Annotated in this window: 53 protein-coding genes (1 of these 53 running past the window's edge); 30 read left to right on the forward strand and 23 right to left on the reverse strand. The window is 31.1% G+C overall.

Annotated elements, in window-relative coordinates; genetic code table 11:
• Positions 1-204: 204 nt before the first annotated feature.
• The 4 genes from dnaN to purF are packed head-to-tail and all read left to right on the forward strand — an operon-like array spanning position 205 to position 5,919.
• Positions 205-1,362 carry a DNA polymerase III subunit beta gene (dnaN, locus tag PMT9312_RS00005; RefSeq protein ID WP_011375566.1) on the forward strand — a complete coding sequence of 386 codons (1,158 nt, stop codon included), beginning with the start codon at positions 205-207 and terminating at the stop codon, positions 1,360-1,362.
• Position 1,363: 1 nt separating this feature from the next.
• On the forward strand, positions 1,364-2,068 hold the full coding sequence (locus PMT9312_RS00010) for a hypothetical protein (RefSeq protein ID WP_011375567.1): 705 nt from the start codon (positions 1,364-1,366) through the stop codon (positions 2,066-2,068).
• 3 nt (positions 2,069-2,071) lie between these two features.
• Positions 2,072-4,411 (forward strand): phosphoribosylformylglycinamidine synthase subunit PurL, encoded by a 2,340-nt coding sequence (purL, locus tag PMT9312_RS00015; RefSeq protein WP_011375568.1) that lies wholly within the window; start codon positions 2,072-2,074, stop codon positions 4,409-4,411.
• Between the two features lie 47 nt (positions 4,412-4,458).
• A complete protein-coding gene (purF, locus tag PMT9312_RS00020) occupies positions 4,459-5,919 on the forward strand; it encodes an amidophosphoribosyltransferase (RefSeq protein ID WP_011375569.1) in 1,461 nt (486 codons plus the stop codon).
• Here purF and PMT9312_RS00025 read toward each other — a convergent pair.
• From PMT9312_RS00025 to queG, 3 genes are all read right to left on the reverse strand, one after another.
• Positions 5,916-8,357, reverse strand: coding sequence for a DNA gyrase/topoisomerase IV subunit A (locus PMT9312_RS00025; protein ID WP_011375570.1), 2,442 nt, complete (start codon positions 8,355-8,357; stop codon positions 5,916-5,918). The two genes, purF and PMT9312_RS00025, sit on opposite strands and share 4 nt — an antisense overlap.
• A 77-nt stretch (positions 8,358-8,434) precedes the next feature.
• Positions 8,435-9,298: a tetratricopeptide repeat protein gene (locus PMT9312_RS00030; protein ID WP_011375571.1), complete on the reverse strand. Its 864-nt coding sequence runs from the start codon at positions 9,296-9,298 to the stop codon at positions 8,435-8,437.
• A 4-nt stretch (positions 9,299-9,302) separates the two neighbouring features.
• Complete coding sequence (queG, locus tag PMT9312_RS00035; RefSeq protein WP_011375572.1) at positions 9,303-10,247, reverse strand: tRNA epoxyqueuosine(34) reductase QueG; 945 nt, start codon at positions 10,245-10,247, stop codon at positions 9,303-9,305.
• A 147-nt stretch (positions 10,248-10,394) separates the two neighbouring features.
• On the opposite strand from queG, the gene PMT9312_RS00040 reads away from it, so the two are divergent.
• The 6 genes from PMT9312_RS00040 (at position 10,395) to PMT9312_RS00065 (ending at position 16,743) form a co-directional block, all read left to right on the forward strand.
• Positions 10,395-11,129 carry a DUF502 domain-containing protein gene (locus PMT9312_RS00040; protein ID WP_011375573.1) on the forward strand — a complete coding sequence of 245 codons (735 nt, stop codon included), beginning with the start codon at positions 10,395-10,397 and terminating at the stop codon, positions 11,127-11,129.
• A 3-nt stretch (positions 11,130-11,132) separates the two neighbouring features.
• The gene (gene nusB / locus PMT9312_RS00045; protein ID WP_011375574.1) at positions 11,133-11,759 is read left to right on the forward strand and encodes a transcription antitermination factor NusB; all 627 of its coding nucleotides are present in this window, start codon (positions 11,133-11,135) and stop codon (positions 11,757-11,759) included.
• 58 nt (positions 11,760-11,817) lie between these two features.
• The gene (gene ftsY / locus PMT9312_RS00050; protein ID WP_011375575.1) at positions 11,818-13,110 is read left to right on the forward strand and encodes a signal recognition particle-docking protein FtsY; all 1,293 of its coding nucleotides are present in this window, start codon (positions 11,818-11,820) and stop codon (positions 13,108-13,110) included.
• A gap of 66 nt (positions 13,111-13,176) precedes the next feature.
• Positions 13,177-14,520 (forward strand): PP2C family protein-serine/threonine phosphatase, encoded by a 1,344-nt coding sequence (locus PMT9312_RS00055; RefSeq protein ID WP_011375576.1) that lies wholly within the window; start codon positions 13,177-13,179, stop codon positions 14,518-14,520.
• Positions 14,521-14,582: 62 nt separating this feature from the next.
• Positions 14,583-15,962, forward strand: a complete 1,380-nt coding sequence (argH, locus tag PMT9312_RS00060; protein WP_011375577.1) for an argininosuccinate lyase — start codon at positions 14,583-14,585, stop codon at positions 15,960-15,962.
• A 112-nt stretch (positions 15,963-16,074) separates the two neighbouring features.
• Positions 16,075-16,743, forward strand: a complete 669-nt coding sequence (locus PMT9312_RS00065) for an RNA recognition motif domain-containing protein (RefSeq protein ID WP_011375578.1) — start codon at positions 16,075-16,077, stop codon at positions 16,741-16,743.
• Here the strand turns inward: PMT9312_RS00065 and dusA are convergent.
• Positions 16,740-17,744: a tRNA dihydrouridine(20/20a) synthase DusA gene (dusA, locus tag PMT9312_RS00070; RefSeq protein ID WP_011375579.1), complete on the reverse strand. Its 1,005-nt coding sequence runs from the start codon at positions 17,742-17,744 to the stop codon at positions 16,740-16,742. The two genes, PMT9312_RS00065 and dusA, sit on opposite strands and share 4 nt — an antisense overlap.
• Before the next feature lie 23 nt (positions 17,745-17,767).
• Here dusA and msrB point away from each other — a divergent pair, with 23 nt between their 5' ends.
• From msrB to rsgA, 5 genes are all read left to right on the forward strand, one after another.
• Complete coding sequence (gene msrB / locus PMT9312_RS00075) at positions 17,768-18,262, forward strand: peptide-methionine (R)-S-oxide reductase MsrB (RefSeq protein ID WP_011375580.1); 495 nt, start codon at positions 17,768-17,770, stop codon at positions 18,260-18,262.
• 75 nt (positions 18,263-18,337) lie between these two features.
• Positions 18,338-19,057, forward strand: coding sequence for a nucleotide exchange factor GrpE (gene grpE / locus PMT9312_RS00080; RefSeq protein WP_011375581.1), 720 nt, complete (start codon positions 18,338-18,340; stop codon positions 19,055-19,057).
• Positions 19,058-19,086: 29 nt separating this feature from the next.
• On the forward strand, positions 19,087-20,211 hold the full coding sequence (gene dnaJ / locus PMT9312_RS00085; protein WP_011375582.1) for a molecular chaperone DnaJ: 1,125 nt from the start codon (positions 19,087-19,089) through the stop codon (positions 20,209-20,211).
• On the forward strand, positions 20,211-20,441 hold the full coding sequence (locus PMT9312_RS00090) for a sulfurtransferase TusA family protein (RefSeq protein WP_011375583.1): 231 nt from the start codon (positions 20,211-20,213) through the stop codon (positions 20,439-20,441). The genes dnaJ and PMT9312_RS00090 overlap by 1 nt, the downstream gene beginning before the upstream one ends.
• A complete protein-coding gene (rsgA, locus tag PMT9312_RS00095; RefSeq protein ID WP_011375584.1) occupies positions 20,431-21,348 on the forward strand; it encodes a ribosome small subunit-dependent GTPase A in 918 nt (305 codons plus the stop codon). The genes PMT9312_RS00090 and rsgA overlap by 11 nt, the downstream gene beginning before the upstream one ends.
• Here rsgA and PMT9312_RS00100 read toward each other — a convergent pair.
• From PMT9312_RS00100 to murC, 3 genes are read right to left on the reverse strand one after another with little or no spacing between them, the layout of a single operon-like run.
• Positions 21,314-21,664 (reverse strand): YbaB/EbfC family nucleoid-associated protein, encoded by a 351-nt coding sequence (locus PMT9312_RS00100; RefSeq protein WP_011375585.1) that lies wholly within the window; start codon positions 21,662-21,664, stop codon positions 21,314-21,316. The genes rsgA and PMT9312_RS00100 overlap by 35 nt on opposite strands.
• 17 nt (positions 21,665-21,681) lie before the next feature.
• Complete coding sequence (murB, locus tag PMT9312_RS00105; RefSeq protein WP_011375586.1) at positions 21,682-22,575, reverse strand: UDP-N-acetylmuramate dehydrogenase; 894 nt, start codon at positions 22,573-22,575, stop codon at positions 21,682-21,684.
• Positions 22,576-22,583: 8 nt separating this feature from the next.
• The gene (murC, locus tag PMT9312_RS00110) at positions 22,584-23,993 is read right to left on the reverse strand and encodes a UDP-N-acetylmuramate--L-alanine ligase (RefSeq protein WP_011375587.1); all 1,410 of its coding nucleotides are present in this window, start codon (positions 23,991-23,993) and stop codon (positions 22,584-22,586) included.
• A gap of 193 nt (positions 23,994-24,186) precedes the next feature.
• Here murC and gap point away from each other — a divergent pair, with 193 nt between their 5' ends.
• Positions 24,187-25,209 carry a type I glyceraldehyde-3-phosphate dehydrogenase gene (gene gap, locus PMT9312_RS00115; protein WP_011375588.1) on the forward strand — a complete coding sequence of 341 codons (1,023 nt, stop codon included), beginning with the start codon at positions 24,187-24,189 and terminating at the stop codon, positions 25,207-25,209.
• On the opposite strand, the gene thiL is transcribed toward gap, so the two are convergent.
• Positions 25,210-26,196: a thiamine-phosphate kinase gene (thiL, locus tag PMT9312_RS00120; protein WP_011375589.1), complete on the reverse strand. Its 987-nt coding sequence runs from the start codon at positions 26,194-26,196 to the stop codon at positions 25,210-25,212.
• Positions 26,189-27,280 carry a peptidylprolyl isomerase gene (locus PMT9312_RS00125; protein ID WP_011375590.1) on the reverse strand — a complete coding sequence of 364 codons (1,092 nt, stop codon included), beginning with the start codon at positions 27,278-27,280 and terminating at the stop codon, positions 26,189-26,191. Before PMT9312_RS00125 ends, thiL begins: the two co-directional genes overlap by 8 nt.
• A 43-nt stretch (positions 27,281-27,323) precedes the next feature.
• Here PMT9312_RS00125 and efp point away from each other — a divergent pair, with 43 nt between their 5' ends.
• Together efp and accB are read left to right on the forward strand one after the other, a co-directional pair.
• On the forward strand, positions 27,324-27,884 hold the full coding sequence (efp, locus tag PMT9312_RS00130; RefSeq protein ID WP_011375591.1) for an elongation factor P: 561 nt from the start codon (positions 27,324-27,326) through the stop codon (positions 27,882-27,884).
• On the forward strand, positions 27,884-28,387 hold the full coding sequence (gene accB, locus PMT9312_RS00135) for an acetyl-CoA carboxylase biotin carboxyl carrier protein (protein WP_011375592.1): 504 nt from the start codon (positions 27,884-27,886) through the stop codon (positions 28,385-28,387). The genes efp and accB overlap by 1 nt, the downstream gene beginning before the upstream one ends.
• Here accB and pdxA read toward each other — a convergent pair.
• The 5 genes from pdxA to PMT9312_RS00165 all read right to left on the reverse strand — a co-directional run bounded on the left by pdxA (position 28,364) and on the right by PMT9312_RS00165 (position 32,085).
• A complete protein-coding gene (gene pdxA, locus PMT9312_RS00140) occupies positions 28,364-29,395 on the reverse strand; it encodes a 4-hydroxythreonine-4-phosphate dehydrogenase PdxA (RefSeq protein ID WP_011375593.1) in 1,032 nt (343 codons plus the stop codon). The two genes, accB and pdxA, sit on opposite strands and share 24 nt — an antisense overlap.
• Before the next feature lie 23 nt (positions 29,396-29,418).
• The gene (locus PMT9312_RS00145; RefSeq protein ID WP_011375594.1) at positions 29,419-30,297 is read right to left on the reverse strand and encodes an oxidoreductase; all 879 of its coding nucleotides are present in this window, start codon (positions 30,295-30,297) and stop codon (positions 29,419-29,421) included.
• 263 nt (positions 30,298-30,560) lie between these two features.
• On the reverse strand, positions 30,561-30,962 hold the full coding sequence (locus PMT9312_RS00155; protein ID WP_011375596.1) for an HNH endonuclease: 402 nt from the start codon (positions 30,960-30,962) through the stop codon (positions 30,561-30,563).
• A 143-nt stretch (positions 30,963-31,105) separates the two neighbouring features.
• The gene (locus PMT9312_RS00160) at positions 31,106-31,516 is read right to left on the reverse strand and encodes a DUF6554 family protein (protein WP_011375597.1); all 411 of its coding nucleotides are present in this window, start codon (positions 31,514-31,516) and stop codon (positions 31,106-31,108) included.
• Between the two features lie 56 nt (positions 31,517-31,572).
• A complete protein-coding gene (locus tag PMT9312_RS00165; RefSeq protein ID WP_011375598.1) occupies positions 31,573-32,085 on the reverse strand; it encodes an AbrB family transcriptional regulator in 513 nt (170 codons plus the stop codon).
• A gap of 134 nt (positions 32,086-32,219) precedes the next feature.
• Between PMT9312_RS00165 and PMT9312_RS00170 the strand changes: the two genes are divergently transcribed.
• Positions 32,220-32,417: a hypothetical protein gene (locus PMT9312_RS00170; protein WP_011375599.1), complete on the forward strand. Its 198-nt coding sequence runs from the start codon at positions 32,220-32,222 to the stop codon at positions 32,415-32,417.
• Position 32,418: 1 nt separating this feature from the next.
• Here the strand turns inward: PMT9312_RS00170 and PMT9312_RS00175 are convergent, their stop codons facing one another.
• A complete protein-coding gene (locus PMT9312_RS00175) occupies positions 32,419-33,555 on the reverse strand; it encodes a pyridoxal-phosphate-dependent aminotransferase family protein (RefSeq protein WP_036924451.1) in 1,137 nt (378 codons plus the stop codon).
• An 87-nt stretch (positions 33,556-33,642) separates the two neighbouring features.
• Here PMT9312_RS00175 and cbiD point away from each other — a divergent pair, with 87 nt between their 5' ends.
• Complete coding sequence (cbiD, locus tag PMT9312_RS00180; protein WP_036924448.1) at positions 33,643-34,755, forward strand: cobalt-precorrin-5B (C(1))-methyltransferase CbiD; 1,113 nt, start codon at positions 33,643-33,645, stop codon at positions 34,753-34,755.
• Between the two features lie 54 nt (positions 34,756-34,809).
• On the forward strand, positions 34,810-36,396 hold the full coding sequence (guaA, locus tag PMT9312_RS00185; RefSeq protein WP_011375602.1) for a glutamine-hydrolyzing GMP synthase: 1,587 nt from the start codon (positions 34,810-34,812) through the stop codon (positions 36,394-36,396).
• A gap of 184 nt (positions 36,397-36,580) precedes the next feature.
• Here the strand turns inward: guaA and PMT9312_RS00190 are convergent, their stop codons facing one another.
• Positions 36,581-38,065, reverse strand: coding sequence for a tetratricopeptide repeat-containing sulfotransferase family protein (locus PMT9312_RS00190; RefSeq protein ID WP_011375603.1), 1,485 nt, complete (start codon positions 38,063-38,065; stop codon positions 36,581-36,583).
• Positions 38,066-38,343: 278 nt separating this feature from the next.
• Between PMT9312_RS00190 and PMT9312_RS00195 the strand changes: the two genes are divergently transcribed.
• The 4 genes from PMT9312_RS00195 to mrdA all read left to right on the forward strand — a co-directional run bounded on the left by PMT9312_RS00195 (position 38,344) and on the right by mrdA (position 41,801).
• On the forward strand, positions 38,344-39,057 hold the full coding sequence (locus tag PMT9312_RS00195) for a PD-(D/E)XK nuclease family protein (protein ID WP_011375604.1): 714 nt from the start codon (positions 38,344-38,346) through the stop codon (positions 39,055-39,057).
• Between the two features lie 81 nt (positions 39,058-39,138).
• Positions 39,139-39,747: a hypothetical protein gene (locus tag PMT9312_RS00200; protein ID WP_011375605.1), complete on the forward strand. Its 609-nt coding sequence runs from the start codon at positions 39,139-39,141 to the stop codon at positions 39,745-39,747.
• 108 nt (positions 39,748-39,855) lie between these two features.
• Positions 39,856-39,999, forward strand: coding sequence for a hypothetical protein (locus PMT9312_RS09645; protein ID WP_193741843.1), 144 nt, complete (start codon positions 39,856-39,858; stop codon positions 39,997-39,999).
• A gap of 11 nt (positions 40,000-40,010) precedes the next feature.
• Positions 40,011-41,801 (forward strand): penicillin-binding protein 2, encoded by a 1,791-nt coding sequence (gene mrdA, locus PMT9312_RS00205; RefSeq protein WP_011375606.1) that lies wholly within the window; start codon positions 40,011-40,013, stop codon positions 41,799-41,801.
• Positions 41,802-41,823: 22 nt separating this feature from the next.
• Here mrdA and PMT9312_RS00210 read toward each other — a convergent pair whose 3' ends face one another.
• The 3 genes from PMT9312_RS00210 to PMT9312_RS00220 are packed head-to-tail and all read right to left on the reverse strand — an operon-like array spanning position 41,824 to position 45,939.
• Positions 41,824-42,348 (reverse strand): NAD(P)H-dependent oxidoreductase, encoded by a 525-nt coding sequence (locus PMT9312_RS00210; protein WP_011375607.1) that lies wholly within the window; start codon positions 42,346-42,348, stop codon positions 41,824-41,826.
• A 17-nt stretch (positions 42,349-42,365) separates the two neighbouring features.
• Positions 42,366-44,147: a diflavin flavoprotein gene (locus tag PMT9312_RS00215; protein WP_011375608.1), complete on the reverse strand. Its 1,782-nt coding sequence runs from the start codon at positions 44,145-44,147 to the stop codon at positions 42,366-42,368.
• 16 nt (positions 44,148-44,163) lie between these two features.
• Positions 44,164-45,939: a diflavin flavoprotein gene (locus PMT9312_RS00220; protein ID WP_011375609.1), complete on the reverse strand. Its 1,776-nt coding sequence runs from the start codon at positions 45,937-45,939 to the stop codon at positions 44,164-44,166.
• A 118-nt stretch (positions 45,940-46,057) separates the two neighbouring features.
• Here PMT9312_RS00220 and alaS point away from each other — a divergent pair, with 118 nt between their 5' ends.
• Positions 46,058-48,718, forward strand: a complete 2,661-nt coding sequence (gene alaS / locus PMT9312_RS00225) for an alanine--tRNA ligase (RefSeq protein WP_011375610.1) — start codon at positions 46,058-46,060, stop codon at positions 48,716-48,718.
• Here alaS and speA read toward each other — a convergent pair.
• Positions 48,703-50,649, reverse strand: coding sequence for a biosynthetic arginine decarboxylase (gene speA, locus PMT9312_RS00230; protein WP_011375611.1), 1,947 nt, complete (start codon positions 50,647-50,649; stop codon positions 48,703-48,705). The two genes, alaS and speA, sit on opposite strands and share 16 nt — an antisense overlap.
• A 122-nt stretch (positions 50,650-50,771) precedes the next feature.
• On the opposite strand from speA, the gene ndk reads away from it, so the two are divergent.
• Positions 50,772-51,230: a nucleoside-diphosphate kinase gene (gene ndk, locus PMT9312_RS00235; RefSeq protein ID WP_011375612.1), complete on the forward strand. Its 459-nt coding sequence runs from the start codon at positions 50,772-50,774 to the stop codon at positions 51,228-51,230.
• Positions 51,231-51,233: 3 nt separating this feature from the next.
• Here ndk and thiO read toward each other — a convergent pair whose 3' ends face one another.
• A complete protein-coding gene (gene thiO / locus PMT9312_RS00240; protein ID WP_011375613.1) occupies positions 51,234-52,343 on the reverse strand; it encodes a glycine oxidase ThiO in 1,110 nt (369 codons plus the stop codon).
• A gap of 79 nt (positions 52,344-52,422) precedes the next feature.
• Here thiO and gatB point away from each other — a divergent pair, with 79 nt between their 5' ends.
• Entirely contained in the window at positions 52,423-53,895 is a 1,473-nt protein-coding gene (gatB, locus tag PMT9312_RS00245; RefSeq protein WP_011375614.1) for an Asp-tRNA(Asn)/Glu-tRNA(Gln) amidotransferase subunit GatB, read from the forward strand.
• Positions 53,896-53,899: 4 nt separating this feature from the next.
• Here gatB and coaE read toward each other — a convergent pair whose 3' ends face one another.
• Entirely contained in the window at positions 53,900-54,517 is a 618-nt protein-coding gene (coaE, locus tag PMT9312_RS00250) for a dephospho-CoA kinase (protein WP_011375615.1), read from the reverse strand.
• 77 nt (positions 54,518-54,594) lie between these two features.
• Between coaE and argJ the strand changes: the two genes are divergently transcribed.
• Positions 54,595-55,833 (forward strand): bifunctional glutamate N-acetyltransferase/amino-acid acetyltransferase ArgJ, encoded by a 1,239-nt coding sequence (gene argJ / locus PMT9312_RS00255; protein WP_011375616.1) that lies wholly within the window; start codon positions 54,595-54,597, stop codon positions 55,831-55,833.
• A gap of 168 nt (positions 55,834-56,001) precedes the next feature.
• Here argJ and PMT9312_RS00260 read toward each other — a convergent pair whose 3' ends face one another.
• Complete coding sequence (locus PMT9312_RS00260) at positions 56,002-56,667, reverse strand: ParA family protein (RefSeq protein WP_011375617.1); 666 nt, start codon at positions 56,665-56,667, stop codon at positions 56,002-56,004.
• Between the two features lie 152 nt (positions 56,668-56,819).
• On the opposite strand from PMT9312_RS00260, the gene PMT9312_RS00265 reads away from it, so the two are divergent.
• On the forward strand, positions 56,820-57,671 hold the 5' portion of the coding sequence (locus PMT9312_RS00265; RefSeq protein ID WP_036924439.1) for an aldo/keto reductase. 111 nt of this gene lie beyond the right edge of the window; the window shows 852 of its 963 coding nt (coding positions 1-852); it begins with the start codon at positions 56,820-56,822; its stop codon lies off the right edge, out of view.

A 57,671-nucleotide genomic window follows, 5' to 3' on the forward strand; every position in this document is an offset into this window, starting at 1 on the left:
AATTTTTTCCACTTATTTAAATGTTTGTAAATTAAGTAAATAACGTTTTTAATCTAAAAATTCCACAATTTCCACAATAACTACTACTACTAAATTTTTTTAATTATTTTATTTATTTATATTAGAAAAGAGAACAATATAAGTTATTGAATTTAATTTACGAAAAAAGTATATTGTGTATGTGTTAAAAACTTCCAAATTCCGATGGAAATTATTTGTAATCAAAATGAGTTAAACAATGCTATACAACTAGTAAGTAAAGCAGTTGCTTCACGACCAACTCATCCAATTCTTGCAAATATACTTTTAACAGCTGACCAAGGAACTAATAAAATTAGTTTGACAGGATTTGATCTTAATTTAGGAATTCAAACTTCTTTTGATGGAACTGTTAAAAATAGCGGTGCTATTACGATACCTTCAAAACTTTTATCTGAAATAGTAAACAAATTACCTAATGAAAGTCCTGTTTCATTAGAAGTTGATGAAAATTTAGATAATATTTTAATAAAAAGTGATAGAGGTTCTTTTAATCTTAAAGGCATACCCTCTGATGATTATCCTAATTTACCATTTGTTGAAAGTGGTACTTCTTTAAATATTGACCCTAGTTCTTTCTTGAAAGCTTTAAAAGCTACTATATTTGCTACTAGTAATGATGATTCCAAGCAATTACTTACGGGTGTCAATTTTACCTTTAAACAAAATTATTTAGAGTCTGCCTCTACAGATGGTCATAGATTAGCGGTTGCGTTAATTGGTAATGAAGAACATATTGAAAATAAAGATAAATCACCTTCAATTGAAGATGATTTATCAGTAACTATTCCAACAAGATCATTAAGAGAAATTGAAAAATTAGTATCTTTGAGAAGCTCAGAAAATTCAATAAAGCTATTCTACGATAAAGGTCAGGTAGTTTTTATTTCTTCTAATCAAATAATTACAACAAGAACTCTTGAAGGTGCCTATCCTAATTATTCGCAATTAATTCCTGATACTTTTTCTAAGATTTTTAATTTTAATACTAAAAAATTAATTGATGCATTAGAAAGAATTGCTGTTTTAGCTGATCAGCAAAGTAGTGTTGTGAAAATTAAATTGGATAATACAGATTTAGCTTCAATAAGTGCAGATGCACAAGATATTGGAAATGCAAATGAATCAATACCTGTTTCTTACTCTGGAGAAGATTTTGATATTGCATTTAACGTTAGATATCTTTTAGAAGGTTTAAAAGTTATTGCTTCAAAAAATGTACTATTAAAATGTAATCTTGCTACTACTCCAGCAGTTTTTGTACCAGAAGATAATCTTAATTCTTTTACTTATCTAGTCATGCCTGTTCAGGTTCGTTCTTAACTTGAAATTACCTAAAGAAATTTTATTAAGTGAATTACTAAATTATAGTGTTAAGGGTAGTATGTCACTTAATTATGGAAATGGTGAAAATGTTTGGATGCATCCTCCAGTTCATCGAATTTTAGGATGGTACTCACGTCCTTCAAATTTTGATTTAAAACGAAATGTTTGGCGATTAAATCAAATTAGTCAAATAATAGATAACGAAATTTATGTAAAAGGTGATCCAGCAATTTCTGATTTAGGAACCTTAAATAGGTTTCCAACTTTAATAGAAGCTAATCTTATAAATGCAAATGGCTCAAAAATAGGATTTATTGCAGATTTTTTATTTGAAATGAAAACAGGTGAAATTAAATACTATTTAGTTTCTAGATCTAATCCTAAGATTCCAGGTTCTAGCAGATGGAAATTAAATATTGAAAATATTAGTGATCAACAACCTGGCTTAGTATTTTGTGAAGGTAATTCTTTAGATGATTTATCTTTAATAAAATCAAGTATTAAGAATGAATTTTTGCAAAAAGGGAAAAAAATTATTGAAAGATTTGATGATATGAAAAATGTTGCCTCTAATAGGTTAGAGGATTGGCTTGAAGAAGATGAAGATATAAACCAAAACTTAGGTTTTAAACAAAAAAGTTTTTATAATGATAAAACATCAAGATCTTTTAGTGATAAAAAAGAAGATGACCCTTGGATCTGAAGAATGATAAATCCAGACAATAATGATCTTTATGATCTTAATGAAGCGCTTAAAGTTGAAAATTTAACAATTAATGATTACGAGGAAATTTGCAAAAGATTAAAGAGAAAACCTAATAGGACTGAACTAGGAATGTTTGGTGTTATGTGGTCTGAACATTGTTGTTATAGGAATTCCAAACCTTTACTATCAAATTTTCCTACTAAAGGAAAAAACATTTTGGTTGGCCCTGGAGAAAACGCTGGTGTTATTGATGTTGGAAATAATCAAAAACTTGTTTTTAAAATAGAAAGTCATAATCATCCCTCTGCAATTGAACCTTTTCAAGGAGCCGCAACAGGAGTAGGAGGAATATTAAGAGATATTTTTACAATGGGAGCAAGGCCAATCGCAGTATTGAATTCATTGAGATTTGGAAATCTTGATAAGACATCAAATATGGATTTACTTCGAGGAGTTGTATCAGGTATTGCACATTATGGAAATTGTGTAGGTGTTCCTACTGTTGGAGGTGAGATTGACTTCGATGATAGTTATTCTGGAAATCCTCTAGTCAATGTTATGGCCTTAGGGCTTTTAGAGACTAATGAAATAGTTTGTTCTGGAGCTAAAAATGTAGGATCACCAGTACTATATGTTGGTAATACAACTGGTAGAGATGGTGTTGGTGGTGCTAGTTTCGCAAGTTCAGAATTAACTATTACTTCATTAGATGATAGACCTGCAGTGCAAGTAGGTGATCCATTTATTGAGAAAAGTCTTATAGAAGCTTGTTTAGATGCTTTTAAGACAGGAGATGTAATTGCAGCTCAAGATATGGGTGCAGCAGGTTTAACCTGCAGTAGTGCAGAAATGGCCGCTAATGGAAACTTAGGTATATCTATTGATTTAGATTTAGTTCCTTCTAGAGAAGATAATATGTCTTCATACCAATATTTATTATCTGAATCTCAAGAGAGAATGTTGTTTGTTGTAAAAGAAGAAAAAATTAATAATCTTATTGAGAAATTTAATAAATGGGGATTATATGCCAATGTAATTGGTGAAGTAATAGAGACTAATGAGGTAATTATTTCTCATAAACGAAAAATTGTTGCTCAAATACCTACTTCTGCTCTATCTGATGATACGCCTGTTAATTTACATAATGTGATGAAAAATCCACCTAATTATTTGTTAAAGAAATGGAAATGGAATGAAAATAATTTACCAGAAATTAATGAGCAAAAAATATTTTCATTAAAGGAAAACAAAAGTTTTTCTTATTCGGAAATCATTTTAAAACTTCTCGCTAACCCATCAATAGCTTCTAAAAGATGGATTTATAAACAATATGACTCTCAAGTCCAGGCAAATACTGTTTTTAAACCTGGAGAATCAGATGCTGCTGTAATAAGATTAAGAGAACAAAATGAAAAAAATAAAAGTAAAGTATTTTCTGGTGTTGCTGCTTCAGTTGACTGTAATAGTAGATGGGTTTCTCTTGACCCTTTTAGAGGAACTATTGCTGCAGTTGCAGAATCCGCAAGAAATGTGAGTTGTGTTGGAGCTGAACCAGTAGCAATTACAAATAATTTAAATTTTTCATCTCCTGAGACTGAAATTGGATATTGGCAACTTTCATCTTCATGCAATGCAATTTCTGAAGCCTGTAAAGCTTTAGAAACTCCAGTTACGGGAGGAAATGTTTCCTTATATAATGAATCCAAAAATAGAGATAATGAAATTACTCCTATTAATCCGACTCCAGTTATTGGAATGGTTGGGAAGATAGATAATGTTGAAAAAGCTATAAGTACTGAATGGAAAAATATTAATGATCAAATCTGGTTGATTGGCTCTCATAAATCAGAAACAACAATTGCAGCTAGTTCTTATTTGGAATATTTTCATGGAGAAATTACAGGTCGTCCTCCAAAAATAGATTTACAGGATGAAAAGTTTTGCCAGAGTTTTTTAAGAAATGCGATTTTAAATAATTTTGTAGTTTCTTCTCATGATATTAGCGATGGGGGTTTAGCTATAGCTTTAGCAGAGTGTTGTATTTTGTCCGCAAAAGGCGCAACTATTGAATTAGAGAAAGATCTTAATAGAGATGATAATGTATTGTTTTCAGAAGGAGGTTCTAGAATTATTTTTTCAATAGATAAAATGAAGGAAAAAGAATGGAGTAATTATCTAAAAAAGATTCAAATAAATTCTCAATCAAATGTATATGTAAAAAAAATAGGATATGTTTCGAGTGAAATCCTTAAGATAAAAATCCAAGATAAAAATATCTGTGATATTAGTGTTGAGGAATTAACCGAAAAATTTAATAATAGTATTTCAGGTTACTTTTAAATATGAAATATACTTCTCAACTATCAAAATTTTTCAGTAATTAAGTTATGTGCGGAATAGTTGGAATCGTTTCTTCAGATGATGTAAATCAACAAATTTACGATAGCCTTTTGCTTCTACAGCATAGAGGTCAAGATTCAACTGGTATAGCTACAATGGAAAATACTATTTTCCATATACATAAGGCTAAAGGTCAGGTGAATACTGCTTATAGAACCAGAGATATGAGGAATTTAATCGGAAAAATTGGATTAGGTCATGTTAGGTATGCAACAAAGGGATCAGCAGAAAGTGTAGAAGAAGCTCAACCTTTTTACGTTAATGCTCCTTATGGAATTGTTTTGATACATAATGGTAATTTGACGAATACCAGAGATTTAGAAAAACAATTATTTAATATTGATAAGCGGCATACAAATTCTTCAAGTGATACTGAAATGCTATTAAATGTACTTGCTACAGAATTGCAAGAACAAATTCATAATCAAGAATTAGAACCTGATATTATTTTTGATGCTGTAAATTCTTTACATAAAAGAATTCAGGGATCATATGCTTCAATTGCATTACTTTCAGGACATGGTTTATTAGCATTCAGAGATCCTTTTGGTATTAGACCTTTAGTCATAGGCAAAAGACTTTCATCAAAGACAAAAAAAGAAGAGTGGATGGTAGCTAGCGAATCTCTAGTGCTTGAGAATAACGATTATCAAGTAGTGAGAGATGTAGATCCTGGAGAAGCTATTTTTATAAATCTTAATGGCGAATTTTTTTCTAAGCAATGTTCCGAAAATCCAATCTTATGTCCTTGTGCTTTTGAATATGTTTATTTGGCTAGGCCAGATTCAATTATGAATGGAATTTCCGTTTATAAAGCTCGTTTAAAAATGGGAGATTATTTGTCTGAAACTATAAAAGAATCAATTAATACTGGAGATGTTGATGTTGTTATGCCTATTCCGGATTCTTCTCGACCTGCAGCTATGCAAGTTGCAAGACAGTTAGGTATAGAGTACAGAGAAGGTTTTTTTAAAAATAGATATGTTGGAAGAACATTCATAATGCCTGGTCAGCAGAAACGCAAGAAATCTGTAAGACAAAAATTAAATGCTATGAGTACAGAGTTTAAAAATAAAAATGTATTAATTGTTGATGACTCAATAGTGAGAGGTACTACTTCAAAAGAAATTGTCCAGATGGCTAAAGATGCAGGAGCAAATAAAGTTTTTTTTACATCAGCAGCACCTCCTGTGCGTTTTCCTCACGTTTATGGAATTAATATGCCTAATAGATGTGAATTAATAGCTCATGATAGAACAATAAGTGAAATTGCTAATCAACTTGAAATTGATAACCTCGTTTATCAAAGTGTTGAAAATTTACGCAAATCTATAATAAGCGAATCTCCTATTGAAGATTTAGAGATGAGTTGCTTTACTGGTATTTATGTAACAGGAAAAGTAAATCAAGAATATTTAAATTGGGTTGAAAATGAATATAAATCTTAGTCAAGAAAGTTTTCGAGTTGAAAACAATTTTCAATATATTCCTCATCGTCTAATTTTAAAAAGTCAATTAAAAAATTTGTTTTCTTAGATTTAAAATTCAATTTATCAAAATTTAACCTAGCAGATTTATTTTTATTAGTTTCAATATCAAGGTAATGGTTACTCGGCAAAATTTTTAGGAAGTAATCGTTTTTAAGTTGAGTAATTTCATTTAAATATCCTAAACTGTATTCATTGGCATAATAAATTTCATTACTATTTATACAAAAGATTTTCCCTTTTCTAGAAACTAAGTAAATATTTTCTCCATTTTGATATGAACAACAAGATACAATTTTTTCAGTTGGTAAAAGTTTTGTAAGCATTAATCCTTGCGATTGTTTAGTAGTCGGGGTTAAAAATTTGTTTGATAAATTAAATTTAAACATTCTTCCTATTGAGGTTAATATTATTAAATTTTTTTCTTCACTAAAAATAAATGAATCAATTGTTTTAATATTATTTTTTAATTTTGTTATTGAGAAACATCTATTACTTTTAATCATATCTTCATCAAACAAAACTTTTTTAAATCTTCCATCTGAATTTAAGATACATAAATAATTTTTAATTCCCTTTTTTATTGAATGAAAATTTATTATTTTATTTTGATCAATATTCCCAATGATTTTTTTATCTAATTTATAGTCATTATTAATATTTGACTCCCAATTAATATGAAAAACTTTTCCTGTATATGTGATCCCAATTATTTTTACATTTTTATCGATATTACATATGAATTTTTGAATGTTTTTATTATCTATAATTTTATTTACATCTTCAAACGATTTTTTATAATTATTTAAAATCATCTTTCTTAAATATAATCTGTTGTCTATAAATAATTTAGTTTTTTTATTGATAAAGTCTTCTAATATCTGATTATTAATTGTTTCTAATTCTTCATTTTGATCAATATTTTTAAGTAGTTTTGTTTTTCTTTTAACATTATATTTTTTCTTTAATATTAATAATTCATCTACTAGTAATTCAAGTAATAATTTTCTTTCATTTAATAAATTTTGAAAATAATCTTTTTTTTCTTGTAATTTTCTTATATCCTCATCAATTTGATTTTTTTCCAGATTTGTTAATTTTTTTAGAGGCATATCCAAAACTGAATTTGCCTGTTTTGCACTTAAGTAGAAAATATCAATTAATTTTGATTTGGCTTCAGCAGAATTTTCTGAATCTTCAATAATCTCGATAATTTTTTTGATGTTTTTTGTTGCTTTAGATAAACCTTCTAATATTTCTAGTTTTTCAAGAGTGTTTTTCAGAAAATAATTAGTTCTTTTTCTAATTGTTTCTTCTCTAAATTCAAGAAAATAGTTTAGATATTGTTTTAAGTTTAGTTGGACAGGTTTGCCCTTTATTAATGCTAAAAAAATGGCACCAAAGTTGGTTTGGAGAGTAGTTTTTTTATATAAATTAGAAATTACAAGTTCAGCATTAGAATCTTTTTTTAACTCTATTACAATTCTCATTCCATCTCTATCACTTTCGTCCCTAATATCAGAGATCCCATTAATTTTGCTTGAATTAACAAGTTCTGCTAGTTTTTCAATCCATCCTGCCTTACTGATTTGAAAAGGAAGTTCAGTAATGATTAATGCATTTCTTTTATGTTTACCTTTGCCTAAATTTATTGCTTCTGAATTTATGACACCTCTTATTGTGATTGAACCTTTTCCTGTGGCGTAAAGTTCTTCTATTGCACGACTATAAATTAACTCTCCCCCTGTAGGAAAATCAGGTCCTTTAATTATATTAGAAAGTTTTTTATTACTTACCTCTTTATTGTTGATTAGAGCAATTAAACCATCTACTATTTCCCCTAGATTGTGGGGGGGAATGTTTGTTGCCATTCCAACTGCAATACCTGATGATCCGTTCAATAATAAAAATGGAAGTTGGGCTGGAAGAACATCTGGTTCTTTTTGTGAACCGTCAAAGTTATTTGAGAAATTTACTGTTTCTGAATCTATCTCTTCAAGAAATCCTTTATGTGATATCGGTGCTAATCTGGTCTCTGTGTATCTCATTGCTGCTGGCGGATCATTATCTACAGATCCAAAATTCCCATGGCCGTCTAGAGTAGGATATTTAGTTGAAAAATTTTGAACTAGCCTGACTAATGCATCATATACTGCCTGATCTCCATGAGGATGATATTTTCCAAGTACATCTCCAACAACTCTGGCACACTTTCTAAATGGCTTATCTGGTGTTAAACCTAATTCATACATTGCAAAAAGTATTCTTCTTTGTACAGGCTTAAGACCGTCTCTTGCATCGGGTAAAGCACGACCAACTATTACACTCATTGCATACTCCAAATAAGAACGTTGCATTTCTTCTTGGAGAGAGATAGAAGTGAATTTTTTCTTATCCATCAGAGCGTAAAATTAAATATTTATTGATTTATTAAATTAAGACTAATAGGTAAACAAATATTTACCAGTATTGGAAATTAAGAAGATGTATTTATTTTTGATTTTGCCAATATTACATCTCTTTTAAGCTGATCATTTTTTAAAAGTATTTCCGTTGAGGTTTGCAATTTTTCTCCCCACAACTGTTCTTTTCTATAATCATAATTAACATAGTTGGGATTTTTCTTTAAAGCTCTTTTTGCTATTTGAAGAGCTAATTTAATATCTTTTGTTCTTAAACACGAAGCAAGTCCTAGTAATGGCTCTGCATTGTCATCAATTGAGATTGCTTTTTCAAAAAGTTTTATAGATAGATTGATGTTGTTTTTCTCGAAATAAGCTAAACCTTGATTATTGATTGCTTGCCAGAAATCAGGTTTAATCTTGACAGATTTATCAAATAATTTGATGGCTTCTGAGTAATTTTTTTCCATTAAAAAAATATTTCCTAATTGAAAAATAGCTTTATAGTTGTTTGATTCAATCCTTAATGCAGTTTCTAAAGCAGTTTTCGCATTTTGTAGTTGTGAAATTTTAAGATAAATATTACTTTTAGCAAAGTATGTTTCAGGATTCTTGGAATTAATTTTTTGAGCTTTATCTAGTGAAATTAATGCGTTTTTGTATAATTTGTTAGCTAGTTGTGCTTCAGAAAAAATTAACCATAGTTTTTCATCTGTAGGATTTATCTTTATAGCTAATTTTGCTAAGTTAAGGCTTTCTTTATATTGTCCAAAATATAAAAGTTGATATGCATTCTTGCCAATGCCTAAGCTTTCCTTTTGTAAATTTTTTATTGTTGGGAAATAATAATAGGGAATAATTGATTGAACTTTTTCTATTTTAAGAACGTAAAAACTTATCAAAGAGACGCATAGTATATTTTTTAAAAACTTTTTCATATTTTTATTTTGTATTCTTTAAATTCGCTTGTATGTTTCTTCTCCACATCCATGGTTTAATTCTCTTAAGTGTAGTTCCTTTAAGATTTTCTTCCCAAGTTTTATCATCCCAATTTAACGAATCACTATTAAGATTTTTAATCCATTCTTTCGGAGTAGTTTCAAAAATATTATTGTATGGAACTGACTTATTCCAAGGGCATACATCTTGACAAATATCGCATCCTGCAATCCATCCATTTAAATTTTCTTCTATTTTTTTTGGAATATTTTTTTCTCTGCTTTCTATTGTGTGATAAGCAATGCATAGATCTGATTTTATTACAAAGGGTTCTACTATTGCCTTTGTTGGACAATGTTCAATGCACTTATCACATTTTCCGCAAAGTGATTGATGAGGTTTGTCTGATATTAAATCTTTTGTAAGGATTATAAAACCTAAAGTAAACCAAGAACCATTTGTTTTGCTTATTAAATTGCTATTTTTGCCTATCCACCCTAGACCTGATTCTTCAGCCCATGCTTTTTCAAGAAGTGGCGAGGTATCAACACATATTTTCCATTTGCAATCGGGAATTTCTAGTTTGATCCATTTGCCAATATTCTTTAATTTTTTGTAAATCACTTTATGATAATCTTCTCCTTGTCCAAATTTTCCTACTTTGAAGAGGTTGTTTTTCTTGTGTGAACTAATGTAATTAAATCCAACGCTTAGAACACTTTTTCCATCCTTAAGAAGTGAACCTATGTTTTTCCTTCTTTCTGCTTCCATCCATTTCATCTCTGCATGGTGATTATTTGATAACCATCTTTCTAATGCATTAGTTCTTAATTTTATCCGGGAACTTCCTGGTATTGAAGCGATTCCAGCCATTGCAAAACCTTCAGAAATTGCTCTTTCTTTTAATTTCTTACTTATTTCTTTTATGTCTTGGATAGTTTCGAGCATTTCTTTATTATTTATAGCATTTCTTTGTTAATCTTAATTTTGAAGATGCAACTAATAAATAATTTAAATTTATTAATGAAAAATATATCCTAACTCATTAAAAACAGTTAAATTATTAGTAAAATTAGTTTAGTTAGAAACGTTATTTTGGTTGAATCTAATCAAAATCAAGATTCGAACCTAGGTTCTAGGCTTCAACAGGATCTAAAGAATGATCTTATAGCAGGGTTGTTAGTTGTAATACCTTTAGCAACAACAATCTGGCTTTCATCATTAGTTAGTAAATTTGTTTTAACATTAGTTACTTCTGTTCCGAAGCAATTAAATCCTTTTATTACTTTAAATCCTTTATTACAAGATTTAATTAATCTTACTTTGGGCTTAACTGTTCCTTTATTAGCTATTTTGCTTATAGGGTTAATGGCCAGAAATTTCGTAGGAAGATGGTTATTAGAATTTGGAGAAGGAACTTTATCAAAAATTCCTGTAGCTGGTGCGGTTTATAAAACCCTTAAACAACTGCTCGAAACTTTTTTAAGTAATAAATCTAATCGTTTTAGAAGAGTTGTTTTAGTTGAATATCCACGTGAGGGACTATATAGCGTAGGCTTTGTAACTGGTAATGTTGGCCCTTCTTTGCAGCCAGAATTGGAAGAAAAGTTGCTAAGTGTTTTTATCCCTACAGCGCCAAACCCAACTACTGGGTGGTATACCTTGGTCCCTGAGGCTTCTGTTAAGGATTTGGATATTTCTGTTGAAGATGCTTTTAGAACAATAATTTCGGCTGGGATAGTTAATCCGGATGAGAAAAACAACACTACAAACCCAACATTTTCAAAATTATTCTCTCAATTACGTGCCTCTACAAATACTTCTTCTTAATTCATGTATAATAAATCCCTTTCTAGAGAATTATCTTTAATTTCTCTTGGCCTTATAAAAGATAAAGGGGATTTTAAATTAAGTAAATTTCAGATAGAAGAAATTTTTGAATCTGCTTTGGATTCTTTAATAAACCATTGCAGAGATGAGTTAGATAATTGTCAAGCTGAGTTAGAAAATGCATCACAAAACATAATAGAGAGTGAATTAAAAGAAGGGGTTGATTCCTCTTATGCAAATGTTAGAGATGACTTAAAAAAATCTTTAACAAAAATTGAAACTGTTATGAATACACTCTCAATCACTTTAGACTTTCCAAAATTAATAGTTTCTAGTGGTCAAGTTGATATCAGAGATGATGTGAATCAGAGGATTAGTAAAACCATTAATAATCTTACAATTATTGATTCTGATATTGATCAAGCTATGGATGGCTGGAAATTAAAAAGATTACCAAGAATTGATAGAGATATTTTGCGTTTAGCCTACGTGGATATTAATTTTCTTAATACACCTGTTGCTGTTGCTTGTGATGAGGCTGTTAATTTAGCTAATAAGTATAGTGATATGCAAGGAAGAAAACTTATTAATGGAATTTTAAGGAGATTACAAACAGTTAAATTCCAATGATTATTTGATATAAATAAATAGTATTTTAAAATTTACTAAATACGGTCTATAAATATCAATGAAAAATACTGATTCTGATAATTCTCAAGAGTGGGCTGCACAAGCTTATGCTCTTTTAAAAAAACGACAAGAGGAGCAAAAACAAGAATTACAGAAGCAAGAGGAGCAAAAACAAGAATTACAGAAGCAAGAGGAGCAAAAACAAGAATTACAGAAGCAAGAGGAGCAAAAACAAGAATTACAGAAGCAAGAGGAGCAAAAACAAGGTTGGACTGCTAATGATGCTAGCAATGAAAATCTGCTTGGCCCCCCTAAAATCATTGATGAACCTAAACTTGGAGATTTTGATGATAATTTTACTTGGTCGGCAATGGTATTAGCTGCTCAAGGAAAAAAAATAAATCAAATATCTATAGATGAAATTGATTGGTTAACTAAATTAAGAAAAGGATTAGAAGAGACACGAAAAGGATTTGTTACTGAATTATTGGATAAATTGGGAGATGATCCTCTTACACCTGAGTCTCTTGATGATTTAGAGACTCTGTTAATTAGAGCTGATGTCGGTATTGATTCAACTGATAAAGTTATCAGTTCTCTTAGAACAAAATTAAATGAAGAAGTTGTGGGTGGAGAAGCAGGAATAAAATTCTTAAAGAAAGAATTAAAATTAATTGTTGATAAACCAATAAAAAACTCAGGTACTGATCTTTTAATACCCCAAAAGGGTAAATTAAATGTTTGGTTATTAGTAGGAGTTAATGGGGTTGGTAAAACTACAACTTTAGGAAAATTGGCATATTTGTCATCAAGGAGTAATTATAAAACTTTGATAGCTGCTGCTGATACTTTTAGAGCTGCGGCAGTAGAACAACTTAAAGTATGGGGTGAAAGGAGTAATGTTGATGTTATATCTAATCAATCAAAAAATGCTGATCCAGCTGCTGTAGTTTTTGATGCAATTAATTCTGCACAAAAAAGAAATGTTGATCTATTACTAGTTGATACAGCAGGTAGATTGCAAACAAAAAATAATCTAATGGATGAATTAGCAAAAATAAAAAAAATTATCGATAAAAAGGTTCCAGATGCAATCATTGAATCATTATTAGTGTTAGATGCAAGTCAAGGTCAAAATGGCTTAAAGCAAGCAAAAAGTTTTGCAAAATCAGCAAATTTAAGCGGAGCAATCATCACTAAATTAGATGGCACTTCACGAGGAGGCGTTTCTTTAGCTGTATCTGAAGAAGTTAATTTGCCTATAAGATTTATTGGGGCTGGAGAAGGTATAAAGGATTTGAGACCTTTTAATAGTTACGAATTTGTAGAGGCTATGCTTGCAGATAAATAAATTTTTAAAAATTTTATTTAAAACTTTAAATTTAATGTTAAAACATATTTAACTATTAGATTTGTTTTGACAAATAATCAAAAAGAAAAATTATTTTCAAACAAATTTATTCAAAAATTTTTAGAAAACGAATCAAAAGTATCTTTAAACAATAAATATAAATTTGCTGAAATTGCATCTTCATTATCATATTATTTAAAAACCTTTTCCAATATAAATAAATTACTTGATTTTATATGCTTAATTTTTAAACATATTTTTAAAGAAAAAATAATATTAATTATTCCTTTAAATTATGAGGGAGAAATATGGAATGAAAACATAAAAATTTCCGCTAATAATGAATTTTTTAGAATTCAAGAAGAAATTAATAGTTTTTTTAACAAATTTAATTTTTCTAAAAATTTTAAAATAAAAGAAATTCTAACTTTTGAAAATGCTCTGAAAAATAATTTTAAAGAATATAAAATAGAAACAGAAAAAATACTATCTAGGGGAAAATGCAGAGGATTTACATATATTTTAAGCAAAGATTCATCAGGGGATTCCATAACTCATGATTCTAATTTTATTTTTATCCAAAATTGTCTTGCTGTTGGATTAGAGAATTACTGCTTAATTAAAATAAAGAAAAAGCATGAAAATGTAGATAGAGAAATTTCTACTGGGGCTGAGATTCAATCTCAATTACTTCCAGATTATTGTCCCATTATTTATGGTATAGATCTTGCTGCACATTGTAGACCTGCTCTCCAATTAGGTGGAGATTATTATGATTTTATGTGCTTAAAAACGAATATTTCAGACAAAAGGAAAGAAAAAGCTAGGTGGGCGTTAGTAATTGGTGATGTTATGGGTAAGGGTATTCCAGCTGGTCTTCTAATGACTATGCTAAGAGGAATGTTACGTGCAGAGGTTCTTACAGGGTTACCTCCAGATAGAATTTTGCATGACTTGAATCAACTAGCAATAAATGATTTAGATCAATCCCATAGATTTGTCACGTTATTTTATTCTGATTATGATCCTAGAACTAGAAAATTGAGATTTGCCAATGCAGCACATAACCCCCCTTTGCTCTGGAAAAGTTTAGATCAAAAAATTATAAGATTAGATGCAGAAGGATTTGTACTTGGACTTCAAAAAGACGCTGAATATCATTGTGGTGAAATTAAGCTTAATAAAAATGATTTAGTGCTTTATTACACTGATGGAGTTATCGATACCTCTAATTCCTTAGGCGAAAGGTTTGATGAGGAAAGGTTAATTAAAACCCTTACAAAATTATGCAAGCAATCCTATACATCTCAAGAAATTTTAAATAAAATTTTTAAAAAATTAGATGACTTTACAGGACAAAATAGACATCTCGAAGATGATGCATCAATGGTTATTTTTCAAATTAATTAGATATTTTTTGTCACTAATATAAAAAAATGCTTTATTAGAGATATCTAAAGTTACTAATTGATATGGCAAAAGTTTGGAGTAAAAGATTCGATAATACACTTAACCCTTTCATTGAAAAGTTTAACGCTTCTATTAGTTTTGATAAAAAGCTTATTTTAGAAGATTTAGAGTGCTCAATTGCCCATGCAAAAATGCTTGGTAAGACAAAAGTATTATCCTCTTCTGAAACTTTGCTTATTATTAATGGGCTAGAGAAAATAAAAGTTGAGTATCTGGAAGATAAATTTTCTCCAAGCCTCCCTTCCGAAGATATTCACTATTGTATTGAAGAAAAATTAATTAGTTTAATTGGTGAAACTGGAAAAAAATTACATACAGGTAGAAGCAGAAATGATCAAGTTGGTACAGATTTACGATTGTGGCTCAGAAAGGAGATAGACAATCTTGAAATTTTAATAACTGATTTGCAAAAATCTTTCTTAAATCTTGCGAAATCTAATATTCATACCTTAATTCCTGGATATACACATATGCAAAGAGCCCAACCATTATCTTTAGCTCATCATTTATTAGCTTATCTAGAAATGTTCCAAAGAGACCGTGAAAGGTTTCAAGAAGTAAGATCACGAGTGAATATTTCCCCATTAGGAGCTGCAGCATTAGCTGGTACAAAAATAAAAATAGATAGGAACTTTACAGCTGAAGAATTGGGTTTTGACAAGATTTATAAAAATAGTATTGATGCTGTGAGTGATAGGGATTTTTGTATAGAGTTTGTTTCTGCATCTGCTTTGGCAATGTCTCATTTGAGTAAAATATCGGAGGAAATAATTTTATGGGTAACAGATGAATTTTCTTTTGCCAAATTAACAGACAAATGTGCGACGGGTAGTAGTTTAATGCCGCAGAAAAAAAATCCAGATGTTCCAGAATTGATAAGAGGTAAAACGGGAAGAGTTTATGGAAATCTCCAAGCATTATTAACGATGGTTAAAGGTGTACCACTTGCATATAATAAGGATTTTCAAGAGGATAAAGAGCCAATATTTGATACTGCAGAGACTATATCTTCTTCCATTAAAGCAATGACTATTTTAATTACTGAGGGCATAGAATTTAATATTAAAAATTTATCTGAATCGGTACAAAATGACTTCTCTAATGCCACTGATTTGGCAGATTACTTAGTTTGTAAACAGGTTCCTTTTAGGACTGCTTATCATGTAGTGGGTGAAATTGTTAAGTATTGCTTAGAGAGAGAAATTTTGTTTAAAGATCTTAAAATTAGTGAAATTAAAAAATTTCATCCCGAATTTGATGAGGATGTTTTTGTGGATCTTGAACCTTTTAATGTTGTTAAGTCAAGAACAAGTGAGGGTGGAACAGGTTTTACTCAAGTAGAAAAGGAGGTCAATAATTGGCAAAAAAAATTGTTACTCTGAATCCGAATGATTTTTCTACAACAAGGGTATGCTTTGAAGTAGAATAATAAGGTAATGTTATAAAACTACCTTAAGTAGTTTTTTAATTAGGTTTTTCTTTGTTGAGTTTAAAGTGAGTATTTTTGTTGGCAATTTGCCTTTCCGCGCAGAGCGAGAAGATGTTTTACAGTTGTTTGCCCCTTTTGGTGAGGTTTTAAATTGTTCTCTTCCTCTTGAAAGAGATACTGGAAGAAAAAGAGGATTTGCATTCGTTGAGATGGCAGATGAAGCAATTGAATCAGCAGCTATTGATGGTTTGCAAGGTACAGAGCTTATGGGTAGACCATTAAGAATTAATAAGGCAGAGCCAAGAGGTTCTGGAGGGTCTCGTAGAGGAGGAAGAGGCGGTGGAAATAATGGCGGCGGCTATGGCGGTGGCGGCTACGGCGGTGGAAATAATGGCGGTGGCTATGGCGGTGGCGGTGGCGGTGGCGGTGGCGGCTACGGCGGTGGAAATAATGGCGGCGGCTACGGCGGTGGCGGTGGTGGCTACGGCGGTGGAAATAATGGCGGCGGCTACGGCGGTGGCGGTGGTGGCTATGGCGGTGGAAATAATGGCGGCGGCTATGGCGGTGGTAATCCTGAACCTAAAACTTCTTATACGAATAACTCCTCGGGAGCTGAAGGTTGGGAAGATAGAAGTTATGGAAACTCTTCTGAAAACTCTGAATATGAAAGTGGCAGAAGTAGGAGAAAAAGAGGAGTTTCAAACGAGAGTAATTTATCAAATGAAGAGAATTAATAACCCATTTCTTCAAGTCTAGAAGTTAACTTAAGAAGATAATCAATATCTAATTCCTTTTTTATAGATTTAGTTGAAATTTGATTTCTCCAAACTTTAGCTTTTGGAATACCTTCGACTAAATTAATAAGATGTTTACATATATCCCAAGATTTACCTCCATTACTTAAATGTTCCTCTATGTATGGAATTAAGGAGAAGATGATATCTGAAGCAGATTTGGGTTTTGTATTGATCCCATAAACTTTTTGATCAATTTCAGACCATCTTAAGGGATGTTTATATACTGATCGTCCAATCATTACACCATCAAAATTACTTAGGGCTTCTAATGATTCATTGATATTTGTGAAACCTCCATTGATTTCTATTAACAATTCTGGATTTAATTTTTTTAATTTTTTTACTACATCATATTTAAGTGGAGGAATAGTTCTGTTTTGTTTTGGATTTAGACCTTTTAATATGGCTTTCCTTGCATGAACTGTAAATCTGTCTGCGCCAGCATTTGCTATGTATCGTACAAAATTATTTAAATTTACGAAACTATCATCTTCGTCTACACCGATTCTGTGTTTAATTGTAACCGGTAAGCTACAGCTATTTTTTAAGGATTCTATGCATTTTGCTACTTTTTCAGGATCTTTCATAAGTGAAGCGCCAAAATTGCCTGAACAGACTCTTGGACTTGGACAACCAACATTAAAGTTTATTTCGTCATAACCCCAATCTTGTGCCATTTTGGCACCCTCTTTAAGGATTTTAGGATTATCCCCACCAAATTGAATAGAGATCGGATGTTCTTCATTATTAAAATCTAAAAATTTTTCTTTCTCATTGGTATAAATTAAACTTTGGGCCACAATCATTTCTGTATATAGGAGAGCTTTAGAACTTATTTTTCTCATTATCATTCTGAAATGTTTATCAGTACAATCCATCATTGGAGCAATACTTAATTTATGAATATTTTTAATAGAATTAGATTTAATAGAACTCATTACTTTTTATGTGATTTAAATATATGAATCAATTTTTTTCAAGACGAACTTTCATTTTAATTCCTACTATGTCAATTTTAAAAATAATCTTTCAGCCTATGAAAGTATTAGCTTCTTCATTCTCTTCCAAAGATGAGTGGAATTTATCAAAAGATGAATGGAAATCTAGGCTTAGTCCAGAATCTTATTATATTTTGAGGGAGGAAGGAACTGAAAGAGCTTTCAGTAGCGAATTAAATAATGAGAAAAGAAAAGGGGTGTTTCATTGCGCAGGATGTGATTTACCACTATTTCTTTCAGATAAAAAGTATGATAGTGGTACTGGATGGCCAAGTTTTTGGGATCCAATTAAAGGATCAGTTGCAACAAAGGTTGATTTCAAGTTAATTGTCCCAAGAACCGAATATCACTGCTCTAGATGCGGAGGTCATCAAGGACATGTCTTTAATGATGGGCCACTTCCTACAGGTAAAAGATACTGTAATAACGGATTAGCATTAAGGTTTGTTCCTGAGTAAAAATTTGTGCGGCCTTCCGCAACTTGTTTTGTGCCTCACTTTATTAGAAAATAGTTTTATTAAATTTTTAGAAAAATGATTGAAAATCAATCAGACAATATTGATATTAAAGAAAATGATGTTTTGAATCAGGATAATGCCCCTGAGGATAATTCATCTGCTGCAGAAAAAACAATCGAAAATGATGAATTATCTCCACAAAAAACAGAAGAAATAAATACCGAAGAATTAAAAAATACTATTTCCAATAATGATGCAAGGTTAGAACAGTTAGAAAAAGAGCACGAAACATTAAAAAATCAATATGTAAGAATTTCAGCAGATTTTGATAATTTTAGAAAAAGGCAGTCTAGAGATCAAGACGATTTAAAAGTCCAACTTGTTTCTAAAACTTTAACTGCAATACTCCCTATTGTTGATAATTTTGAGAGAGCAAGACAGCAACTTAAACCAGAAAGTGAAGAAGCTCAAGCCCTTCATAGAAGTTATCAAGGATTGTATAAACAATTGGTAGAAGTTTTAAAACAACAAGGAGTTTCGCCGATGAGAGTTGTTGGTCAACAATTTGATCCAAATTTACATGAAGCCGTATTAAGAGAGCCTAGTGAAGAGTTTAAAGAAGATTTGATTGTAGAAGAATTGCAGCGAGGATATCATTTAGAGGGAAAGGTTTTGAGACATGCTTTGGTTAAAGTTTCTATGGGACATGGTCAACAAAATTCACAAGAGGAAGTAGAAAAGGATACAGTTGAAGAGGATATTGATTCAGAGGAAAATACTTCTGAAGATGTATAAATTCCTAATTTTTACTTGAGCATTATCTAATGGCTGATTTTTACCAAATACTTGGAGTTTCTCGAGATGCTGATGCGGATACCTTAAAAAGGGCTTATAGAAAATTAGCAAGACAATATCATCCTGATGTTAATAAAGAACCTGGTGCTGAAGATAAATTTAAAGAAATTGGCAAGGCTTATGAAGCATTAGCTGATCCTGAAACTAGAGCTAGATATGATCAGTTTGGAGAGGCTGGCCTTGGAGGCGCAGCTGGAATGCCTGATATGGGCGATATGGGTGGTTTTGCAGATTTATTTGAAACCTTTTTTAATGGCTTTGGAGGGCAAACTCCTCAAGGAGGAAGAACTCAAAGAAGAGGTCCTCAACAAGGAGATGATTTAAGATATGACCTTAATGTTGATTTTAAAGATGCAATATTTGGCCAACAAAGAGAAATTACAATTCCTCATCTTGAGACCTGTGAAGTCTGTAGGGGAACAGGTGCCAAACCAGGAACCGGACCAAAAACTTGCTCAACTTGTGGAGGAAGTGGACAAGTTAGAAGAGCTACGAGAACACCATTTGGTAATTTCACACAAGTAGCTGAATGTCCTTCATGTAATGGAGCTGGGCAAATAATCGCAGATCCATGTACAAGTTGCGGTGGTAATGGAGTAAAGCAAGTCAGAAAAAAATTACGAATTAATATTCCTGCAGGAGTTGATACTGGTACTAAATTAAGAGTTTCCGGAGAGGGAAATGTTGGTTTGAAAGGAGGCCCTCCTGGAGATCTTTATGTTTTTATCAAGGTTAAGAATGATTCAAAATTGAAAAGAGATGGTGTTACTATTTACTCAGAAATAGCTGTGAGTTATTTACAGGCTATTTTAGGAGATACAGTTGAAATCACTACAGTTGATGGCAATGTTAATTTAAAAATTCCCAGTGGTACGCAACCAAATACAACTCTTTCACTTGAGAATAAAGGGGTACCGAGACTTGGTAATCCAGTTGCCAGAGGAAATCATGAAGTATTAGTAAAGGTAAAATTGCCAACTCGCATAACTGACGAAGAACGAGAGCTTTTAGAAGGTTTAGCTTCTCAATATTCAGATAAAAATATCAATTCGAGTAGTGGACTATTTAGTAAATTATTTGGTAAAGAATCGTAATGACTTCTTTAAAGTATTTGGATCTTAAATCTGTTCCATGTCCTTTAAATGTCGTCAAAATTAAATTGGCTTTAGAGAAGTTATCCAAAAATGAACAACTCATAGTTGAACTTGATAAAGGTGAACCAGAAGAAATGGTATTAAATAATTTAAAAGAGATGGGATGTATATTTACACAAATCAAAGAACATGAAAAATTTTTAAAAATAAAAATATTGAATGAAAACTAATAGTAAACATTTAGGTTTAGTTACAAAAAAATTTAATGATTTTTTTTTAGTTGACTTAAAAAATAAAGAAAACATTGGTAAGAGTAAAAAATTTTTGTGTAAGGTGAAGAAGTCTATAAATTTCAAGGATCAATTTATTTATGTTGGAGACGAAGTAATAATTGATAATATTGATTTAAGAAGTAAACGCGCATTAATAACAAGTTTAAAAAAAAGAAAGAATTTATTAATCAGACCATCAGTTGCAAATATTTCTAACATATATATTATTTTTTCCGTTAAAGAGCCAGAGTTAAATTTATCTCAAGTTAATAGGTTTTTGATATCAGCAGAATCGATGGGAGTTGAAGTTTCATTAGTTTTGACAAAGTGTGATTTAATATCAGAGAAAAAAAGGTCTTTTTTACTAGATAAATTTGGCAAATGGGGTTACCAAACAATTACTTTAAATTTACAGAAACCTAATTATTTAAAAAATTTATTAGTTGAGTTAAAGAAAAAAAAGTGTTCTATATTTATGGGCCCATCTGGTGTTGGTAAAACTACTTTGCTTAATATGATAATTCCAGGTCTTCAAAATATTACTGCTCCAGTTTCTAATAAAATTAAAAGAGGGAAAAACACTACTCGAAATGTTGAGTTATTTCCTATATCAAGTCAAAGTTACATTGTGGATACCCCTGGTTTTAATATGCAACCTCTAAAGGTTGATATTAGATTGTTACCAAATCTCTATTCGGAAATATATACACAAGTAATTGATGATGGAATTAGGTGTAAATTTCGTAACTGCTTACATTTGAATGATGAGGGCTGTAATTTAAATAAATCTTTTGAAAGATATTCTTTTTATAAAGAAATGATTGAATCTTCTAAGAGTCAGTATTATCAAAACCAGGAAGATTAAGATTTAAACCACCAGTCAAATCATTCATTCTTTCTTTCATCGTTGTAGTAGATAATTCATGAGCTTTTTGAATAGCTTGTAAAATATTTTGCTCTATTTTTTCTTTATCTGAATTTAAAATATTTTCTTGAACTTCTACCCTTAAAGGAAGTTGGTTGCCACTTATCCAAACTTTTACCATTTCATCATCACTTTCCCCTTCAATTTCCATATTTTCAAGTTCATCTTGTAATTTTTGAGCATCTTGTTGAATTTGTTTAGCTTTTTTAAAAGCTTCTGTAAGTTGTCCAAAGTTAGGAAGTCCAAAACCCGCCATTTTTTAAAAAAGTTTCTTTAATTAGGATAGTCAAAACCAATCATTCTTACTTCTGGTTGCAAATAAATTCCTTTGTTTTGTAGTACTTTTTGTTGAATTACTGTTATTAATTCATAAATATCTTTTGAACTTGCCGAAGAATTGTTAATTATAAAATTTGAATGCATTGTAGAAATTTCAGCACCGCCAATTTTAAATCCCTTTAAACCCATATCATCAATTAATTTTGCTGCATAACTATTTTCAGGATTTTTAAAAACACTACCAAAACTTGGAAGATGATATGGCTGTGCTGCTGTTTTTAATTTAAGGTTGTTTTTCGTTTTTTGAATTAATTTTGCGAGATTTCCATTAGGTTCAAAATGTAGTTTTGAACTAATAATTGCCAAATTATTACTTTGAAAAGAGCTGAATCTATACTCAAAATTGATATCTTTTTTTTCAATTTCAAGTGTTTCAAGAGTTTTATTATTAATAACTTTCACAGAAATAAGATTTTTTGCTAAGGATAAATCACCTGTACCAGCATTCATGTAAATTGCTCCTCCTAAAGTGCCTGGAATTCCGATAGCCCATTCTCCTCCTTGTAATCCATTTTTAGCGAGAGAATTAGATAATGTCGGGAGCATTACACCTGCTTCTGCCTCAACAATTCCTGAATATGGCTCAATCCTTAATGACTTCATTTTTTTTGTACATATAACTAAACCTTTTATGAAAATATTATTTATTAAAAGATTTGAACCTGCGCCAATTATTTGGCATTTGTGATTATTTAATGTAGACCATTTTATTAGATAAGAAAATTCTTCAATACTTCTTGGTTCAGCAAAATATTCTGCGACTCCACCAACTTTTATAGTTGTATAATTACTTAAATTACAGTTCTCAGACAAAATTTTCTTATTCATAAATCAATTTAATTATTTTTACCATTTAAAATTGACCAGAAATTATGACAATCTCCAGCTCCCATATTCAAAATCAAATCCCCTTTTTGAGTTAATTCGTAAAACTTCTTTGTAATTTCATGATAATTATTGATGTAACTAACATTTTTGTTTTGTTTATATATCAGATCAGTAATAATTGTTGAATTAATGTTATCTTCGTTTCCTTCTCCTGCGGCATAAATACTAGTTATGTAAATAATATCTGCTTTTGATAATTCTAAAGCAAATTCTTTTGCAAATTGCTTTACTCTAGAGTATCTGTGAGGTTGAAATATTGCTATTAATCTTCCATTATGTGATTCATTATTACGTTTGTGATTAATAAATAATCTTCCTAATTTAATTGTTGCTTTTATTTCGTTTGGGTGATGTGCATAATCATCATATAAATTTCTTTCATCTACTTGACCTCTGAATTCAAATCTTTTTTTTGGAAGTTTAAGATATTTAATATTTTTTTTAATTTCTAAAAAATCTACACCTATCATTCTTGAAGCTGCTATTGCAGCTGTGATATTAGATAGGTTGTGTAATCCTGGGATTGGAATATCTAAACTACTAATGAAATTTCCATTTTCATAATATTTACCAATTGTATGACTTTCATTAATTTCAGTTGGGATTATGGCATAAGCTGCTTTATTGGCTGTAATATTTGACCAATTATTCTCAGAATAAAAATTACTTCTGGTAGTTACACAATCAAAATTAAGTAATAATTTTTTAGAATTTGCAGCGAAATCTTTAAAAGAAGATATAACTTCACCTAAATCAGAAAAATGATCGCAATGATCAAAATCAATGTTATTAATTAATCCAATATCAGATTTATATTTATTAATTGTTCCATCAGATTCATCAACTTCAGCTACTAAGAATTTTGTATTTGCTAAATGACAATTAGAATTGTAGATAGGAATTATTCCCCCAGTTATTGAAGAAGAATTATGCGTACATAATTCAAGAAGTGTCGATAGAAATGTACTGGTTGATGTTTTTCCATGACTACCTGCTACGGCCAATGTAGTGTAGGTTTGCATTAACATTGCAAGTATCTCTGAACGATGTTTTATTGTTAAATTTTTTTTTCTACAGTAAGAAAATTCTTCATTTTCTGGCTTAATCGCGGAGCTTACAACAAAATTAATCAATTTGTTGTTAAATTTTGAAGTTACAAATTCAATATTCTGTCGAATTTGAGAATTAAAGATTACTGCGCCTAATTGCGCTAATTTATTAGTTTCATTGTTTTTAACTAAATCAGATCCTGAAACTGAATAACCTTTTTTGAGCAAACCTATTGCAACTCCTGACATTCCAATACCTCCAATTCCAATAAAATGAAAATGACTCTTCGACAGTAATTCTTTATCCAATTTTTATCTTTTACTTAAATCAAAATAACTTCTTAGCGAATTTTTGGTATTTTTTCTTAAAAAAAAATGTTTTTTTTCCTGGAATTAATACAAAACTAGACTTATTTGCTTAATAAATCAAAAAAACCTTACGTTATTGCACAAAATTCAGTATGATCAGCAACTTAGGTTAATCATTTAGAAATTTTTAGTTATGACTTTGCGTGTTGCAATTAACGGCTTTGGCAGAATTGGTAGAAACTTTATGCGCTGTTGGCTTAGTAGAGGTGCTTATACCAACATTGAAGTTGTTGGTATTAATGTTACTTCAGATCCAAAGACGAATGCTCATCTTCTAAAATACGATTCAGTTCTTGGCCAATTGGATGGTGTTGATATTCAATATACTGATGACACTTTTGTAATTAATAATAAGACTATTAAGTGTTTTTCTGATAGAAACCCAATGAATCTCCCTTGGAAAGACTGGGGAGTTGACTTAGTAATTGAATCAACGGGAGTTTTTAATACAGATGTAGGGGCAAGTAAGCACTTAGAAGTAGGGGCAAAAAAAGTTATCTTAACTGCTCCGGGTAAAGGGGATGGGGTTGGTACTTATGTAGTTGGAGTTAATGCTGATCAATATAATCATAAAGATTATGATATTTTAAGTAATGCTAGTTGTACTACAAATTGTTTAGCTCCAGTAGTTAAAGTTTTAGATCAAAATTTTGGTATTAATAAAGGTTTGATGACTACAATTCATAGTTATACCGGTGATCAAAGAATTCTAGATAATAGTCATAGAGATTTAAGAAGGGCTAGAGCCGCTGCCACCAATATTGTTCCAACTTCTACAGGAGCTGCTAAAGCAGTAGCATTAGTGTATCCAGAAATGAAAGGCAAATTGACAGGAATTGCAATGAGGGTTCCTACACCTAACGTTTCAGCGGTAGATTTCGTTTTCGAATCCTCTAAATCTGTCACAAGCGAAGAAGTAAATAATGCTCTTAAAGAAGCATCTTTAGGTTCAATGCAGGGCATCATTAAGTACGGAGATGAACCATTAGTGTCAAGCGATTATGCAGGTACTAATGAATCATCAATTGTAGATAGTGACCTCACTATGTGCATCGGAGATAATCTTGTCAAGGTCCTTGCATGGTATGACAACGAGTGGGGTTATAGCCAGAGGGTCGTTGATTTGGCAGAGATTGTTGCTAAAAAGTGGGAATAATTAAAAGTGCTTGAAAGGTGAGTTTTTCAATAATTTATTTTTATTATTATCTTTAAATTCTATTGATGGTTCACCATGAGCAAAATAACCAATTGCATTAATAGTTTTATCAAGTTTAGATAAATTCTTTGCCCATTTTTTGGGCAATGAGAAAACTAATTCGTAATCTTCACCTCCAAAAAAATAATATTCATCCCATTTATCTCCCTTTGGCCAATCCTTATCTTTAGGTATTTTTTTATAAATCATAATTGCTTTACATTTGCTAGCGATTGCTAAATCTTGTACCGCTTGAAATAGACCATCACTGCTATCAGTACAACCTATTCTCTTTATTTTTTTATTTGTGCGAGTTTTAAGGAGATTTTTTAGAAAATTTGGGTAAACTTGAGGGCGACAAAAACGTTCAATGGACTTACTGATTAATCTTTCATTAAGAGAAATATTATTATCTAACTTTATTTTATTTTGTATCAAAAATCCTAGTTTGCTAAGTCCATGAATTCCTGTGGTTAAGATAATATCCCCTGGTTTACATGCGTTTCTTCGTAATTCGAGTTCACCTTGAATTCCAAAGGCTGTAATTGATATGGTTTTTTGATTTCCCTTTGAGCAATCTCCTCCAAGAATTTTTCCGCCATATTCTTTTAAAGCTTTATTTATTCCTTTATATAACTCTTCAACCCAAACCCACTCAGTTTTAGCAGGTAGAATCAAACTTATTGTAATTCCTATAGTTTTCTTGCTACCACTGGATAATAAGTCAGAGATGTTGCTGACAACTGCTTTCCATCCGAGGTCTTGAGGGCAAATAGTAATGTCATTGAAATGAACATCTTCTACCAAAGAATCATTATTAACAAGTAAGTTATTATTTTTAGTTTTTATTAAAGCACAATCATCTGTAACTTGATTTTTAGGCATAAATTTTCCAAGCCTAGTTATTAATTCTTTTTCCCCTATATTTTCTAATATTTCTTTATGCATTTAATTTGAGGTTTTCAATCCCTGCTAAAACATCTATTGAGATTATTGTGTCATCTTTCGTTAGTTCTTCCAATACATCAAAACCATCTACAACATAACCAAAGGCAGCATTCCGTCCATCAATTAAATTGCGACCTGCTGGATTTAATTCTGCTTCATATAAAAAGAAGAAAAATTGCGATGAGCCATCATCAACTGCGGTATTTGAATGGGACCATCCTAGAGTTCCAAGTGTCGCGAAAGGTAAGGTTGGTGTCTCTGTGTAAAGGCCTAAATCTTCAAACGTTTGATTATAAAAAGTATCCTTTTCATCAGGAATTCTAATTTCGAGAGGAACGTGACGTTCTTCATTTGTTTCAGGATCTAAATAACCAATTGCTTCACCAATTGGATCACCTGTTTGCAGTACAAAAAATTCTTCTGCTCTATTTATAGGAAGATCTTTATAGAAATTTTTTGAAGATAAATCTATAAATGCTCCTGCTGTAAGTGGGGCATTAAATCCATCCACAATAGCTTTCATGTCTCCTTTGGAGGTTTTTATATTGACTTTTGCTCTGCCTAGTAGTCTTGGTAGGTTATCAAACTCTTCTGGAATATAGTAAGGAAATTGATTTGGTAGAAAATATTCTTCTAATCCACCTATTTTATCTAGAGCTTCTTTTCGGGTGTCTATAAATGAGTACTTATCCTTTGATTTAGAATGATCTTGAAGGCTATCAAAATTTTCTTTGAGTTCTAAAAATGTTTTTTCAGCAATTTTCTTTTTATCGTTTGGTAATTCTTGGATAATTCGACTTTGATATTTTTTTAGTAAAGATTGACATTTTGTAACAGTTTTTGTAAGAGCTGGCCATCTTCCTCCTCTTACAAGGTCACTGGTTTCTTCCAATTTGTGTTGAATTTCTTGTAACTCAAGTTGCTTGATAGGGAGTGCGTTTCTGAGGATTGCATTAGGGTCTTTTACCGCATTTCCAGTAGGTAAATCTGCTAGTACTTGAATGGGTTTAAAGAGAAAAACCTGTAAAATTATGATTGATAAAATTAAGAAAAGTTTGTTCTGATTTGATAAGAATTTTTGCATAGCACTCTTGTAGGTTTATGATCCTTGGGGATGTAATACAGGAATGATCTCCAGTAACGATTTTCGCACAGGTACCACCATAGAATTGGATGGACAAGTTTGGCGTGTTGTAGAATTTCTACATGTCAAGCCTGGTAAGGGTTCTGCTTTCGTGCGAACAAAATTAAAATCAGTTCAAAGCGGCAACGTGGTTGAAAAAACTTTTCGAGCCGGAGAATCAGTACAGCAGGCTATCCTTGAGAAGTCTAACCTGCAACACACTTATGTGGAGTCTGGAGATTACGTTTTTATGGATATGACAAGTTTTGAAGAGACAAGACTTTCCTCTGAACAAATCGGTAAAGGCTCAAAGTATTTGAAAGAAGGAATGGAGGTTAATGTAATTTTACATAATGGTAAAGTTTTAGAAGTGGAACTTCCAATTTCTATTACTTTGAAAGTTACAGAGACTGATCCTGGAGTTAAAGGCGATACTGCTAGTGGGGGCACGAAACCAGCTATTCTAGAAACTGGTGCTCAAGTTATGGTTCCTTTATTTATTTCTGTGGGAGAAATGATTAAAGTTGATACACGTAACGACAGTTATCTTGGACGTGAAAATTAATGGCTATGAAATTAGATCATGAAGACTTAAATCGCTTAATAGAGAAAATCTCTACAAGCGATATTCAAGAATTCTCCCTAGAGGGAGAAGATTTTAAACTTGAAATAAAACGGAATTTATTTGATCAGAACCAAGTTCCTAATAATTTAGCCTCTAATACTTTATTTGATAGGCAAACAATTGCTAATCAAAAATCCATTAATGATATCCCAGCAGTTAATGAGCCTGAGGCGTCTCAGGTAGCTCCTCCTGGGCGTTCAGATCTTACTGACATTACTTCTCCTATGGTTGGGACCTTTTATAGGGCTGCAGCGCCTGGTGAGGATCCATTCGTCGATCTAGGCAGCAGTGTTAAAGTCGGCCAAACCATTTGTATTTTGGAAGCTATGAAGTTAATGAATGAAATAGAATCTGAATTTAATGCAGAAATAGTAGAGATTCTCGTTGAAAATGGAACGCCAGTTGAATTTGGTCAAGTTTTAATGCGTGTTAAGCAGTCTTGAACTTTTAGTCATTTCTATGGCTGTAATTATAGCTTCAATCATGCTTTGAGATTCAGCTATTCCTTTGCCAGCAATATCAAATCCTGTTCCATGGTCTGGAGATGTTCTTATAAAGGGTAAACCTATTGTCATATTTACTGAATAATTAAGAGCTATAACTTTCATTGGAATTAAACCTTGATCATGATACATAGCAAGAATGCCATCATGTTTTTCGGCATCTTTGTTTCTCCAAGCTTTTGCGGAAGAGTTCCAGCAACTATCTGGTGATAAAGGGCCTAATAATTTAATATCTCTATTATTCTCATTCCAAGCAATCAACGCATCATTGAGCCAATCTTTTTCTTCATTACCTAAAAGCCCTTCTTCACCAGCATGAGGGTTTAATCCTGAAACTTTAAAAGAAGGTTTATCAACATAGGTACTACAAAAATCTTTGAAAAGATCTAATTTAGAATGTATTAATTCTGTAGTTAATTTCTTGGGAACCTCACAAAGAGCTATGTGGGTTGTAGCTAGCAAAGTATTTAATCTCCAGCCTGTAATTGGTGATTTTGCTGTGAATAACATTCCAACATTTTTTACTCCGCATGATTTTGCTAAAACTTCAGTTTGGCCAGAGAAGTAATGACCTGCTAGTGACCATGATTTTTTGCAAATTGGTCCAGTTACAAGTGCTGAATTAGGATATTGTTTTACAATTTCAATTGCTTTTGTTAGGTAATTAAAACTTGAATCACCATAACTTGCTTTAGAATCATCAGATGAAGAAATTTCAAGATCATGGATATTTAAATTTTTAGGATTTGCGAGGTTTTCTAATCCTAAAGATTTCAGTTTTCTATATGTATTTTGTAGATTTTTTTTTGAACCAACAATTACAAAGTCAATATTTTCTGGAATCTCATTAGAATAAAGAGCTTTTAAGATTATTTCAGGTCCAATACCGGACTCGTCTCCGACGCTTAAAACTAATTTCAATCTATTACTTGTATTCTGAAAATTCATAGACAGTTTAAAATTTATTTTTTTTAACTATTTAATAAGCAATTTTTTAAGCCTATTTTATAGTTTTTATAAATTAGTTTATATCCAAGTGTTTCGCATAAAAGTTTATTAGAAACTTTTCTATTTTCCATCCAAAAAGATTGAGCGATAGGCGATAATTTCTTTTTTGCATCCTCAAATAATATTGGCTTTGGCATTTTTAAACCAAGTAAATCGTAGCAATATTGAATAACTTCTATTTGAGAACAGGGTTCATCATCTGTAATATTAATAATCTGGTGAAAATTTAAGGAATTTTTATTTTCTAATAGATAGATAATTGCATTTGTAATATCAGCAACATGAATTCTTGAAAATACCTGATTTTTTTTAGAGATAACGCGAATTTTTTTATTTCTTATTGCTTCAAAAGTGGATCTTCCAGGTCCATAAATACCAGGTAACCTAAAAATTTGTACAGGTAAACCAGATTCAATCCATTCTTTTTCACAATTTAATCTCTTGTGACTTCTGTTTTGAAAAGGATTAGGTTGATCAGTCTCAGAAACCCAATCACCTTTGGTGTGCCCATATACTCCTGTGGTAGATAAATATCCAGCCCATTCAAGGGATAAACTTTTGAGCTTATTTTTAAGACTTCCTAGTACTGGATCATTTCCATTTTTGTCGGGAGGTATGCAACTAAGAATATGTGTGACTCCATCAAAAATTTTTTCATTAGGAACAATGTTATTTTCACTATTAAAGACGAAACTATGTGGATCTTTATTTTCAGATCTCGAAGTGGTTAAAGCAGTATAACCTAATTGCCTTATCGTTTTTGCAAAGAAACTACCGCTAAAACCACATCCAAAGATAAAGAATTTATTTTTATTTCCTAGTGAACTTGCTGGATTCGTCATACGGCGTTAGAGTAGTACATATGTATTAATTAATGATGAAGACAGCTGTTAAGCCTGATTTAAAATCAACAACTTTCTGCATTAGCAAAAGTTATAATCGTCTGATAGAAAAAGAAATCAGTTTAGTTAATTTTAAATTCTACCAAAAATTATTTGTCCTTCTCATTTCATTTTCGACAATTTTAATATTTCCAGAATCGCCAAGAGAATTGGGAAATATATGTGAGAGTTATAACTCTAGAAAAATTTGTAATATTTGGTAGTCAAGCTGCTTTATATTCTGATTTATCTTTTTTGTAATTTTTATTACTTATTTTAAAACTAGGATTAGCCCATTGCAGTAATCTTATAGCTAATCTTAAATCTCCTTCTAACCAAGCTCTTATAGCCATTGCTCTTCGAGGATCATAAAATTTTTGTCTTCTATACCAATACAAAGCATTTTCATCTGATTTATCCCCATTACAGGAAAGACATGCAGGTACACAATTTTCTGTTGTACTTAAGCCGCCTTGGCTTCGAGGTAATACATGGTCTATAGATTCAGATGGTTTTCCGCAATATATACAACTTTTTCCTGTAAATCTATGAATAGATTTTCTCCATTGTCTAAATCTGAACTTAGGACATAAATCCTCTAAAAAGACAGCATCATTAATATGCATTCAGACCATTTAGTTAAATGAATAATGGCTTGAATTTATCAAAAGTCAATATTTAATTATTATTTTTTAGCTGAAATTAGCCCGTAAAAATATAATTTAGTGTTAATAGATACAAAAAAAATTGCAGACAATCAAAGCCGTAATTAATAACTGTATCTTTCAATTGTTTCTTCTGAAAAATCTTCATTAGTTTCTTCTAATTCTTTTTCTTTTCTTTCTTCTTCTTTTTCCAATTCTCTTAGTAATTTTCTATTTGGATGAAGTTTATCGAGGTATTCAACACAGTAGCTGAAGGTTTCTTTATCTCTTATAACTGATTCAGTAATTTGCGATGCTGCTTGTTTAGGTGAGACTTTGAAAATTCCTCCTTTTTGCTTTTTTATATACGTATATGCTGCCTCCCAACTACTTTCATGATCATTACCTCCATCTCTCATAGTACAGAAAATTTCCGCTGCAAATGAGCCCGCATGCACTTTGAATGTCGAAAGGGCTAAAGGCATTAAAATACTTAAAATTAAAAATATCTGTTTTTTCTGCTTGAATCTTTTCATTAGACTTTTTTCATCTATTTAAAAATATCTTTTATTAAGAATATGTCTATAGAAATTTAAGATTTTATTACTCCAAATAAGTATAAGCATTTCACAATTAAAGGAAGAATTAGAAGCACAGTAATCAATCTTACAGCGTGTAGAGTTGCGACTGCAGCTCCCACTCCATATTCTGACCCTACAAGACTCATGCCGCTAATTCCTCCTGGTGCGGCACCTAGAATTGTAGTTATCACATCTATCTTAAGTAATCTGCTTGTCCATAATCCAATTGCTAATCCCGTAATAACTAAAGTAAATGTTATTAAGATGGCAGGCCTCCATAAGCTTTGAAGATCAACTAATGAGTCTTTGGTTAATGATGTACCAATAACTGTTCCAATTCCGATTTCTAAAATCGTTCTTGTGCCGATTGGCCACTCTGCAATTTCGACTTTGCCACTAATGCTAAGTATACTTGCGCCTATTAAAGCACCCGCAAGAGGAGCAGCAGGAATACCTGTTTTTAGAGCTAAAGCTCCAAAGATAACGCCTGCAATTAGATAATAGATTAGATTTATGTTTGGCATAAATATGAAAGATGTTTGGTCATAATATTAGAAAAAATTTTTTTTGTTTCAGTTTATATTCAAATAATATTTTTGGTTTCCTCTCGTAATGTCCCCTTTAGTTGGCATAATATTATGTAAAGCATGAATTTTTTATGGCTTCACAAATTTCTTACAAAGCTAATAAAATCAGAATTAAAAAGAAATTATCTTTTTTTGAGGGCGGACACCAGCTTGAAAAATTAGAATTTGCTCTTGCAATCGCTCAAACGAAGGGGGATGAAAAAAAATCAATCATTCTCAGAAAAAAGATTGTTGAATTAGGCGGAAATGTTGAAGAGCCAGGTACTTAACTTAATTTCCATCAAGATACTTAGATACTACAACTAATGCTTCACCAGCTTGTTGGGCAGTAATTTTACCGAGCTCAAGAAGTGTATTACTTATAGCAGAAACTACTGTAATAATATCTCGATCGTTTACATAACCTAAGTGGCCGACTCTAAATATTTTCCCCTTTAAATGATCTTGACCACCAGCAAGTAAAATATCAAAATTATTCTTTATTGTTTTTCTGAATTCTTCAGCATCCATTTCTCCAGTTTCTATTGCAGTAATTGAAGGGCTTAAATATTTTTCATCAGCAAATAATTTTAGATTTAAAGCCTTTACAGCATTGCTCATTGCTAATTTATGTTTATTGTGTCTGTTGAAAATGTTATCTAAGCCTTCTTCTCTCATCATTGTTAAAGCTTCATCTAAAGCAAAAACCAAATTAACTGCTGGAGTATATGGATTACTGTTACTTAAAAGACTCTTTCTGTAGGATTTTAAATTTAAATAAAATTTTGGTAAATTAGATTTTTCTGCAGCTTCCCATGCTTTTTGGCTCATTGCTATAAAACTAAGCCCTGGAGGTATCATATATCCCTTTTGTGATCCTGACGCAACGATATCTAATTTCCATTCATCTACTGGTACATTGCAAGCTCCAAGACTTGTAACGCAGTCAACAATTGATAAAGCTGTATTGTGTTCGCGAATATATGAACTTATAGTTTCTAGATCATTAATTACACCTGTTGAGGTTTCAGAATGAGTCAAAATAACTCCCTTTATTTCTTTTTGGTTATCTTCCTCTAATACCTTTTTGAATTCTTCTGGATCAAGCGGAGTACCCCATTCGGAATCAATTTTTATTACTTCTAAACCAAATTCTTTAGCAACTTTTACCCATCTTTCGCCGAATTTTCCATTTTCTCCACAAATTACTTTATCTCCTTTACTTAAGGTATTTATTATTCCAGCTTCCATTGCGGCAGTTCCACTACCAGTAATTGTTAGAACATCATTTTGAGTTTGATGAAGCCACTGTAAATTTTTAGTAGTACTTTCTACGAGATCTTGGAATTCTTTACTGCGATGTCCTATCGGATGCTTACTTAATGCTTGTAAAACTTTTTCTGGAACTGGGGTGGGTCCAGGAATCATCAATGATAATTTTTGTTGTATGGCCACTTTTTGTTAAATAGGTCATTCTTAGATTAGTTCTCATTATATATTTTTCAATTACTTGATTTGAAAAAAGGATTTTCTTTACCTTTGTGGGTTGCTGGAGCTGCTAGGTCAGCATTAAAAAAACTAGTAGGGTTGCCATTTGATAATTATGAACTAATAAAAATTCCTAATGAAAAAAAAGAAATAAAAATCGAGATTCATTCTGTTGGTTTACTTAAAGATGACTCGCATGCATTAGGAATTTCCTTTGCAAAGTCTGGCTTATATCTTGACATTACACAAAACTTAGAAATATGGACAATAGCCTCTTTAGAAAGAAATTCTTTTAATAATCCTCTTCAAACAAATCCAATAAATATTATTGCAGGATCTGGTGTAGGTATAAAAGAGGATACATCAGAAATATGCATTTCTGATTTTGCAAAAGAAGTTTTATATGAAAATTTATTAGATATTATTCCTGAGGGCTTTAATTTGAAATTAGAAATTATTTTCCCAAATGGGGTATTTTTAGCTGAAAGAACTAGTAATAAGTCATTTGGTATCGTTGATGGATTATCTATTATTGGAACTTCTGCTGAGACTTATTCCAGTGCTTCACCTGATCAATTAGAAGAGGCTAAAACTAATCTAGCAAAGTTAGTTCAAAATGATTTTAAAGGGAAAGTTGTTTTTGTTATTGGTGAAAATGGTTTAAATTTGGCAAAAAATTGTAATCTTAAATTTCCTATTCTAAAGGTTGGCAATTGGATAGGACCATTAATAGTTGATGCTGCAATAAAAAAAGTTAAAACTGTAATTCTTTTTGGTTATCACGGAAAATTAATTAAATTAGCAGGTGGTATTTTTCATACACATAATCATTTGGCAGATGGAAGAATTGAGATTCTTGTTTATTTAGCTGTTCAAGAAAAGGTACCAACAGAAATAATAGTCCAATTATCTCACTTAAAGAATCTTGAAGAAGCCCTATTACTACTTGAAAGATTTGATAAATCTATAGCTGAAAAATTATTCCTTAATTTATCAAATACGATTGAAAAGCGTTCTTTTACATATGTCAATAGGTATGTAAAAACGGATATGGAAATCGCATCAATCATTTTTGATAGAAAAAGAGAAATTAGGTGGGCTGGAACTTACGGTAATAAGTATATTTCTGATTTTCAATGAGATTAATTTTTGATTGATTATGCTTTTGTAAATAAATTGAGCTAACTTTTATACATGAGTCAAACATCTTTAAAAAAAGAACGCGATCCTTCAATACTAATTTTAGATTTCGGATCTCAATATTCTGAATTGATTGCAAGAAGAATTAGAGAAACTAATGTTTTTTCTCTTGTAGTAAGTAACTGTATTTCAATTGAAGAAATTAATGATATTAATCCTAAAGGGATAATTTTGAGTGGCGGTCCAAATTCTGTATATGAAAAAAATGCTCCAAAATGTGATGAAAAAATTTTTAATTTAGGAATTCCTATTCTTGGCATATGCTATGGAATGCAATTAATGGTCAAAGAACTTGGTGGATCTGTAACTTCAGCAACCAAAAAAGCAGAATATGGTAGAGCACCAATAAATATAGATCAAGAATCTGAACTCCTTTCTGATGTAGAAGATAAATCCATAATGTGGATGAGTCATGGCGATTCAATTAATTGTTTGCCTGATGGATTTAATAAAATTGCTCATACCGAGAACACACTCCATGCAGCAATTTCAAATGATAGAAAGAAATTATTTGGCGTACAATTTCATCCTGAAGTAATTCATTCAGAGTTTGGGATAACGGTAATTAAAAATTTTGTTTATGGCATTTCTAGTTGTGTGGCTGATTGGACAACCGAAACCTATATAGAGGAAACTATTCCTAGGATAAGAGATCAAGTTGGCAATAAAAAAGTTTTGCTTGCTTTGTCAGGAGGAGTTGATTCGTCAACTCTTGCGTTTCTTCTCAATAAAGCAATTGGAAATCAGCTTACATGCATGTTTATAGACCAAGGTTTTATGAGAAAAGGTGAACCTGAATTTTTAATGAATTTTTTTGATAAGAAATTTCATATAAAGGTTGAATATATTAATGCAAGGGAAAGGTTTATTTCCAAATTAAAAGGGATTACTGATCCAGAACAAAAAAGGAAAATTATTGGTGAAGAATTTATTAGAGTATTTGAAGAAGAAAGTAATAGATTGGGCCCTTTTCAGTATTTAGCCCAAGGTACTCTTTATCCTGATGTTATTGAAAGTGCTGGTACTAATATTGATCCAAAGACTGGGGAAAGAATAGCTGTAAAAATTAAGAGTCATCATAATGTGGGGGGATTACCAAAAGATTTACAATTTAAATTAGTTGAGCCATTAAGAAAACTTTTTAAGGATGAAGTCCGCAAATTGGGAGCTGCCTTAGGTTTGCCGGATGAAATTATAAAAAGGCATCCATTCCCGGGACCAGGTTTAGCGATAAGAATTTTGGGAGAAGTTAATAATGAAAAACTTGACTGTTTAAGAGATGCAGATTGGATAGTGCGAGACGAAATTAAAAAAGCAGGTCTTTACAATGATATTTGGCAAGCTTTCGCAGTATTGCTACCAGTTAAAACTGTAGGAGTTATGGGTGATAAAAGGACTTATGCATGGCCAATAGTTTTACGTTGTGTATCTAGTGAAGATGGTATGACAGCAGACTGGTCAAAAATTCCTTTTCCGATTTTAGAGAGAATTTCTAATAGAATCGTAAATGAAGTAGTTTCAGTTAATAGAGTGGTTTATGATATTACAAGCAAACCTCCAGGAACTATTGAGTGGGAGTGACGGAAAATTGCCATATTTTATCAACAATGGAATTTTTGGGTTTTACGTGGGTTTTACGTGGAAATTTCACTTTCATAAATCCCTTGATACCAATGTGTTTCAAGGTTCGAAATCAAGAGGTTCTATTGAATGGGAGTAAAGGATTACAGGGTTTTTTGCGATGTTTTATGGATATTATTACTGATTAATACTTTAGGTCTTTATATTGATCCTTTTGAGTAATGATTTCCATTGCAGGTCTAAGCATCTCTTTATAGTTTTTCCATCCTCCTAAAGATTTTGTAGTGATTGGTGAACGAACCTCAACATTGCTTCTTGTTGAGACTTTACGATTATTTAAATGTGGCGATAAATATAAATCATTCCATTTCCAACCTAACCAAAGAATTAATGATTTTATCTCTTCTGAAGGATGAGTCACTAATTTATCGTAATTTAATTCATATATATGATTTTTAAATTCTTTTTTGTATATTTTCATGATCTCCTCTTGATCAGAATAAACTGCAACAGAATCAACCAAACTTGAAGAGAAATTATTCCCTGTTGCGAAATGTGCTCTATACATAGAAAGGATATTATCTAAAGGATTTCTATAGCAATGTATTATTTTTGCATTAGGAATTGCTTGTGCAATTATGCCTGCATATTGATAATTAAATAACCATTTATTTGTTGTGGATCTTTTATTTTTGGTTATTTCTAATTTTTTCCAATATATTTCACTAAGGTCTGTTTTTTTTTCAGATTCTTTATATTCTCTATATGATTTTTCAAAGATATTGACTTCTCCAAGATCTCTTACATGAGAATTCAAACTTATGATTGATTCAACCAGGGTAGAACCACATCTAGGAAGTCCTACTATAAAAATAGACATTGGATAATTTCCAAATGCTTTATTTTTTCTTTCATAATTATCTGAGGATATTTTCAACTTTTTAGTTTTATTGATTAATAAATTTGCTTCAGATTTATTCAATCTAAGTTTGATATTATTTGCATTAATAAGATTCTCAGCGCTTTCTTGATATTTTCCTTCTCTATGAAAAATATTTGATCTTGCGAAAAAAATATTTATTAATTCTCTATTATTTTTGTTTTTTATAAGACTTTCAGAAAAAAGTTGATTGTGCCATTTTGGAGTTTTATCACCAGAATACATAGTTGATAATGATAAATATGCATCAGTCAAGTGAGGATCTATTTCAACTGCTTTTTGATTATATGAATCTGCCTCTTTTAATCTACCCAGATCTTTTAAAATAAATCCAAGATTATAGTAAGCAATAGCAAAGTCTGATTTAAGTTTTATTGCTTTTTTAAGTTCTAATTCTGCTTTCCCCAAATTTCCTTGACCAATAAATAAAACTGCCAGATTGTAGTAAGCATTTGCATATTTAGGATTTAAAGAAATTGCTTTTTTAAGTTCTAATTCTGCTTCTTTGTGTTTTCCGATTTCGTTTAGGAATATTCCATAATTTGAAAAAACTCTATAGTCTTTTATTCCATGTTTAATAAGATATGCATAGTGTTTTGCTGCTTCTAGTGTCCTTCCTTGTGCTTGCAGTGTGAATGCTTTTTTAATCAATTGATCGCTATCTAGTATCTCTGCATTTTTTGGTGTTTTTATTTTCTTTAATTGGTTCTTTTCGCCAAAACCTTTCATTATTTATAAAGATAATTTCTTTATAGCGATTATAGTCTTAACGTAAAGTTTTTATAAATTGTTTACTAAGTAGATTAATGATTAATTTAATTGTAATTCCTAATTAATTATCTACAATTAGTTAGACAAGTTTTTTGAACTTACATAATGTTAGTAATCCTTTTGCTTAGCACTTGTTTCTGACGTAAAATTTACTCCTGTCTTAGTGCAAGCTTAGAGCAATGGAACTATTGAATGGTGGTAAATTATCAAATTTTTTAAATTGGATTTAAAACGTGATGAGCGAGATTATTAAATTAAGTAGATCCACTGTAGAAAAATATCTGAGCTGTCCTAGATGTTGTGTACTCGACAAAAAGTATCAAATAAAACCACCATCGTTACCATTTACTCTAAATATAGCAGTAGATAATTTATGTAAAAATGAATTTGATCATTACAGAAGAATTCAGGAGCCACATCCATTATTGATTGAAAATGGTATTGATGCTGTGCCTTTCAAACACAAAGATTTAGAACGCTGGAGAAGTAATTTTCAAGGGATAAGATATAAATCAATTGAGCATAACTATGATTTTGGCGGAGCTGTTGATGATATTTGGCAGAAAAAAAATGGTGATCTTATCATCGTTGATGTAAAAGCAACATCTAGAAAGAATTTTGATTGGTCCGAGACTTTTAATAAATACGAATATGCAAAAGCTTATAAGAGACAATTGGAAATGTATCAGTGGTTATTTCAGAAAAACGGTTTTCAAGTTGCTAATGAAGCATATCTTTTATATTTTAATGGAAAAAAAAATGAACAGTTTTTTAATAATCAATTAAAATTTGATGTAAATTTAATTAGATTAGACTGCTCAACATCCTGGGTAGAACTTAAGATAATTGATACAGTCAATTTATTACGTTCCGATACTTTTCCAAAACCTTCATTAAGTTGTGAATATTGTAATTATTTAAAAAAGCGTTGGCAGTTATCAATTACTTAATACTCATAGAAAATTTTTCTAATAGTTCTGGAAAAATAATAAATAAAAGATAATCTTTAATTAGATTCTTAATTTAGACTTTTGATAAATTTGAAAAACTCTGATAAAAAGATAACTAATCATCTTCAACAAGATGTAGTCAAAATATCCGGTAAAACAATTTTTATTAATCCTTTTTTGTATTGGAGAAGATTCGATGAAAATACTAATAGATGGCTTAGAGAACCTGGTCAAATGTCAGAGGATCAAATTCATCCAAATAGGAATCGTTTTTATCCAGAAATAGAGTGGGCTGATTTAAGTCATGAGCAAAAATTAATCAAAGATGCAACTGTTGAGATGTTTTTAAAAACTCTTGAATTGATAAGTACATTTCATCCTTATCTTAATTCAGGTCAGTTATTAGAACTAGAGAGAAAAATGGCGATTATAAAAAAAATACCTTTTGAAAACTGGGTTAAAAAATCTTTCGCTAAAAAAGCAAGATTATTAGAAAATGAAAAAAGAAAATTTCAAAGAGAAAGGTTTTTTAGTAGCTGGATGGAGTGGTTTAGTCTTGAAAATACTCAACAAGCTCTTTTACCAGTAATCGTCACGATATTTATCTCATCATTTATAGGGTGGTCTTTAGGAATATCTAAAAATAGTTGTAATCCTTATTTTGAACAAAACTCAGAACAGTTAAATTAATTGTTTTATGATTTATGTACAGTATCGAACTTAATATTGTTTTGAAAAAATTAATTTTTTTATTTAACATTGGATTATATAGAAAACTGAAGTTAAAAATTAAAGTTTATGAATGAAGAATTCACTCCAAATAATCTTGAAAATGAGGAGCTTAATCTGAATAATGAAGAGAGAGATTATAAAAATTTAATCACCAGGCTAAAAGATATAAGTTCAACCATTGCTTTATTAGAAAAAACAATATTTAGATAAATTTTAAATTTTTGATCAAAAGACCGTATAGTAAAAAACTTATTTCATTCAAGAGACAACCGTTAGTCTTACTTATCTTTTCCTCGATTTCATTTCTATTGATTTTGTTACGGTTGATTTTTTTACAACTATTAAATTACGAATCTTTTAAGAAAATGTCTGATGAGAACAGGATTAGACTTATCGCTTCACAACCAATACGCGGAAGAATACTTGATAAAAATGGTAAGGTTCTAGCAGATAGTAGAGTGAAATATTCTCTAATAATAAAACCTCAATCGGTAAATGAAAGCGATTGGGAAAAACATAAAGTAATTATTTCTGACTTTTTAAATATTGATAAAAATTTAATTCAAACAAAATATTTTGATGGTTTAAAAAAGCAGAAACTTGCAGTAACTATTATTGATGATTTAAGTGTGGATCAATTAATAAAATTTAAGGAAAATGAAGATAATTTATTTAGTTTTGAAATAGCGACGAAATTAATTAGAAATTATCCTTATAAATCACTAGCTGCTCACGTAATTGGATATACACAACCAATTACTGAGTCAGAATACAAATTTTTATCTAAAAAGGGTTATAAATTAAATGACTTAATTGGTAGAACTGGCATTGAATATGTTTACGAAGACTTCATAAGAGGTGAATGGGGCGGAGAGATGGTTGAAGTGAATTCTTTAGGAAAATTCCAAAGATCCTTGGGGGTTAAACCCTCCAGACAAGGTAACGATATTGAATTGACTATTGATATGGACTTGCAATTAATTGCCGAGGAAGTTCTTAACGACAAAAAAGCTGGAGCGATAATAGTGATTGATCCAAGAGATGGTGCAATAAAGGCAATGGCAAGTAGGCCTACTTTTGATTTGAATTTTTTTTCAAAGGATTTTAAGCCTGAAAAAGAATATGATAAGTTATTCAACTCTCCTGAAAAACCTCTTTTCAATAGAGCATTAAATGCTTATGATCCCGGAAGTGTTTGGAAGATTGTAACGGCTTTAGCTGGCTTAGAAAGTGGAAAATTTCCTATTGATACTATGTTAGAAACTAAACCATGTATAACTTATGGGAGTCAATGTTTTAGGGAACATAATGATTTAGGCTTTGGGGTAATAGGTTATGAAGATGCATTAAGAGTTTCAAGTAATACTTTTTTTTATCAAGTCGGATATGGAGTAGGTGTTGATGCAATTCATAAGGTCTCTAGAAAGCTTGGTTTTAATTCTTTATCTGGAATTGAAATTTCTGAACAAGAAAATATAGGATTAGTAGCAAGTAGCAAATGGGCTAAAGAAGGGCGGGGATGGGGCGAACCAGGTAGAACTCCTTGGGTTCCAGAAGATATTGCGAGTATGTCTATTGGACAATTTGTTGTTCAAGTTACTCCTATTCAATTAGCTAGAGCATATGCTGCTATTGCAAATGGAGGTTATCTAGTTACTCCTCATTTAGTTAAAAAAGATGATGAAAATATTTCACACAAAAAACGTATTAAAATTGATGTTGATCCAAAAAATATTCAGTTGATAAAAGACGGTCTGAGGAAAGTAGTAGAGTCTGGCACAGGAGTATCCATTAATTATGGAGTTTCAAATTTACCTCCAGTTTCAGGTAAAACTGGAACTGCTGAAGATGGTGAAGGCGGCTTAGATCACGCTTGGTTCGTTTGCTTTACTCCTTCTGAAAAAAGTGAGTTGCTTGTAGTCGCTTTTGCTCAAAATACTCCTGGTGGAGGCTCTGTACATGCACTTCCTATGGCTAGACAAATTTTAAAAGTTTGGAATGAAAAAAATTGATATTTAGTTTTATTTTTAAAGTTTATGTTTTTATCTTTTTCATTTGTAAAAGTCTTTGAATAATATCTTCAATAGTTTTTGTATCTATAGGTTTACTATATGAGGATAAAAGTTGTCTTCCTAATACCTGACTTCCTAAATGTACTAATTGAATGCGTAATGAAGTAAGTAATTCTAACCCTATGCCACCAGAGAAAGTTGCAATTGCAATTGGTTGACCATTAAATAAATTTCTAAAGTCATCTCCGGAAATAGAAAGCCATGCTATGAAGTTGGAGAGAATAGGAGGTATGGATCCATTATATTCAGGAGCACAAATCACCCACTTTTCTATTGAGAAAAGCTTCTTTTTAATTTCTTCTATTTCAACTGGAATATTTTCTTTGCTGTGAATTCGTGGATTAAATAGTGGAATATCAAGAGTGGTAAGATCCAAAATTTCAGAACTTACTTTCAGTTCATTACTCTTTTCAAGGAATTTTTCAGAAAGTTCTAGATTTTTCCCACAACTAGCTGTAATAATAATCAGATCTTTTGATTCAGTCATAAATTAGATAAATAAAATTAATAGTTAGATCCAGTTTTACGGTGATGAACTGCTGTTAAACTATCGGATTTTAATATATTACCGTGTAGGACTTCTGCGTAAATCACCCAATGATCTCCACATTCCATTCTTTCTTTTACAGAGGCATCTAACCATGCTAAAGATTGAGGAATAATTATTTGTTCATTAGGTGTCAATTCAATATCTAATCCTTGAAATCTATCTTCTCCTGGTGCAAAGGGTTTAGTGAATCTTTTTAAAGGTTCTTTAAAATCTTTTTCACTTAAAATGTTTAAAGCAAAAGAGTCTCCAATTTGAAGGAGTGACTCTACCGATCTATCTTTTGCTACTGCAATACTTAATCCAGGCGGGGAAAAACTTGCTTGACTAACCCAAGATGCAAGCATTGCTCCTTTGATATTGTTCTTATCTTTACCTTTAGAAGCAGTTAGAACACATAGTGAGCCAATCACCCTTCCAAGAGCTTGTAATTTTGGATCCGTTTTACTTGTAATCATTCCGGTATCAGATTTTCTGGGCTTTTTCTTTGCTTTTTTTATAATTTTTCTCCCAAAGTGAGTTCCTATTTCTTCTAGCTCTTTAATCTTTGGTTTATTTGGACTGAATTTAATTCTTATAGGGTCAAAACTAAACCTAAAACCACCATCTTTTAGTTTTGATTCCAGTAAATCTATTGCTTCGCCGCTCCAGCCAAAACTACCAAAAATTCCTACTGGTTTATCTCTATTACCTTCTGATAATAATGTTCCAAGTGCACTTATTATAGGAGTTGGGGCGTGACCACCAAGTGTGGGAGATCCTATTAAATAGCCATCAGCATTTTGGATAGATTTTATAAGTACATCATTTGACGTAAATTCACAATTAATACTTTCAACTTCAACAGAAGTTCTATTTATCCCTTTAGCTAATGCATCACCTATTGAGGCCGTATTTCCATACGCACTTGCATATATCAGAGCGATCTTAGGATTATTTGTTGAAAGATTCTCACCCCATCTAATGTAGTCATTTAAAAAGCTTTTTAGGCTATATTCGATCGCGGGACCGTGCAGAGGGGCAATAGTTTTAATGTCGTAATCTGCAATTTTTTCAGCAATTGATACTACTTGATTAGACATTGGTGCCATTAAGCAATCATAAAAATGTTTCCTATCAACTTCTGTACTAACTCGATTTGTCTCAGACCAATCTTCAGATGCTATATGGGCAGAGAAAATTTTTTCACTTAGAAGTATTTCTTGATTACGTTCATAAATTATCAAGCCTCCAGGCCAACGTGCTGTTGGAATAGGAATTAACTCTAGATAAATGTTATCTAATTCTAAATTAAGTTCTTTTTTGATTATGTTTATTTCAGGTAATTTAGTTTCAACAAAGTTTTCTAAGTTAGGATTTCTTTGATTCCAAAGTTCGCTAATAAGTTTATAACCTGGATTAGAGCAAGTAATAGTTGTGTTTTTAAATTGGGTACTTAGATTTTTTATAGTTTCAATAATTTGGGGATTAATATGACCAGAAATGACATTGATTTTATCTAATTTAAATTGATCGCAAACACTAGAGATTACTTTTTTAAATGAGTTTAAATATTGTTTTTCAGGTGGATGAATAATAAAAAGTTCCTCATGACTTCTAATTAAAAAAGTATTAAAAGAGGTTCCTTTCTCAAGGTTAAATTCAAGTTCAAATCTTTCTTTATTTTGGTCTAAGAATCTGATACAAGTAAAATTTTTGGTAATTTCAAATTTTGATAAGTTTTTATTAACTTCTGACATTTTTAGGATTTATTTTCTAATAGTGATTAGCAACTTTTCTGTGATGAACAGCTGTTTTGCATGATAAATCAGAGACATTACCATTTTCAACAATTCCATAAATTATCCAATGATCTGGAGTCTCTAATCTGGAGCTCACTTTACAATCTAAAAAAGCGAGAGAATCTGATAGGACTGGTCCTCCTTTTGCGATGTTACTAATTACATCTACATCAGCAAATCTATCAGCTCCAGGGGCAAATCTTTTTAGAAAATGTCTAAACATTTTCTGATAGTTGTCTTCTCGCAAGATATTAACAACAAAACCTTTTCCAACTTGCATATAAGATTCAATAGCTCTATCTTTTGCTACTGCTACCGTAATACCTGGTGGAGAAAAACTTGCTTGACTAACCCAACTTGCGACCATTGCACTTTGTCGAAACGTTGAACCTTCTCCTTGACTAGCTGTAACTACATATAATCCTCCACTTAATCTGCCTAAAGCTTTATCTAAATTTGAATCAAGGCTCTTCATAGAAGCAATATTTTTCTTTTTATTGATCAATTGACCCAAGTCAGTTCCAGCTTCTTCGAATTGTTGATAAACAATGGGATCTGGAATGGTTTTAACTCTTAAAGGAGAGAAAGCTTCTTTTTGACCAAGTTCTCTTAATTTATTTGCTAAAGAATCTATTGGTTCATCATTTCCACCAAATGCATCATAGACAGCTGTAAATTGTTTTGATTTTAGTGCTGCAAATAAAGTACCAAGAGATTCTTTTAATTCATTATCTGAATCTACTGGCCATGTGGGGATGACTACTGCTTTTGACTCTGAAATTAAACTTGTTAATTCTTGGGGGTCAGAAGATCTCAAATCAATTAATTGTACTTGAGCATCTGCTTTGCTTATTCCATGAGATATCGCTTGACTTAGTCGATCACAATAACCATAGTCGCTGATGTAGCAGACTGATACAAAATCATTACCTTTGCTTTTATTGCTACTCCATTCTTGATATTTTCCTTTCCAAAAATTAACTTGATTATGAAGCAAAGGCCCATGACCTACGGCTATTGTTTTTAATTCAGGTAGCTTATCTATTCTTTTAATTGCCTGCAGAACGCTTCTAGCGTTTGGACCCATTAGGCAATCGTAATAAAAACGAAAATCATCATATATTTCTTTTTGATCAGTGTCATAAAATTCATCAGAACAGTAATGGAGTCCAAATGCATCGCATGTGTAGAGAACATGAGTGCTGTGGTCATATGAAAAAATTGTATCTGGCCAATGTAAATTTGGTGCGCTTATAAATTCAATATTATGTTCTAAACCGCTATTAGGATTAGTCCCGAGATTTAAAAACTCTCCACTTTTAACTTCTATTTTCTTAAAGGGAACATGTATTTGGTCTTCAATAAACTTAAGGGCTAATTTTGATCCTACTACTGTGATATTTTTGTTTAATTCTAGAAGATTACCTATTAAACCAGAATGATCAGGTTCTGTATGGCTTGTAATTAGATAATCCACTTCTTGTGGATTTACCTCTTTTAGTAATTCTTCAAACCATAATTCTTCGAATTTTGCGTGACTAGTATCAATTATTGCTAGTTTTTCGCCTTTAATAATAAAACTATTATAAGTAGTGCCATTCCTTAAGCCAAATTCAATATCAAATCTACTGCGATCCCAATCCAGAGATCTTATGGCATAAGAATCATCAGCGAAGTTTTGAGATTGAACTGTCAACTTGTTATTTATTTGTGCCAATTTAGAATTACTTGTCTGGGCAGAGGCTAGCATAGGACAAATCGCGTTATAAATAACTTTAGTTGTGTAGAATATAAATCCGCGTGATTATTTTTGCGAAATAACCGAAATTACGCTTTTCTTTAATTTTTAATCTTCTTATTCTGGATAAATGACATCTCAACTAATTAAAAAAATAGTTACTGGAGATGAGATAAGAAATGCTTTTTTAAAATTTTACAGTGAAAAATTACATAAAATCATTCCAAGTGCATCTTTGATTCCAGATGACCCTACGGTTATGCTAACAATTGCTGGAATGCTACCTTTTAAACCAGTTTTTTTAGGTTTAAAAGAAAGACCATCAAAAAGGGCTACATCTAGCCAAAAGTGCATCAGAACAAATGATATAGAAAACGTTGGAGTTACAGCTAGACACCACACTTTTTTTGAAATGCTTGGTAATTTCTCTTTTGGAGATTATTTTAAACGAGAGGCTATTCAATGGGCTTGGGAATTAGTTACTAATATTTATCAACTTTCTGTTGAAAATATAATTGTGAGTGTTTTTCACGAAGACGAAGAGTCTGCAAAAATTTGGAGAGATGAAATTGGTATTCATCCAGATAGGATAGTGAAACTAGGTGAGGAAGATAATTTTTGGTCATCTGGCAAAACAGGTCCATGTGGACCTTGTTCAGAACTTTATTATGATTTTCATCCTGAAAAGGGTCTGCAGAATATTGATTTAGAAGATGGAGATCGTTTTATTGAATTTTATAATCTTGTTTTTATGCAATATAATCGTGATTCTAATGGAAAATTGACAGATTTAAAATTTAAAAATATTGATACAGGAATGGGTCTTGAAAGGATGGCTCAAATACTACAAGAAAAGCAAAATAATTATGAGACAGATTTAATTTTTCCTATTATTCAAAAAATTTGTGAGATTGCAAATATTGATTATTTTTCTTCAGATGATAAAAACAAAATTTCTTTAAAAATCATTGGTGATCATACAAGAGCTGTGATTCATTTAATTTCTGATGGAGTAGCAGCAAGTAATCTCGGAAGGGGATATATATTAAGAAGGCTTATTAGAAGAATGGTCAGACATGGGAGATTATTAGGTATAACAAATGAATTTTTACCCCATATTGCTACTGTCGGGATCAATTTAATGCAAAATAATTATCCTGATTTAAAAAATAATAATGATTTAATTTTGAATGAGATAAAAATTGAAGAAATAAGATTTAGGGAAACTCTTGAAAGAGGAGAGAAATTGCTAGATGAGTTAATTTCTTCAGGGCAGAAATTAATTTCTGGTTTTAAAGCTTTTGAACTTTATGATACTTATGGATTTCCTCTAGAACTTACTGTAGAAATTGCTGAAGAAAATAGTATCAGTGTAGATGTAAAGGGTTTTGAAGAAGAAATGAATGCACAAAAAGAGAGAGCTAAAGCTGCTTCAAGTAATATTGATTTAACTTTAGAGGGATCATTAGAGCGAGAAATAGATCTTTTTAACAAAACTGTTTTTAATGGTTATGATTTACTCCTTTCGGAAGCTGAAATAAAGGGTATATTCTTGGATTCAACATTAGTAAAGCAAGCAAGTGAAGGACAGAAAGTTTTAATTGTTCTTGATCAGACAACTTTTTATGGAGAATCTGGCGGGCAAGTTGGTGATATTGGAACGATATTTTCAAAAGATTTAGAGGTCTTAGTTGATAATGTTATGCGAAAGAAAAATGTTTTTTTACATTATGGAACGATCAAAAAAGGAATATTAACTATTGGACAAAAAGTCAAGACTAATGTTAGCTCCTCTAATAGAGCTAAGGCTGCTGCAAATCATACAGCTACTCATTTATTACAATCTGCACTTAAATCAGTTGTTAACGAAAGTGTTGGACAAAAAGGTTCATTAGTAGCCTTTAATAAATTACGATTTGACTTTAATTCCTCTAATCCTATTTCTAAAGATCAAATTTCTAAGATTGAGACTTTAGTTAACTCTTGGATTATGGAAAATCATGCCTTAGAAATAAAAAATATGTCTAAGAGTGAGGCTCTTGAAAAGGGCGCAGTCGCCATGTTTGGAGAAAAATATGATGATGAAGTGCGCGTTGTTAATGTACCAGGAGTTTCAATGGAACTTTGTGGTGGCACACATGTTAAAACTACATCCGAATTAGGTTCTTTCAAAATAATTAGCGAGGAAGGAATCTCAGCCGGCGTAAGAAGGATCGAGGCATTATCAGGCCAATCAGCATTAGACTATTTCAGTGATAGAAATGCTTTAGTAAATCAACTAAGTGATTTGTTAAAAGCAAATCCTAATCAACTTTTTGAAAGGGTTAATAATTTACAAGCAGAGCTTATTAATAAGAATAAAGAGATACAAAAAATGAAAGATGAAATTGCATATTTTAAATACTCTTCTATAAAATCCTCCGCAGAAATAGTAAATTCTTTTTCAATTTTAGTAAATCAGATTGATGGCTTAGATGGGAATTCTTTGCAATCTGCAGCACTTAATTTAACTTCTCATTTGGGAAATAAAGCAATAGTGATTCTTGGGGGAATACCAAATCCAGAAAATAGAAAGTTGTTATTTGTAGTTTCTTTAGGTGATGATCCAGTAAAAATAGGATTGCATGCAGGTAAAATAATTAATGAGATTGCAAGAATTTGTTCGGGAGGAGGAGGAGGAAAGCCTAACTTTGCTCAAGCAGGTGCTAAAGATATTGATAAGTTAAGTGATGCTCTAGATTATGCTAAAAATTATTTGCAAAAAACATTAGATAGTCATTCTGATAAATAACTACTTTTTCTGAGACTAATTTCGATTTGATCCATTAATTTCCTTGCTTCTTCAATAGTTAATTTTTTTTGATCAATTGCTGATTCAGTATTAATTCTTATAGATTCAACCAAAGAAGCTGAACTGTAATCTAATAATTGTAAAATTTCAGATTTACTGTCCTCTTTAATAATATTTTTGACCTTATATGAATTATCTTGATTTATGTCTATATGAACAACGTTTGTACTGCCAAATAAATTGTGCAAGTTTCCTAATGCTTCTTGATAGGCTCCAGTCATAAAAATGCCAATTAGATAATCTTTATCTTCTTCTGGCTTATGTAAATTTAGTAATGATTTAATTTTTCCATCATCAATAAAATTATTCAGTTTCCCATCTGAATCACAAGTTAAATCTGCAAAGTTGCCTTTGCAGAAAGGCTCCTCTAAGTGCCTATGTATTGGTACTATTGGAAAAATCTGATTTATTGCCCAGCTATCGGGAATAGATTTAAAGATAGATAAATTTGCATAATAAGTTGATGCAAGAGTTTCTGTAATTTCAGATAAATCAGGGTGATTTATTGCATCATTATTCAGGTTTTTAGAAATTTCTTTTGCGCAAGCCCAAGTAAGTTCTTCGGCATAAGCTCTCTCTGCCAAACTTAAAAATCCTAATCTAAAAGCGACTAAGCAATCTTCTTTAAACTTTTTTGCATCGTTCCATAGTTCAATTATTTGAGATAAATTTATTTTTTTATTTTTAAGTTTTTTTAATTCATAGAAAGTTTCAAGTAAATTTGAAATTATTAATTGTTGATTTTTTTTATCAAAAATTTGTAGTTTGGAACTGACATGGCTTGTTCCTAAGACATTAAAAATTAAAACTGAACAATGACTAATTATTGCTCTTCCACTTTCTGAGATTATGATTGGATGCTTTATATTATTTAATTCACATGAATCCTTAATAGTTGCAATTACATCGTTAGCATAATTTTGAAGAGAATAATTAGTAGAGGTGTTGGAGGAGGTTTTAGTTCCATCAAAATCTATTCCTAATCCTCCCCCAACGTCGATATATTGCATTGGGGCTCCTAGTTTGCATAGTTCAACATATATTTGACTCGCTTCTTGTAATGCGTCTTTGATCACAGCAATATCACTTATTTGACTGCCTATATGAAAATGGAGCAATTTCATTTCGTTGATAAGATTTGCTTCTTTTAGTTCTTTTATTGTCAACATAATTTCTGGGATTGATAATCCAAATTTGGAATTATCTCCAATAGATTTACCCCACCTACCACTACTTTTACTTGATAACTTTGCTCTAATTCCTATCAATGGAGTCGCGTTAAGTTCTTGAACTGCTTGAATAATTCTTTTTACCTCATCTCGTTGTTCAATAACTATTATTGGATTCTTGCCGAGTTTTCTGGCCAAAGTAGCAATCTCAATATATTTTTTATCTTTATATCCGTTGCAAATTAATAATGAATTTTGGTTTTCAAGAAGTGCAAGGCCAATTAATAGTTCTGATTTACTTCCTACTTCTAAACCAAAATTCCATTGGCTACCAAACTCTATTATCTTTTCTAGGACATTTTTCTGTTGATTACATTTGACAGGAAAAACGCCTTGATAAATGTTCTTATATTTATAGGTTTTTATTGCTTTAAAAAAAGAGTCATGTAATGCATTTATGCGATCTTTCAAGATATCATTAAATCTTATAATTAATGGGGGATTTATTTCTCTACTCTTAAGTTCTTTGACAAGCTTAAAAAGATCAATCTTATTTTCAGATTTTATATCTTTAGTTACTGATATATTTCCTTTGGAATTTATAGAAAAATATTTATCTCCCCATTTGTCTATGTTATAAGTCGAAATACTATCTTCAATAGTCCAAATATTCTTTAATTTTTTCGGCTCAAAATTGGTCAATTTATGTCTTAGTGATTAATAAATGTTTTTGAAAATAACTCAAAACAATATCTTTTATTTTAATGATTACTTGCCAAGTTACCACCCAAAAGTTGAATATACATAGAGTGATTATTAACTAAATGACCAAAGAGAGAACCTTTATTGCAATTAAACCAGATGGAGTTCAAAGGGGATATGTTTCTGAGATTATTGGCAGATTTGAAAAAAAAGGATTTAAATTGGTTGGTTTAAAGCAATTAATTCCCTCAAAAGATCTTGCTCAAAATCATTATGGAGTACATAGAGAAAGACCCTTTTTTGGTGATTTAGTAGACTTTATTTCAAGTGGGCCTGTTGTAGCAATGGTGTGGGAAGGCGAAGGAGTTATTTTGAGTGCTAGAAAACTAATAGGTGCAACAAAACCTCTGGAAGCAGAGCCTGGAACAATTAGAGGTGATTTAGCTATTGATATTGGGAGGAATATTATTCATGGTTCTGATGGAGAAGATACAGCAAAATTTGAAATTGATCTATGGTTTAACGAAGAGGAATTATGTGAGTGGTACACTTCTGATTCGAAATGGCGATCTGAAAATTAAAATTTAAATCGCAAATCTATCTAAACTAAATTTTTCTAAAAAGCTTTTTTCTATTTCTTTGAGATTTTTATTTTGAACTATTTTCAAAAGAAGATCACTTGTTATTGCAGAAAATAAAACTCCATTTCTGTAATGTCCTGTAGCTATAAAAAGATTTTCAATTTTTGATTTTCCAATTATTGGTTTTAGATCTGGTGTGCAGGGTCTAAATCCCCACCAATGTTCCATTTGTGGCCAATTAATAGCTTCTGGCAATAAGGAGCGAATGCCTTCTTGCAGTTGTTTTATTCCATTAGGAGTATTACCCTGATTAAATTTTGAATCTTTTTCAACTGTCGCTCCAACTATAATAAGTCCATCATCACGGGGAACTAGATAAGTTTTTGGACCAAAAATAACTCTTTTCAAAAAATTTGTGGGACCTTGTATTGATAGCATTTGTCCCTTTACAGGAAAGACTGGAATCTTATTAAAAATTTTTTTACTCCAAGCACCGCTGCAAATAATTGCTTTTTCGCAGTTAATTTTTTTTATTTCCCCAGTGGCACATACAACTGTTGCACCTGTAATTTTGTTTTTTTCGAATGTCAAACCCTCTACTTCTGATCCCTCTTGAAATTCGACTCCATGCAAGGAGCATGCTCTCTCAAGAGCACGCATCAGTCTTCTTCGGTTGTCTATTTGACCATCTTGTTCAAAAAGTAAACCATGTTTCCAAAGAGAATTCATTCCATTAATTTCTGTTTGAAGATCTTTTTGATTTAAATATTTTCCATATTTATAAGTTGGAAACTCTTCAAGATCTTCTTTGTTTTTAAAAGGAACTACTATGCCACATTTTTTTAAACCGCATTTAATATTACTATCTTGTTCAATACTTTTTATCCACTTTGGAATTAGATTTTGACTTTCTTGGCCAAATTTTAGTAATTCATCTTCGAGCCCTTCGGCATGAGTAGCTAACATTCCTGCAGCAACAAATCCAGCTGATTCATTTCTGTTTTTGCTTAAAACTAAAACTTTGAAGTTATTTCTAGAAAATTCATAAGCAATAGATAAACCTAAAAGTCCTCCGCCAATTATTAATATTGAATTTTTGGTTTCTTGTGCCATTTAAAAATTAATATTTTTATTTGTGTTTTGGTCCTCTTTTCCTTTATATCCAATAATATTAATAAAGAGACTTTTGATAATGAACAATTTGGAATCTTGGGAAGCTGTGATTGGTTTGGAAACTCATGTACAGCTTAATACGAAAAGTAAAATATTCACATCTGCGTCAACAGCTTTTGGTGATGCACCTAATACGCATATAGATCCTGTAGTTTGTGGGTTACCAGGAACTCTTCCAGTTTTGAATGAGACTGTTCTTGAGTATGCTGTAAAAACTTCGTTAGCATTAAATTTAAACGTTGCAGAACATTGTAAATTTGATAGAAAACAATATTTTTATCCTGATCTGCCTAAAAATTATCAAATTTCACAATTTGATGAGCCACTAGCTGAAAATGGCTGGTTAGAGGTTGAAATAATAGAAAAGGATAAAGATCCTTATACAAAAAAAATTGGTATAGAAAGGTTACATATGGAAGAAGATGCTGGTAAATTAGTTCATTCAGGCAGTGACAGATTAGCTGGTTCTAAGTATTCCTTAGTTGATTACAATCGTGCTGGAATAGCACTTTGTGAAATTGTAAGTAAACCAGACATTAGAACAGGTAGAGAGGCAGCTGAATATGCTTCTGAGATTAGAAGAACAGTTAGATATCTAGGTGTATCAGATGGAAATATGCAGGAGGGTTCATTAAGATGCGATGTTAATATTTCAGTTAGAAAAGGACCTAATGCTCCTTTTGGTACCAAAGTGGAAATTAAGAATATGAATTCATTTTCTGCAATTCAAAAGGCTTGTGATTATGAAATAGCAAGACAAATAGAAGTTTATGAAAATGGAGGAGAAATCTTCCAAGAAACAAGGTTATGGGATGAAGCTAAGCAATTAACAAAAAGTATGAGATTAAAAGAAGGTAGTAGTGACTATAGATATTTTCCTGATCCTGACTTAGGACCAATTGAAATTACAAAAGCACAAAAAGAAATATGGTTTAATGAACTACCAGAATTACCTTCAAAGAAAAGAAATAAATATGTGAATGAATTTGGTTTGTCTGCATATGATGCACGGGTAATTTCTGATGAAATTAACATGGCAAATTTTTTTGAAGAAACTGTAGCTAATGGTGCTGAGGCTAAACTAGCTTCAAATTGGGTGACAAGTGATATCGTGGGCTATTTAAAAGCAAATAAACTTAGTTTTAGTGAATTAAAGCTTAGTCCTGAAAATCTTGCTGAAATGATTAATATGATTTTAAAAAATACTATTAGTGGAAAAATTGCAAAAGAAATTTTACCTGAATTAATTAAAAAAAATATTTCTCCGAAAAAATTAGTTGAAGAAAAAGGGTTGGCTATGATATCTGATTCTTCAAGTATTTTGCCAATAATTAATGAACTTATAAATGAATATCCAAATGAAGTTCAAGCATTTAGAAATGGTAAAACTAAATTACTTGGTTTTTTTATTGGTCAACTTATGAAAAGAACTAAAGGTAAAGCTGACCCTAAACTTGCAAATAAACTTCTTGCAGAAAAGTTGAATGGCTAAAGCTTCAAAGAATTTCTCTAATCGTGTTGATCCATTTATTTTGGTCATCTGAATTATCTAAAATAATATCTGAAAATTTACTTTTTTCTTCAAAACTTAATTGAAGATTTATTGTTTCATATGCTTCTTTTTCGCTAATTTTATCTCGTGTGATAAGTCTTTTTTTTTGAAGTTCTCTAGGACATTTAACTAACCATATTTCAGTGCAAATATCTTCAAATTTTGCTTCAAATAATAATGGAATAACCAATACTATAGTTTGATTATTTTTGTATTGAATGCATTCTTCTATCATTTTTTCTTTAACTAAGGGGTGAAGCAGGTTGTCAATCCATTCTTTACTTTCTGAATGTTTAAAAATAATGTTTCTTAAAAGTTTTCTGTTTATTGCTTTTTCTGAATTGTTCTTAGTATCAATAATTTGATTTCCAAAATAATCTAAAATTTTTTTATATCCATATGTGTTTGGTTTAATTAATTCTCTTGATAAATTATCTGCATCTAATATTGGAATGTTTTTATGTTTTCTAATATAATTCGTTATTGTTGACTTCCCACTGGCAATACCTCCTGTTAAACCAATTCTTCTTTGGTTATTTTTTAATTTTTGAAGAACATCCATATTTTTAATAATAATCTAATTACCTGTTTCTTTAGTATTAAAGAGAAGTTAGTATGAATTAAAAATATTAAAAGAGATTGAGCCAGTCTGATTCCACTTGGTCGTTTGTTGATGAAGGTAATGTAACACCCAACGGGTTTCTTTTTGCTGGCATATCGGCTGGATTAAAAGCTTCTAATAAAAAAGATTTAGCACTTATACTTGCTCCAGAAGGAAGTATTTTTAGTGGGATGTTTACCCAATCTATAGTTCGCGCTTCTTGTGTTGATATTTGTGAGGAAAGGATTAAAAAATCTTCAGGTTTTGTACGAGCGATACTAATTAATTCTGGTCAAGCAAATGCATGTACAGGAAATCTTGGAATTCAACATTTTCAAATTGCTACAGCAATGATTGCTGAACTTTTAGCAATAAAAGAAGAAGAAGTTTTAATGTGCTCAACTGGTGTAATAGGTGTTCCTATACAAATAAACGATTTAGTAAAAAATTTACCGTATTTAGTGAGTGATTTAAAAGTTAATAATTTTCAAAATGCAGCAGAAGCAATTTTAACTACTGATTTGACTTTGAAAAAAGTTTTAATAGAGACTTTTATTCAAGATAGAAAAATAAAAATAGCAGGATTTGCAAAAGGGTCAGGCATGATTTATCCCAATATGGCTACAATGCTTGCCTTCCTAACCTGTGATGTGGGTATTGAGAAAGAAGAATGGGACAATATGATTTCTATTGCTGTTAAAAAATCTTTTAACGCAATATCAGTTGATGGAGAGACAAGCACAAATGATTCTTTCGTTGCAATAAATGCAGGAGATAAAATTGATAAAAGATTTTTTCCAATCATCCAAGAAGGAATTGACATTGTATGTCAAAACTTAGCAAAAAATATTGCGAGGGATGGAGAGGGAGCAAATTGTTTATTAGAAGTTTTAGTTCAAGGAGCAAAAAATACTGATGATGCAATTATCTTGGCTAAATCCATTTGTAATTCTGCATTGGTAAAAACAGCGATACATGGCTGTGATCCTAATTGGGGAAGAATCATTTCTGCTGCTGGTAATTCTGGGGTTAAATTCACTCTAAATGAGGTTGACTTATATATAGGTAATGATCAGATTTTGGACAAGGGAAAGTTAAATCAATATGACTCGCAAAAAGTTACAGACTATATTAGGTCTAAAATGAAAGGTACATATTTAGTGGATGATATTGTACAAATTATGATCAATCTCAATTCTGGCGAATCGAAAGGCAAAGCTTGGGGATGCGATCTTTCTAAAAAGTATGTTGAAATAAATAGCGAATATACTACTTGAGTTTTAGTAAATCTATTGGTAGATATTCATTAACATAAAGGAACAATATTGTTAAAGTTCCAATTATAGAACCTATAAAACCTCCAAATAAATTAACGAATAATCCAGAGTTTGTAATTATTGGCTCTTCTTTTTTTTCTTTCTCAAAATCAGGCGCATCTACTACTTTTAAGCGCTTATTGGTTGTTGGTTGTTGTTGGTGTCGGATGAGGGCTTCGAAATCAGGCATGGAATTTGTGAGGCAATTGAACAATAAGCAGACCAGCCCGTCATTCGACGAGGATCTGATCTGCCTAAATCGTCTACAGCTTCAAATACAGCATTACCCGAGGCTTCTGCTTTATCGAACGCTGAAAGTAAGGGTATAAATGTATCAAAAACATATAAACCAAAATTCTCTAGAGCTGCTTTAGCTTGTTGCGCAGCTTTTTGCTGTCTAAAATCAACTTTTACTATCACTACTGCATGGTTAACTTTTAAGTCGCTTAATAAATTAGCTAGTTCAACTGTTAACTCTACTGATCTTGCTTTCGCAGTGGTTGGTAAGATTACTAAATCCGAACCATAAGCTAAGTGTTTTAGTTCTTCTTGATCACTGCTAGCTTGTCCATCAGTTATTACGATTTCTGATGATCTTGATGCTTTAGCAGCTGAACTTACTGGGAAAACTGGAAATGGAAGGTTGCCTCTTGATGAATATGCTAATGCTGATCTATTTTTATCAGCATCGACGATGCAAACTTTTTTACCTTCAGAATGCCAAACACTAGCAAGGTGAATACTTGTGCAGGTCTTGGCCACCCCTCCTTTTTGTCCGCAAACGGTAATAAACAATTTTTTGTTTTTTATTTCTTTTACTTTGAAGAATAATTTCTTAATGTCAAGAGCAATTGATTTTAAATGCGTTAAATTTATTTTTTTTGAAATAATTTAAAGGAGTCAATATTTTCAGATAACCTTATAAGGTGCTTTATTTAAATAGGCTAGTGAAGAAAAAAGTTGGACTAGGAACTTGGTCTTGGGGGAATAAGCTTTTTTGGAATTACAAATCTGCAAATGACGATGATTTACGTGAGACATATAATGAAGCTTTGAAAAGAGGTATTGATCTAATAGATACTGCAGATTCTTACGGTACTGGGAATATTCAGGGTAGAAGTGAATCATTGATAGGCAAATTTTTCCTAGATACTCCCTCTGCCAACAAAAAAAGAATGCAAGTAGCAACCAAACTCGCACCTTATCCTTGGAGAATTGGTGATAGAGGTTTTAATAAACCTTTTTTAAAAAGTTTAGAAAGGCTTAATCATAAATTAGACATAGTCCAATTGCATTGGTCAACTGCAAAATACAATCCTTGGCAGGAATTAGGACTGTTAAATAATCTTTGCGATTTAAAAGATCAAGGGTTTAATTTTCAAATTGGCTTATCAAATATAGGTCCTCAACGGTTGACTAAATTAATTAATTATTTAGGAATAAGAGGTCAGAAACTAAAAAGCGTTCAGATACAATTTTCTTTACTTGCTCCCGATTTAGAAAAACAATATAAGGTAAAAAATATTTGCGAAGAAAATAATATTGATTTTTTGGCTTATAGTCCCTTGTCCTTTGGAATACTTTGTATTGATCCAGATAAGGACGAAAATAAAGAAAATAGTTTTATTCGTAATGCTTTATTTGAAAACTATAAAAAACCAACATATGAATTGCGGAGTTGTCTTAAAAGAATTGCGAATAAAAGAACAGTTTCTCAGGCTCAAGTAGCCATTAATTGGTGTTGTTATCAAGGAACTATTCCACTTGTAGGAATGCGAAAAAAATCTCAAGTTGTAGAT

Origin of the sequence: Prochlorococcus marinus str. MIT 9312 (assembly GCF_000012645.1) — a bacterium.
Classification (GTDB): domain Bacteria; phylum Cyanobacteriota; class Cyanobacteriia; order PCC-6307; family Cyanobiaceae; genus Prochlorococcus_A; species Prochlorococcus_A marinus_L.

Bases quoted from the DNA above. Each gene is read 5' to 3' on its own strand.
- PMT9312_RS00170 (WP_011375599.1), top strand. From the start codon at position 32,220: ATGGCTTCACAAATTTCTTACAAAGCTAATAAAATCAGAATTAAAAAG.
- PMT9312_RS09645 (WP_193741843.1), top strand. From the start codon at position 39,856: ATGAATGAAGAATTCACTCCAAATAATCTTGAAAATGAGGAGCTTAAT.
- dnaJ (WP_011375582.1), top strand. From the start codon at position 19,087: ATGGCTGATTTTTACCAAATACTTGGAGTTTCTCGAGATGCTGATGCG.
- grpE (WP_011375581.1), top strand. From the start codon at position 18,338: ATGATTGAAAATCAATCAGACAATATTGATATTAAAGAAAATGATGTT.
- msrB (WP_011375580.1), top strand. From the start codon at position 17,768: ATGAATCAATTTTTTTCAAGACGAACTTTCATTTTAATTCCTACTATG.
- coaE (WP_011375615.1), bottom strand. From the start codon at position 54,517: ATGGATGTTCTTCAAAAATTAAAAAATAACCAAAGAAGAATTGGTTTA.
- PMT9312_RS00125 (WP_011375590.1), bottom strand. From the start codon at position 27,280: ATGCAAAAATTCTTATCAAATCAGAACAAACTTTTCTTAATTTTATCA.
- dnaN (WP_011375566.1), top strand. From the start codon at position 205: ATGGAAATTATTTGTAATCAAAATGAGTTAAACAATGCTATACAACTA.
- PMT9312_RS00210 (WP_011375607.1), bottom strand. From the start codon at position 42,348: ATGACTGAATCAAAAGATCTGATTATTATTACAGCTAGTTGTGGGAAA.
- thiL (WP_011375589.1), bottom strand. From the start codon at position 26,196: ATGCATAAAGAAATATTAGAAAATATAGGGGAAAAAGAATTAATAACT.
- gap (WP_011375588.1), top strand. From the start codon at position 24,187: ATGACTTTGCGTGTTGCAATTAACGGCTTTGGCAGAATTGGTAGAAAC.
- efp (WP_011375591.1), top strand. From the start codon at position 27,324: ATGATCTCCAGTAACGATTTTCGCACAGGTACCACCATAGAATTGGAT.
- dusA (WP_011375579.1), bottom strand. From the start codon at position 17,744: ATGAGTTCTATTAAATCTAATTCTATTAAAAATATTCATAAATTAAGT.
- guaA (WP_011375602.1), top strand. From the start codon at position 34,810: ATGAGTCAAACATCTTTAAAAAAAGAACGCGATCCTTCAATACTAATT.
- argH (WP_011375577.1), top strand. From the start codon at position 14,583: ATGGCAAAAGTTTGGAGTAAAAGATTCGATAATACACTTAACCCTTTC.
- PMT9312_RS00195 (WP_011375604.1), top strand. From the start codon at position 38,344: ATGAGCGAGATTATTAAATTAAGTAGATCCACTGTAGAAAAATATCTG.
- ndk (WP_011375612.1), top strand. From the start codon at position 50,772: ATGACCAAAGAGAGAACCTTTATTGCAATTAAACCAGATGGAGTTCAA.
- PMT9312_RS00030 (WP_011375571.1), bottom strand. From the start codon at position 9,298: ATGAAAAAGTTTTTAAAAAATATACTATGCGTCTCTTTGATAAGTTTT.
- PMT9312_RS00160 (WP_011375597.1), bottom strand. From the start codon at position 31,516: ATGAAAAGATTCAAGCAGAAAAAACAGATATTTTTAATTTTAAGTATT.
- PMT9312_RS00220 (WP_011375609.1), bottom strand. From the start codon at position 45,939: ATGCTAGCCTCTGCCCAGACAAGTAATTCTAAATTGGCACAAATAAAT.
- purL (WP_011375568.1), top strand. From the start codon at position 2,072: ATGATAAATCCAGACAATAATGATCTTTATGATCTTAATGAAGCGCTT.
- purF (WP_011375569.1), top strand. From the start codon at position 4,459: ATGTGCGGAATAGTTGGAATCGTTTCTTCAGATGATGTAAATCAACAA.
- nusB (WP_011375574.1), top strand. From the start codon at position 11,133: ATGTATAATAAATCCCTTTCTAGAGAATTATCTTTAATTTCTCTTGGC.
- PMT9312_RS00165 (WP_011375598.1), bottom strand. From the start codon at position 32,085: ATGCCAAACATAAATCTAATCTATTATCTAATTGCAGGCGTTATCTTT.
- PMT9312_RS00175 (WP_036924451.1), bottom strand. From the start codon at position 33,555: ATGATTCCTGGACCCACCCCAGTTCCAGAAAAAGTTTTACAAGCATTA.
- pdxA (WP_011375593.1), bottom strand. From the start codon at position 29,395: ATGAATTTTCAGAATACAAGTAATAGATTGAAATTAGTTTTAAGCGTC.
- PMT9312_RS00090 (WP_011375583.1), top strand. From the start codon at position 20,211: ATGACTTCTTTAAAGTATTTGGATCTTAAATCTGTTCCATGTCCTTTA.
- rsgA (WP_011375584.1), top strand. From the start codon at position 20,431: ATGAAAACTAATAGTAAACATTTAGGTTTAGTTACAAAAAAATTTAAT.
- thiO (WP_011375613.1), bottom strand. From the start codon at position 52,343: ATGGCACAAGAAACCAAAAATTCAATATTAATAATTGGCGGAGGACTT.
- PMT9312_RS00145 (WP_011375594.1), bottom strand. From the start codon at position 30,297: ATGACGAATCCAGCAAGTTCACTAGGAAATAAAAATAAATTCTTTATC.
- PMT9312_RS00215 (WP_011375608.1), bottom strand. From the start codon at position 44,147: ATGTCAGAAGTTAATAAAAACTTATCAAAATTTGAAATTACCAAAAAT.
- accB (WP_011375592.1), top strand. From the start codon at position 27,884: ATGGCTATGAAATTAGATCATGAAGACTTAAATCGCTTAATAGAGAAA.
- PMT9312_RS00155 (WP_011375596.1), bottom strand. From the start codon at position 30,962: ATGCATATTAATGATGCTGTCTTTTTAGAGGATTTATGTCCTAAGTTC.
- alaS (WP_011375610.1), top strand. From the start codon at position 46,058: ATGACATCTCAACTAATTAAAAAAATAGTTACTGGAGATGAGATAAGA.
- gatB (WP_011375614.1), top strand. From the start codon at position 52,423: ATGAACAATTTGGAATCTTGGGAAGCTGTGATTGGTTTGGAAACTCAT.
- ftsY (WP_011375575.1), top strand. From the start codon at position 11,818: ATGAAAAATACTGATTCTGATAATTCTCAAGAGTGGGCTGCACAAGCT.
- queG (WP_011375572.1), bottom strand. From the start codon at position 10,247: ATGCTCGAAACTATCCAAGACATAAAAGAAATAAGTAAGAAATTAAAA.
- murB (WP_011375586.1), bottom strand. From the start codon at position 22,575: ATGAATAAGAAAATTTTGTCTGAGAACTGTAATTTAAGTAATTATACA.
- PMT9312_RS00100 (WP_011375585.1), bottom strand. From the start codon at position 21,664: ATGGCGGGTTTTGGACTTCCTAACTTTGGACAACTTACAGAAGCTTTT.
- PMT9312_RS00190 (WP_011375603.1), bottom strand. From the start codon at position 38,065: ATGAAAGGTTTTGGCGAAAAGAACCAATTAAAGAAAATAAAAACACCA.
- PMT9312_RS00025 (WP_011375570.1), bottom strand. From the start codon at position 8,357: ATGGATAAGAAAAAATTCACTTCTATCTCTCTCCAAGAAGAAATGCAA.